This window comes from Desulfovibrio gilichinskyi, assembly GCF_900177375.1.
GTDB lineage: Bacteria > Desulfobacterota > Desulfovibrionia > Desulfovibrionales > Desulfovibrionaceae > Maridesulfovibrio > Maridesulfovibrio gilichinskyi.
The window spans coordinates 288,358-346,028 of the sequence record NZ_FWZU01000005.1; the positions used below are offsets into that span (position 1 = coordinate 288,358).

Sequence of the window (57,671 nt, forward strand, 5' to 3'; positions counted from 1 at the left end):
GGAGCACTGCCTGTAAGGAGTGAATCCTTTTTTACAGGAGATAAGTATGAAAGTTAAAAGTATTAATACAAAATTAGCCTTTTGGATTACAGGGATTGTATTTGCCTGTATCGTAGTTTTTGTTGTCGTTGTCAGTTCACTTACCAATAACGCCGTTTTTGAAATTCAAAAGCAGAATATGGAAGTCTTGAATTTGAAGTTGGTTCAGGAAGCAGAAAGCTTTCTAGATATTTCACGACTTGACCTGAAAGGCTATGCCAGCAACCGCGAATATCTTCATTCATTCGTGGATTCTTATGTTCGTGCCGGCATAAATAAATCTTTGAAGAGTAGGATTGAGGAACATGGCGGTATGCAAGCCATGGCAGGTTTTGATAAAACCGGGAAAATTATTTTTGGTCTGGATAATAAAGGTGAAAATCTTGCAGGCCTTAATTGGGGAAACAAAGAGTATGTTCAAGATATTCTTAATGGGAAGGACTTTTCCATTTCTGATATTATCAAGCTGAAAGGGGATAACAGTCATGTTGTTATGATGGCTGTTCCTGTAAAGGATCCCGGTGGGCGAATGTTCGGAGGTTTTCTTATTGGTCTGGATTGGGATAAATATGCTAACGATTTAATTCATGATGTCAGTATCGGTAAGCATGGCTATGCATATATTATCAGCAGTGACGGACATTTTCTTGCTCATAAGGACCCTAGTCTTGTTGGAGAAGATGTCTCCGCGTATGATTTTATAAAGAAAACTCTTTCCGCTAAAAAAGGTTTCATCTCGTATGAATGGCAGGGCCAAGAAAAAGTCCAGTCGTTCATGAATGTTCCTATGACAGGCTGGGTTGTGTGTATGTCTGCGTATGTTTCAGATTTAACAGAGGCCGCAACCTATGAAAGGAATATTTTGATAGCCATGGGATTCGGTATGATTTTGTTTTTGGTTGGAACCATTGTTTTTATTACGCGTAAGCAGGTGATTGCCCCGATGGATCTGATTAAAGATTTCACCTCAGAAATTTCGCAGGGTAATTTTAAGGCCGAGCTTGATGGAATCTTTACCTGCGAACTGTTAGAGCTTTCTGATAACATCAAGCACATGGTTGCAGAGCTTAAAAACAAGCTTGGATTTTCTGAAGGAGTTCTCAAGGGAATATCGACTCCCTGTATTGTTGCTGATGCTAACGAGAAGGCCCTTTTTGTAAATCAATATATGTTGGATCTTTTCAATCGGCCGGGAGTGCCCGCAGATTACATAGGCAGAACCGTTGGTGATGTTGTTTATGGAGAACCTTCACGCTCAACCATTGTAACTAAAGCTATTAAAGAAAATCGTGAGCATAATAATTTAGAAATGGATCTTAACCATCCAAGTGGTGATGCCTTCAATTTGCTGGTAAATGTCTCACCTCTGTTCGACCTTGATGAACGCATGCTAGGCGCAATTTTAATGGCGACCGATATGACGGAGATCAAAAAGCAACAGCGAATTATTGAAGAAAAAAATATCATGATTTCTGATGCCGCTGAAAGTGCAACAGAAATTTCAAATCAAGTCGCCAGTTTTTCGGAAGCCCTTGCAGCTCAGATTGAGCAGTCCAGCAGAGGGGCTGAAGAACAGAGTGCAATGGCCAGTGAAGCCGCTACCGCAATGGACGAGATGAACTCAACTGTTTTTGAAGTAGCTCGCAATGCCTCAACTGCAGCAGGTAGCGCTGATGTCGCTCAGGAAAAAGCTCTTGCCGGTGATAAGATGGTTGTTAAAGCCGTTGAAACCATTGCGGAAGTTCATGCCATCTCTGATGCTTTGAGTCATGATATGGCGGAACTCGGCACGCAGGCTGAAGGTATCGGGCATATTATGGGCGTTATTACTGATATTGCCGATCAGACAAATCTTCTTGCTTTGAACGCTGCTATTGAAGCAGCAAGAGCAGGAGAAGCAGGACGGGGCTTCGCGGTAGTTGCTGATGAAGTAAGGAAACTTGCAGAAAAGACTATGACAGCTACGGGTGAAGTCGGATCTTATATTACCCAGATTCAAAATAGCACCCGTAAGAATATTGTAAGTGCTGAAAAATCGACAGAATCTATTTTGACAGTTACCGAGCTGATTAATAAGTCCGGTGATATCTTGAAAGAGATAGTTGCCAGTATCTCGGAAACGAGTGATCAGGTTCGCAGCATTGCAACCGCTTCGGAACAGCAATCTGCAGCCAGTGAAGAAATAAGCCGTTCAACAGGCCAAATCAATACTATTGCCGGAGAAACAGCCCAGGCAATGACAGAGTCTGCTGAGGCCGTAAGCCGATTGACATCTCTTGCCCGTGAATTGAATGCGATCATTGCTAAGATGCAGGGCTGATAAGATTATTTAACATTCTTTAAAGCAACCACGAATAAGCCCCCCTGTAGAATTAAATTCTACAGGGGGGCTTTTTTTTTACGGTATAAAACTAATTATTTATAACAACCACCAGACTGCGCCGAGTCCGGTAAATGTCATTACGATTGTGTACGGAAATGCCAGCTTAACCATTTCTCCGTAAGAGAGTCTGATCAGAGGCGCAATTGCGGACGTGAGCAGGAACAGGAATGCTGCCTGTCCGTTAGGAGTGGCCACACTTGGGATGTTTGTTCCTGTGTTAATGGCTACAGCCAGCAGATCGAACTGTTCTTTGGTAATTGCGCCGCTCAGGAATGCCGCCTTTGTTTCTGATATGTATACCGTTGCAACGAATACGTTATCGGAAATCATGGAAAGTATGCCGTTCGCCAGATAGTAGGCTGCGAGCTGAACTTTTCCTTCAAGTCCCAGTACTAAATGAATAACCGGAGCAAAAAGATGCTGTTCGTGAATGACCGCAACTATGGAGAAGAATACAACCAGAAGAGCTGTAAACGGAAGAGCTTCTTCAAATGCATGGCCTATGCGATGTTCTTCTGTTACGCCGTTAAGAGCTGTAAGAGTTACTATGATGGTCAGACCTATGAGTCCTACTTCCGCAAGGTGGAAAGCCAGAGCGAATATTAAAAAGACAGCTGCACAAGCCTGAATAAGCAGGGCCGCTTTTTGTGTAAAGCTCATCTGCTCATCTTTTTTAATGTCTTCTTCTTCAAGAATCTGGCGGACACTGTCAGGGAGTTTAAAGCCGTATCCGAAAAAGCCGGTGACTTCGAGGGCCACACAAGTCAGAAGGCCCATAGCCAGAACCGGCATGGAGACTGGAGCTGTTCTATAGAAAAACTCCATAAATTCCCAGTTCATAACATGCCCGATGAGCAGATTCTGAGGCTCTCCTACTATGGTACACACTCCTCCGAGGGCTGTACCGACGGCTCCGTGCATAAGAAGGTTCCTTAAGAAACCTCTGAATTCTCCAAGATGGTTGGCACACTCTTCCGTCAGAGAGGTGTCATCTGTCAGTGAGCATTGACCTGAAGATGCAAATCTATGGTATATTGCATAAAATCCGTATGCAACGGCAATAAGAACTGCTGTAACAGTAAGAGCATCAAGGAAGGCAGACAGAAATGCACCTGAAAAACAGAACAGCAGCGAAATAACGATTTTTGATTTGATGCGAAGAAGTATCTTTGTAAAGGCATACTGGAGCATGTCCTTCATAAAGTAGATACCGGCAACCATGAACATTAAAAGAAGAATAACCGGGAAGTTGTGCAATGTTTCGTTATAGACCGACTTCGGGGAAGCCATGCCTAAGATAATGGCTTCAATTGCGAGAAGCCCACTCGCCGGCAGTGGATAGCATTTTAAGGCCATTGCAAGTGTAAAAATGAATTCTGCAATCAAAACCCATCCGGTAATAAACGGGCCTGAAACAGCCAGAAGTATCGGGTTGAGAACTAGAAATCCGATTATGGTCAGTTTGTACCAATCCGGTGAGTTACCGAGAAAGTTTTTCTGAAGGGCTTGTGAAATTGTTTTGGGCACGAAGTACTCCTTTTTATTAGCTCGTTACAGGAAAAACCATTTTGAGACTAAAGCTCACTAGGCTCTAACGGGTCGATTGACAGTTCCGGGTAAAGGCCTTTCAAATCACCTTCCGGATAAGGCTGAAGAATATTGAAAGAGATGTCCTGAGTCTGCTGGGCATGCCCTGCTTTTTCATCTGATCCGTCCCAGAAAGCTCCATTGCATTCAAGGATATGTTCAATCCGAAGTCTGAATCTCTCAACAAATTTAGCACCGATGCCTTCAAACGTCAGGTTTCCGAGGCGGAACTGACCTTTGAGAGCTGCAAAATCAGTTAGAGAAAGAGAGTGCATCTCAAGGTCTTCCTGCTTGCTGATATATCCCCACACAAGACAGTTTTCGGGTATTTTGATCGGCTCCTGAGCATCAATAATTGTGTGAGGCATGATGATTGATTTTGCCCCGACTTCAATTTGACATTCTTTTTTGCCATTCAAAAAAGAGTTGAATCCGACAAACACATGGCGTTGCAGGTGGCTGTAAATAACCTTTCCACCGTGCGCGGTAACGTCTTCACCGTCATAGACTGAATTAATTATATAACAGTTTTCCTGTGCATTGGAGCCAGGCCCCAGAATTGAATCCTCAAGGTAGGCTCTCTGAGCGATAAGAACATTTTTATCAACTTTACATGTTCCTTTGATTACCGCGTAAGGGCTGACTGACGCCCCTTCCGGTACATCAATCATATTTTCAGGATTCACAGCGGAGTAAATGGGAATAAAGTCTTCTTTTCTCTCCGCAAAAAAGTCCATGAACATGCCTTTAGGTCTGCTGTCTTCAATGCGGATATATTTAGCGAGGACTTCAGTCGGGAACTGATAGTTGAATTCAAAGGCTCCGTCGGCCTTGACCCATACGCGTCCGGGGCGGATTCGTTTATGCGAAAGCTCACCAGCCTGAACGTATGAGTAAGATCCTATGGCGCAATCATGACAGATGGATAGATCAACAGTTGAAAAAGGTTCCAGAAAACATCCTTCAACAGACGTGCCGTGGATGTTTGCGTAATGCAGGGAGACGGTGTTTGATATTTTGAAAACTTCCAGGTTCTCAGGATCGTGTGAATTATTGTGAACCAGCGTTTTCATTAGAAAACTGTCTCTGATGTAAATAACTTCATCATCACGAAGTTTTATGTTGTGACCGCTCACGGCAACAAGATGCCCCTTCCGTTTCAGTTCATCACCGCGAATGTCGCTTTTATGAAGAATTGAATGGTCAACAACACATTTCCCAAGAAAGTACGTTCCACCGACACTTGAATGTCGGAAGTGGAATTTGAGAGGGTGAGTGTTCGTTAAAGAGTAGAATGCGTAGTACAGTGCGAAACTGTCTTTGGGGATGAGGTCCTTGATGAAAGGACCAACATCGACAAGCGGCTCACGAAGATTGATATTCACGCGATGCACGATATGGTCGATAAGCTTATTCAGCTGTTTCATTTCCTTCTCGCTTTTTATTTGTGCCGGAAGTCGTAGGTGGAAACCGGAACTGGTTGATATACAACCTGAACGGTTCCGGCATATGCCGGAACCGTTCAGGTTCCTTTACAATTCGTTCCTATACCTTGTTATCGCTAACCGGGCAAGGTTACAGGCATTCCCATGATAGGCCAAAGAACTAAAACCGCAAAACCTACTACGATCAGTAATATTATGCTGGCCGGTATTCCATAGAGAAAGAATTCTCCAGGGGTGAATTGTCCGGAATCATAAGCGATGGCGTTAGGAGCTGCGCCTACCAGCAACAGAAACGGCATACCCGCAACTGCAAGGGCTACGAACAGAATTACTTCCGGAGCTACTCCTAAGTAAGGAGCAATAACCAGAGCAACCGGCAGTGAAATTGCAATTGCGGCTACGTTCATAATGAAGTTGGTCATCATCAGGACGAAGAAGGCTATGGACATTACAAAGATGAACCAGTGCGCATTTTGAAAGATAGTCAGCCAGTTTACAGCCATCCACTTTGCTGCGCCTGTTTCCCACAGGCAGAAACCTATAGACATGGCTCCTGCGAAGAGAAGAATAATGTTCCATGGAATATCTTCGAGATCATTGATATCGAGGATTTTGAAAATAAAAAATGAGATTGAAGAAACTAGAATAAGTGCGGTTTTATCAATAGCTTTAAGTTCAGGGATAAACGATCTTAAGCTCATTATAAGGATAATTGATCCCACAAGGACTGCCGCCATTATTTCATCACGGCTGAGCGGGCCCATCTGCTTGTTCAGTTCTCTTGCTTTTTCCCGCAGTCCGGGAATGGTCGCCTTTTCGGGTTTGAGGACGATCATAAAGAATCCCCAAAGCAGGAATACCATACCCCAGCCTATAGGGGCCATGTAGTAGGTCAGTTCAAAGAAAGTGATATCTTTTCCTAAAATCTCTTGGAAAAAGCCGATGGCAACGGCGCCGCGCGCAGCACCGAGAAGAGTAATAACGGAACCGGCGCCTGCAATATAGGCCATGCCTATAAAGAGTCCTTTCCCGAATTTAGTGGGCTTGTCTCCTTCACCGTACAACGCGTAAATTGCTAAAAGGAGCGGATAGATTGTAGCTGCGACCGCGGTGTGAGCCATAATATGGGTCAGCAGGGCGGTGACAATGAAAACGCCGAGATAAATATTCTTTGTTTTTTCGCCGACGATGATCAGCATCTTGTATGCAAGGCGTTTGGTAAGTCCGGTCTTGGTGAAGACAAGTCCGATCATTATGGAAGCAAAAATAAAGAGAACAGAAGGGTCCATGAAATCTTTAAATGCGACTTTTGCAGGGCGGATGAAAAACATAGCCTGCAATACGCCGATTGCCAGTGATGTTACGCCGATTGGAACAACTTCAAATACCCACCAGACTCCGGCCAGCAGGAAAACTCCGATTGCTCCTTTGGCTTCCTGAGACAGTATAAAATGCTCCCCCATAGGGTCGATAGCATCAGGCCATGCCGGGCAATAGTAAACCACTGTGAACAGAGTTAAACCGAGCAGCATGAAGAAAAGTCTTTTAAAATCAAAAGATTTTGATTGTGATAGAGTGGCAGTGCTCATATCTGAATTACTCCTTGATCGTATCCGTAGTTTCTATTGCACAGGAAAGGATTGACTCTCTTACTTTTTCAAAGACATCACCAAGGCGAAGTACCCCTGTGATTGTTTTGTCCTTTTTAACAAGAATAGGCTGATGGATGCCTACAATGTAAGAGTGGAGAGCTTTGTCCAGACTGTCGTCCTCTTCTAAAATTTCAGAGAGAGCAGCCGTGTACATTATCTTTTCAATTTTAACGTCGCTGATGCGTTTGCAAAGAGTATGCATAGGTTCATCCCAAAGATTGAAATCCTTAAAAACTCTTTGAACGAAATTTTTATCCAGAAAGTTATTCTGATTCTTGGAAAGGAGTTTGAAATAGGAAGGCTCCATATGCATGAAAATATCAAGGATCGTCAGCTTGCCGACTATATTTCTATTTTCGTCTTCCACAAGAATGTCGCGGTGGGGATGGGATAACTTTTTATCTTCTCCCTCTTTGACCAGTTTGAGCATGGCCTGATGAACTGTAGTGTCTTTACTGACACGGCTGTATTCTTTCACCGGAATCATGACATCTTTTACTTTAATGTCTTCCATGTTTACCCCCTGTAGCGGTTGTCGGCGGAGCGCAACGTCTTGATTAAAACTGCAATGTCGACTGGAACTGGAACTTCAGCACATGCTCCCAGATTCATAGCCTCAATTGAGAGTGGAATCGTGTTGTGCCGAGTAATTAAAATAATCTTTAAGTCAGGAACGATTGTTGTAATGTTTTTCATAAATGAAAGTGAATTTCTTCCAAATCCGGATAAACCAAGTACAATGGTCTGCAACTTGTTTTTTATTATAAACTTATGAGCTTCATCCAGATTGTCGGACTCAAAAACGCTCAGCCCCTCTCTTCTGAGCCTTGTAGCTAAGTTTTCGCGAAATTCCGTGTCATTTTCAACAATCATTATTTTCATTTGGCCGAGTGTATGTTTCACTTGCTAACCGTAAACTCGGCTTTTGCAACGTGTGCCGGGGAATGAGCATTCTGTATGCCATAAGAAAATAAGTAATTCATAACAGCTTCTTAAATGTAGTGGAAGGTTTTAGCTTACTTTTTGTTGGCACTTATTGAAACAATATGAAACGTTGGCAGTGACTCTTTTTGAAACAAAAAGAAACAACGCTGAACTGCAAGCGAAAATATTATTAAGGATATAGAGAGTTATGAGGAAAGGGCTTAGGAAGAATAGAAATTCGAACCGGCTGCGAGCTGCTGGTTCTTGTGGGCATCAATTACTTTTTTTATCGGGCCGATTACATTATCGAGCACTTTGATGCCCTTCCATACTAAATACTGGTAATGCTCGTCATCAATTCCGCCGCAGATTACAGTGTCGGTTTTATCAGATGTTGCAAGGGCGCATAAATCTTCAGCGGAAGCTTGCGGAAGAACAATAATTCGTTCGTCATAGTCTCCGTTTGACCTTATTTTGACTAAGAGAACGTCAGTGGCAAGGTCGAAGCGCGGAGCTACTTCGTCGTTAAATAAGGGAATGAGTAGTTTCTTATCCATCTGATTATCCGTTAATGGAGTGTTTTTTTATTTTGCGCCAGAATGTGGATCTGCTCCAGCCGAGGGAATTGGCTGCATCGGCTTTTCGTCCGCCGTTTTTAATCAAAGCTTCCATAATCATTTGCTTTTCTGCATGGTCCCAGCTTTCAGCAGGGTTGTATTCTTTTTGTATAGTTTGTTCTGAGGATGTTTTTGCGGATTCAATTACAGGGCGCAAAATGTCCTGCTCTGTAAGGTATGCAGGAAGATGCTCTGTCCCGATGCAGTCCCGGTCACAGAAATTTACTGCGTACTCCACAATGTTACTAAGTTCACGGACATTTCCCGGGAAGTTGTAACCAAGAAGTATTTTGGCTACTTTTTTAGTGAAACCCCTAATTTTCTTATTAAATTTTTTGCTGTATTCTTTTAAAAAATGATTCTTAAGAAGAAGAATATCTTCCCCCCTTTCTCTAAGCGGCGGCAGGTGAAGATGAACTACGTTCAGTCTGAAAAGCAGGTCAGCTCGGAACATTTTGTCGTGAACCATTTGCTTTAAATCCCGATGCGTCGCAACAATTATCCGCACATTTGCTTTGAATCCTTTTGAACTTCCAAGCGGGTAAATCTCCCTGTCATCAAGAAACGAGAGCAGTTTAACTTGAAGGGACAGTGGCAGATCGCCTACTTCCGTCAGGAAAAATGATCCGTTGTGGGCCAGTTTGATGCGTCCGGGGCGGTTTTCATGTGCTCCTGTAAAAGCCCCTTTCACGTGGCCGAAAAGTTCTGATTCTAGCAGTGTTTCCGGCAAAGCTCCGCAGTTAACTTTGATAAACGGACCTCCTGCGCGGTCGGATGTGTTATGCAGAGCCTCGGCAAGTACATCTTTTCCTGTTCCGGTTTCTCCGGTGATGAGAACAGATGAATCCGTAGCGGCTATGCTCGGGATCATACTGAAAACTTTCACCATTTGCGGGCTTGTCCCGATAAGTCCGCCGACTGAATAGGCTTTGCTAGCGCTACTGCTCAGCTCCGCAACCTGCCGGATATCTTGAATTGTTTCTACAAAACCAGAGAGCTTGTTGTCGCCGGAAAAAATGGGAGCGATGGTCAGCCTGATAGGAATTTTGATTCGTGACCGGTCTATAATATCGGCATCTGTTGCAATGGAATTGAAGCTTGTTTTACCTGCCATTACAGGGCAGCCTCTAAAGCAGTAATCGCAGCGGAGCCCCAGCATGCATTTGAGGCCGATTACGGAATCAGGTTCGGCTCCTGTCATGATCTGCCATGTGCGGTTTACTATTTCTATTCTGCCGTTGATATCAAGGATAGCAATGCCTATAGGGACTTCATCAAGAAGGTCCGGCAGAAGAATCTGCTGATCTAAAAGTTCGCTTACAGGGTATGATTTTTCGTTTTTCACGGGGCCAAGTTAACATGCCTTACGTTAGAAAGTCATCTTTATAAGTATGAAAAAAAGGTTTATTTCTGGATAATTGGTTACAAAGTGTTGCTTACAGTTCGTACTTTTCAAAGCTCTGTTTTTGGGGTTATATTCGGTCAGGAAAAACTATGAATACATATATATTTATACCGCCGGTCAGAAAGCCTACCGGAGGTATCACCGTTTTTTGTCAGATAGCCTCTATCCTTGCGCGTCAGGGAAAGAATGTCCGCCTTGTTCTGCGTGAAGCAGGCAGCTGGATGCCCCCTTTACTTGAAGGAGATCCGAAGCCGATTTTGTGGGATGAGCTAAAGCTTTGTAAAGATGATCTATGGCTTGTGCCGGAAGGATGGGTAAACAGCCTTGCTCCCGGTCTTAATTCCGGCGCAAAGTGCGTTGTTTACTGTCAGAATTGGGCGTATCTTTTTTCTTCTTTGCCGGAAGGCGTTTCATGGCGGAATCTGCCTGTTTCATTCTTAGCTGTATCGCATCCTGTTGAATGGTTTATGCAGCAGACCCTTGGCACCATTTCGCCCATATTAAGGCCCGGTATAGATACAAATCTTTTCTATCCGCCTGAAAATATTGCTGATGGCCCGCTTAGAATTGCTTACATGCCGCGTAAAAACAAAGCATTAGTCAGTCAGATTAAATCTATTTTCGAAACCCGTAATCCAAACTGTGATGTGCGCTGGGTTGAAATTGCCAATATGGACGCACAGGGGGTGGCTGCTGCTTTAAGAACCAGCCATATTTTTCTGGTATCAGGATTCCCTGAAGGATGCCCGCTTCCGCCGCTTGAAGCTCTTGCATCCGGTTGTATACCCGTAGGTTTTTCCGGCTTCGGCGGGTGGGATTACATGCGCCAGCTTGATGGAGCTGTTTTTAAACCATGGTGGCCGCTGCGTGATGTTGAATGGTCCGGCAACGGATTCTGGTCGGCTGACGCGGATGTGCTTGATGCGGCGTTTAATCTTGAAAAGGCTCTTAATCTATGGCGCGAAGGCGGTGCTGCGCTTGACAGCGCACTGGCCTCAGGGCAACAAACCGTCCGTTCCTATACGCTGGAAATTCAGGCCGAAACAGTTCGCAAGATATGGGATAATTTTCAAAGTTAAGATTAAAAATATGTCAAAAAAGAATAAAGTAAGATCATTGCCGCAGACTGTCGGCATAAATGTACCCGGCGTTGAAACTCATGCACACCTTGATATGGAAGATTTTAAAGAAGATCTGCCTGAAGTAATGGCAAGGGCTAAAGAATGCGGAATTGCGAAGATAGGTAATATTTTTCTAGGATCGCAGATATACGAAGCGAATCGCACTCTTTTTGATGCATATCCTGAAGTGTTTTTCCTGCTCGGAATTCATCCCAATGATGCAGATAAATATACCGATGCGGAGGGAGAAGCCATTCGCGCTGCATTCAAGTCGGACAGCCGTTTGAAAGCCGTCGGCGAAATCGGGCTGGATTTCTACTGGGACGATGTTTCCCCTGATGTTCAGGAAAAAGCTTTCCGCGCTCAGCTTGCACTTGCTGATGAACTTGATGTTCCCGTTGTGATCCACAGCCGTGATGCCCATGAAAAAACTTTGGAAGTTTTGGACGATTACGGTTGGTCCGGCAAACCGCTGCTCTGGCACTGCTTCGGTTCTGATATTGCCACAGCGAAAAGGATTCTTGATAACGGCTGGTACATCTCCATCCCGGGGCCGATTACCTACAAGAAGAATGAAGAGGCGCAGGAAGCCGCAAAGTATATTCCGCTTGAGCGGATGGTTCTTGAAACAGATTGTCCTTACCTTTCTCCTGAACCGTGGCGCGGCAAGCGCAATGAACCAGCGTATGTGGTCTTCACTGCCGCAAAGGTAGCGGAGCTTAAAGGAATGGACGTAAATGAGCTTTGGGCTGCCTGTGCTAAGAATGCATATGATTTTTTCAGGCTGTAGTTTTTTATATGAGTATAATTAATGATTGAAAGCGACAAAATTATACGGTTCATGGGGTTGCGCATGCACACATGGACTATGAGCGAAACCGTGGATGAGATTTTCAGTCGGTTAAAGTACGGGCTGTTCACTCAGCATGTGGTGGTTAATGCGGCTAAGCTTATAAATATGGACCGGGATAAATCGCTTCGTGAATCTGTTGAAGGTTCTGATATCATTAATATTGACGGCATGAGTATAGTCTGGGGGGCGCGCTTTTTAGGGCATGATGTAAAGGAGAGAGTCGCGGGCTTTGATCTGTTTTATGCACTTCTGGATCGTGCACGAGAAGAAGGTGAGCCTGTTTTTCTGCTGGGCGCTAAGCCGGAAGTTGTGGAAAAAGCGGCCGCAAATCTAAGAATAAAATATCCTGAGCTTAATATAGCAGGCTTTCACCACGGCTATTTTTGGGATGACGAAGAATCTGTTGTAAAAGAAATTGCCAAGTCCGGCGCAAAGTTGCTCTTTGTCGCCATTACCTCACCTAAAAAAGAAAATTTCATTCATCGCTGGCAGCAAGAGCTGGGCGTAAACTTCGTAATGGGCGTTGGCGGAACATTCGATATTGCCGCCGGAATATCTAAGCGCGCACCTGAATTTATGCAAAAACACGGGCTGGAATGGTTTTATCGTTTGGTTCAGGAACCGCGCAGAATGTGGAAGCGGTATCTTGTTACTAATGCTTTGTTTGCTGTGAAATTGCTTAAGTTTAAGATTTTTGGGCGGTTTGCCAGCCGTGATAAAGATATTTTTTAAGAAAATTGTAGAGTGGATTAAACAAATATTTACTTCTTCGTAGTCAGGCGAAGAAAGGATTCCTAAGATGTTGAATCAGCATATTACCGATTATCTTCAATACTACGTGGATTCTAAGAAGAACCCTGATCATGCGGTAATGCTTAATGGACCTTGGGGGTCTGGGAAAACTTGGTTTATTAAGGAATTTGTTAAGGATTTTACCCCCACATATCAAGAAGTAATGAAGTTTTTTCATGTAAGTTTATATGGGACAAAATCCATAGAAGATATTGACGGTGAACTTTTTCGGCAAGCACATCCATTTTTGTCTTCAAGGTCTATGATAATAGGCAAGGCCGTAGCAAAAGGGTTTATGAAAGGGTTTTTGAAAATAGATTTAGACGGAGATGGAAAAGAAGATTTTAAGATTGAGCCAAATGATTTAAAGGGGGCTGTTACAGCTGATGATTTAGAAGAAATCAAGCCTGTTCTTATCTTTGATGATTTGGAACGATGTCCAATCGATATTATAGAGTTGCTGGGTTACATTAACCATTTTGTTGAAATACAGGGATATAAGGTTATCATCTTAGCGCATGAAGATGCTTTAAAAAAGAGATGGGAGAAAGCTAAAGATGGTAAAACATCTCATCGCTACGAAGAGATTAAAGAAAAGTTAGTAGGTAAAACGTTTACAGTTGAACCTAATGTTAGTGCCGCGATTAGTTCATTTGTTGATGATATTGAGCATGAGAAAAGCAAAGTCATATGCAAAAAGAATATTGAAGCTATCGAAATAATTTTTAATGAGTCTACATATAATAATTTGCGGCATATAAAGCGAGGGATTTGGGACTACTCTCTATTTGTGAATACTATTTCTGACAACGCTACAATTATGGCTAATGATGATTTTCTTAGTGATATGCTTAATTTGTTTTTGATTTATACGATTGAAGCTCGGAAGGGAATTATGAAAACAATGCATGATATAACAAATCCTTTAATACAGGTGATGATGGAAAAATATCGAGATGAAAAACCTTCAGAAGTCAGTACCGCTTTAAAAAAATATTCAATTGTTAATGCTGAAAATGCTCTTATTCGTTCTGAGATATGGGATTTTCTTCTTTTTTCAAAGAATGCAGTGTCTATATCTACGGTTGAAGAATCAATTTTAAGTACTTTTTATTTTTATAATGAGTCAACACCTGCATGGAAAAGATTATGGAGATATTACGATCTTGAAGATTCAGAATTTAGGGAACTTAAAAAAATAGTAGAAATTCAATTTAGTGAGTGTGATTTTGAATGCCCTCAAATACTTCTCCATGTTTTTGGCATTTTTTTACAATTGAATAAGGAAAATCTTATAAAATTAGATAAGCAAGAACTGGTTTCACGAGCAAATATGAATGTTGATATATTATTACAAAGAGGACTTTTATATACCAAAGACGTCTTAAGTAACGAGTACCTTGCCTTTAAACTTGATCGAGGATGGGATGGGCTCGGATATCATTGCGTTGAAAGTGAATTATTTATAAATGTGTGGAATTATATTAAAGCACAACTTTTAGTTGGCAAGCAATCTTTTTTAGAGGAAAAGTCTAAATATTTGTCGGTATTAATGGCTAAAGATCCAAATGCCTTTTTACAGTTAATTGTCCATACAAATTATGGAGAGAATCATTTTTTTGATAAACCTGTTCTACAGTATATTTGCCCGGTAGAGTTTGCTAGATGTTTTGCTAATTTAAGTAATGCAGGCAAAATGAGCATTCATAGCGCGATTTCTTTACGGTATGAAGCTTTTCGGGTTGATGCTCTTGTCGAAGAAGCAGAATGGCTTGAAAATGTACGCAGAGAAATAGAAAAAGAATCAATAAAATATCAAAATGAAGTGAGTTCAATTCATTTCGCCACCATGAATAATTATATTGATAACTCACTAAGAGATTTAAAAGAAGCAAAAGAAAAAGCCGCTTCATTAACCACCCCTCATACATAAATCAAAAAATCGGAAACGGTACCTAATCAGGAAAATTTTGTTTGCTGTGAAATTGAATAAGTGTAAATTATTCTGGTAAAAAAATGTCTAAAATAATTAGAGAATCCATTGCAGCAGATTATCCTCTTCTTAGTGAAATCTGGCTCCGTGCTTCCATAAAGGCCCATTCTTTTGTTCCAGATGAATTTTGGGAAAGTAAGGTAGATATTATGCGTGATGAATATCTGCCAGCATCTGAAACTTGGGTTATTGAAAACGGTTGTAGCTTGGCCGGATTCTTTTGTCTTGTGGATGATGTGCTTGCAGCTATCTTTATTGCTCCGGAATGGCAGAAGAATGGTTTTGGTTCTCGGTTAATGGAGAAAGCAAAGAAGCTGCGTACACGGTTGGAATTATCCGTTTATACTGCTAACTCCAGTGCAATTGATTTTTATAAATTTCACGGTTTTAATATTGTTGATAAGCGGCAGGACGTGCATACTTCATGTTCTGAGTTTGTTATGGAGTGGAAAGGTTAACAGTTTACGCTTTCGGGCTGAGTAACACATGAGGAATTCTTGTGAATCCAGATGAAAACGGACAATTATGTGATGAACTGAAGCTTATTTCAGACCGTGCTTACTCGCTTTTTTCTGCGGGGCAGGTAGAACCTGCACAGGCTCTTTGGTCCCGTGTTGTAAAGCTTGATCCTGATCACGCTGTTGCTCTTTTCATGCTCGGTCTATGCGCTCAGAAGCGTGGTGATCACACTGCTGCTGTTGATTTTCTTACACGCGCTTCCATCCTCATTCCTAATGAAGCTGATATTCTTAATTCCCTTGGTGTTTCTCTAAAAAATCTAGGCCGTCCGGCAGAGGCTTTTATTGTTTTTGAGCGGGCTTTGGCTTTGCAGCCGGATGACGGTTTTGCTGCATTTAATGCTGGCACGGTCCTGATGGCTCTTGGCCGTCTGGATGAAGCCGCGCGATATTTTAAAATTTCCGCTCAAACTGCGGAGCTTCACGCTGACGCACTGGAAGCTTTGATTCAAGTCTTATGCAAGCTTGATAAGGACAATGAAGCCTTGCCTGTCTGTGAGAATCTTATTGTTGCGGACCCTCGAAATCCGGCCGGACATTTCTGGCTTTGTGATATTCTGGCCCGTTTGAACAAGCCGGAGCAGGCTCTTCCTCATTCTCGGTGTGCGGTGGACCTTGCTCCTGATAATCCTGTGTATCTGTCTCAACTTGGCGATATTCTGCATAAGCTTGGTCGAAATGATGATGCTGTTTTGCGTTACCGTGACTCCTTGGAACATGATCCTGTTGATGTCAGTACTCGTAATAATCTTGGTGCGGCTTTAAAAACACTTGGTAAGTACGGGCTGGCGGAAGAAGAGTTTAAGCGTTGCCTTGAAATTGATCCGAATCATCTCTCCGCTCTGGTTAATCTAGGTGTTTCAGCTAAGGAATCAGGGGATGCCGCTAAGGCTTCAGGGTATTTTGAACGGGCTGTCTCCATTGCCCCTGCTGATCTGGATCTTAAACTTTATCTGTGTATGAGTCGCATCCCTTTTTATTATGACAGTGATGAAAAAATAACCCTTTGCCGCGAAAAGTATGAGCATGATTTGAATGATCTTTACAGCGCAGTTGCCAACGCTGAGATAAACGGTGATAAAAAATCTCTGGCAAAGCTTGCTGACGCAGTGGGAAAGCTTCAGCCTTATTATCTGCCGTATCAGGGGCAGTGTGACCGTAAGCTTATGAAAACTTACGGCTTTGTAATTTCCAAAGCTGTGAATGTAAGTTTTTCAGAAACAGTCACGAAGGGGCAAAGTTCATTCCCCGTCATACCAATGGTCCCCAAAGAAGGGGAGCGCATACGGGTAGGTATTGTCTCGGGACATTTTCGCAATCATTCTGTTTGGAAGATGCCTGTTAAGGGGTGGGTGTCCGGCCTTGATCGTAAACGATTTGAAGTCATCGGCTACAGCACTTCTCAGTTGGTTGATAGTGAAACAGATGTTGCGCGGCAGACTTTTGATAGTTTCAGAGATAATCTGAAAACGGTTACGGCTCTGGCTGAGTCCGTGGGCGGTGATGCTCCGCATGTCTTGATTTACCCGGAACTTGGAATGGACCCGCTTTGCGCTAAGTCGGCTTGTTTACGGTTGGCTCCGGTTCAATGCGTGTCTTGGGGGCATCCTGAAACCAGCGGCCTGGAAAGCATAGACTACTTTCTCTCCAGTGATTTGATGGAACCTGTAGATGGTCAGGAACATTACAGTGAACAGTTAGTCCGGCTGCCGGGGCTGGGTATCGATTATATTTATTCTTTGCCTGATCCAAGCGGAGATAGTCGGGCTGATTTCGGCCTTGCTAAAACAGATGTTGTTTATCTGTGTTTGCAGACACTTTATAAGTATTTGCCGCAGCAGGACAAAGTTTTTGCCGAGATAGCGAAGCGTGTTCCTGATTCACGCTTTGTATTTATTGAAAACAGCGGAGCGAGTCATCTTAACCGTCGTTTTCGTACCCGTCTTGAAAAGGTTTTCAGCGGGGCAGGTTTGAACCAACATGAACGGCTGGTCTTTTTGCCCTCGCTGCCGGGTGATCGCTTTCAGGCATTGATAGGTTTGGGTGATGTCTTTTTAGATTCTTTCGGCTGGTCCGGCTGTAATTCAAGTCTTGAGGCCATGTCTAAAAATGTTGCACCAGTGACATTTCCCGGCATGCTCATGCGGGGCAGGCATACGGCGGCGTTTCTTAAGCGCATGGATCTTGGCGAGCTGATAGCTTCTTCTGTCGAAGATTATGTCGAGAAAGCCGTTCTCCTTGGACTTGATCCGGATTATCGCCGCAAAATGGCAAACCTTATTCGTGAACGCATCAATCTCTGCTATGACGGCAGTGACGCAGTGAAAGGCTTAGAGAGTTTCCTTGAGGAAGCCGTTCGCCTGCTGCCTAAGATCGATTCTTAATTTCTACATCCCGAGTGCATTATAAACCGCCTGCATATCGACATTCTCCCGCACGACTTTTGCGAGCCTGTCCAGCGCGTCTTCCATTCCGAAGGTGGTCTGGATAGTTTCAAGCTTGGGCAGACCTTTTTTCTCGCGCAGGGAATCAATAAACCAGCGTCTGAACTCGTCGGCATCGAAAATGCCATGCATGTAGGTCCCCCAGATCATGCCGGATTTAATTCCGAATCCTAGAACCTTAGCGATAGGAACCGATCCGGTCAGCCCTTTGGGAACGATCATGGCGCGTACTGTCGGCAACAGCGGTTCTGTTTTTCCGTGATGGATTTCATAACCGCTGACATCCATTTTGCTTAACCCGTGGGTTCCGTTGATACGGGTCAGAGTTTTTTCCTGTCCCAGAGTTGTCTGGAGCGGGAGCAAACCTAATCCGTCTGCGGTCAATACTTCAGATTCTATTTCATCCGGGTCGCTGATGTATTGGCCAAGCATTTGAAGTCCGCCGCATATGCCTATTATTTCGGATTTTTCTTTAAGGTTTAAAATTGCCTGTGCAAGTCCGCTTTCTTTGATATGTGCAAGGTCCGAAAGGGTGCTTTTGCTGCCGGGAATAATGATGGCGTCAGGGGTTCCCATATCATCGGGATTGTCTACAATTCGTAAGTTTACATCAGGCTCACCTTTCAGCGCATCAAGGTCCGTGAAATTTGAAATGCGCGGCAGGTCGATGCAGACTATATCCACATAGTCGCGGTGTTTGCCACGGCTGCCGGACTTGCCGATGTCCTGTTTAAATGAAACTGAATCTTCATCCGGTAAACCTAGGTTTTCTATGTGCGGAATTACTCCTAGAACTGGTTTTCCGGTGCGATCAAGCGTGAAATTAAGTGCGGGGGTAAGCAGTGATGCATCCCCTCTGAATTTATTAAGCAGAAATCCGCAGACCATTTTGCGCTCATGCGCATCGATTAAGTCCATGGTTCCGGAAAGTGCTGCAAACACTCCTCCGCGATCGATATCACCAGTGATAATAACTTTCGCTTCGGCATATTCAGCCATTGCCATATTAACTATGTCGTGCTGTTTTAGATTAATTTCCGCAGGGCTTCCGGCTCCTTCAATCACCATGATGTCGCGGTCAACACTTAAGGAATCGTAAGCATTTTTAACAGCTTCAAACGCTGTGGGCTTATATTTTACGTAGTCCAGAACTTTCATGTTTCCGACAGGTTTGCCCATGATGATTATCTGCGAGCCCGTGTTGCTGTTCGGTTTAAGCAGAACCGGATTCATGCGGACATCAGGAGCCTGTTTACATGCCGCGGCCTGAGTAACCTGCGCCCGTCCCATTTCCAGACCTGCGTCAGTGACAAAGGAATTGAGTGACATGTTCTGCGCTTTAAACGGAGCGACTTTGTATCCGTCCTGTAGAAAGATTCTGCAAAACGCAGCCGCAAGAATGGATTTACCAGCATTGGAACAGGTTCCCTGAATCATGAGTGCCGGAGTTTTCTTCGCCTTTGTAGCGACGACTTCCATGCCGGTAAAGGAGCGCAAGCCGTCGATAAGTTTATTGTTCTCCTTCGCTGTCCTCACCGCTATGCGGAAATATGTGGAGTCCAGGCCGTCGAAGTTGTCGCATTGGCGCACGGCAATGTTATTTTTTATCAGGTGTTCAATGAGCCCTGTTGCATCCATGCCGACTCGTTGAACCTGACAGAGCATAAAATTTGCTTGTGCAGGAAAAGTCCTTATGCCCGGTATTTTGGCGATTCCTTGAACTAATTCTTCACGCAGACGGGTGGTGGTTTCAATGGTCCGGCGCGCGTAATCTTCATCTTTTATGCAGCGCAGTCCCACTTTCTGGGCGAGCAGGTTTACGGACCAGCAAGGCAGGATGTTTTTAAGTGCCATAATGATATCCGGCGAAGCAAATGCGAGGCCGAGGCGCAGGCCCGGTATGGCGTAAAATTTGGTCAGTGATAGAATCGTAATGACGTTGGGAGGACGTTTGCCGGTAAGCCTTTCGATATTAGGGATGAAGTCCGCAAAGGATTCATCAACAATAAAACGTGAATCAGGATGGGTGCGTGCAATTTTTTTTAGTTCTTCCGGGTCAAATGCTGTGCCCGTGGGATTATTAGGCTGAGCCAGAAATACCAATGCAGGTGAAGTTGATAGGAAAGATGAAAGTTTATCGAAATCAGGCGCAAATCCTTTTTGCGGATCTAAAGGAATCTGTTCGGTTTTAAGACCTGCGATTAAACATGAACGCTCATAATCCACATAACAGGGAACCGGTATCACTGCACGTTTGAATCCGCCAAGGCGGGTAATCGCGCTGATAAGTTCGGAGGCTCCGTTTCCTGCAATACATTCTGTCGGCCATACGGAATATTTCTGACAGGCGGCAAGAGTCAGTTCCGAGCTCTCAGGGTCAGGGTATTTGTCAACTTCATTAAGTGCGTTAACGACGACCTGTTGCAACCATGGCGGAGGTCCGAGGGGATTGATATTTGCGGAAAAATCAAGAAGTTCGGACGAAGAACATCCTGCCCGTTCAGCAAGTTTTTTAATGTTGCCGCCATGAGCGTATTTCTTTTCTTGTTCTGCCATATTAGTGATATTATCCTGTGAGTCCTGCATCCGCTCCCTCCGTGGAGTGAAGATTCATGAATTTAATCTTCTATAGCGTTTATTGGAATTGGATTCAAACTAATCATTAGCAGAAAAAATATGGGATAATATCTTAAAATTATACAAATTAATTGTTATATTTAATATTTGTGTAAAAGTTGCGGCTTCCCCGGAAACCCTTATTTCAGGCTCTCCGGGGAAGTCTGTGATGCCGCTTTTTAGCCGTTAACTCCTTTCATTCCTTCCTGATTATATCTGTCACCGAGAACTTTGTGCTCAATTAAAAGTTTGTCGATAACTTGCAATTCTTTGTCAGTGAAGGTCACATTTAATGAATTTATATTTGAATCAAGATTTTTGATTTTGGTTGTGCCCGGTATGGGAACGATGTTTTCGCCTTGTGCCATAACCCACGCCAGTGAAAGCTGTGCCAGTGAACAACCTTTTCCCTCTGCGATCAGGCTAAGGCTGTCTGCGATGGCTTTGTTGTTTTCATAAGCTTCTTTTTGAAAACGGGGCAGCATTTTCCTGACATCTGACGGATCATTTTCAGATAGCTTGCTGGAGCTTAAAAGACCGCGGCAGATAGGGCTGTATGGAACAAAAGTTACGCCCAGTTCCTGTGTCAGTGCGAGCATTTCTTTTTCCGGATCACGGGTTAACATTGAATATTCAGACTGCAATGCAGATACCGGATGAACGGCGTGTGCTCTGCGCAGGGTTTCCGCCGAAGCTTCGGATATTCCGATGGCTTTGATTTTGCCTTCTTTAACGAGCTTGGCCATTTCTCCGATAGTTTCTTCAATCGGTGTATTCACATCAACTCGGTGAATGTAATATAAATCAATGTAATCTGTGCCCAGTCTGCGCAAACTTTCATGGCAGGATTTGCGCACGTATTCAGGCTTACCGGAGATGTCGCGTGCATATTCTCCGCTTGCCCGAACTATGCCGAATTTGGTTGCAATAATGGCTTGATCTCGCCTGTCTTTTAGCGCGGCAGCCAGAAGCCTTTCATTGTGACCATCTCCGTACATGTCGGCGGTATCGAAGAAATTTACACCTTTGTCGAGTGCATGATGGATAAGTTTCGTTGCCTGTTCTTCGGATGCCGGTTCGCCGTAGAATTCACTAAGCCCCATGCAACCGAGCCCTAGTTTTGAAATCTTGATATCACTGTTGCCTAATTTTTTAAGGTTTTTGATGTCAGCCATTTTATACTCCGTTTGTTTTGGGTTAATTGGTAACTGAGTTTTTAAATATTCCTGACCGATAAATATGTCGAATATATCTTTCCAATCAGAGTAATATCTTTTATATATTATTGTATGGAAACAAGACAACTTCGATATTTTGTAGCTGTGGCAGAGGAGCTTCATTTCGGTAACGCGGCGAAACGGCTTAATCTTTCACAGCCGCCGCTTAGCCAGCAGATTATGAAGTTTGAAGATGAGCTTGGCGTGAAGCTTTTTGAACGTAACAAGCGTTCAGTAAAATTGACAGCGGCAGGCAAGTCGCTTTTGCAGGATGCTTATGCAATCTTAAAATCTATTGCGAAGGCAAAGCATAATCTTCAGGAAGTTGCGCAAGGCAGGAAAGGGCAGCTCCGTTTAGGATATATAGGCCCTGCAATGGATGGAACGCTTGCTGATATTATTCGTGAATACAAAGCAAAGTATCCTGACGTAACTTTTATACTTGAGGAAATGCCGACTAATTTACAAATCAAAGAAGTTGCGCTGGGGCGAATTGATATAGGTGTGGTCAGGCTTTTTAGACATGATCTGGGTGAGCTTGAAGGGAAAGTCTTCCATAAAGAAAGGTACGCCGTTGCTGTGCCGTCCGCACATAAATTTTCTGGTAAATCTGAAATTAATGTTGCTGAACTGGCTGGGGAACCTTTGATTTTCCCACCGCGCGAAAGTCAGCCTCGTCTTTATGATGAATGGTTTAGAGTTTTTGCAGAAGCCGGATTCAGTCCTAAAATTGTACAGGAGTCTGTAACAAAATCAGCCTCTTTAGCTTTGGCTGCCGCAGGAATAGGGCTTGCGATTGTGCCGGAAAGTTTAGCAAAACGCAGACTTGACGGAGTGCAATTCAAAACACTTATCGGGGATATTCCCTCGCTTGAAATGCATATTCTTTATAACCCGAAGCAGGTTTTTCCTGCGCTAAATAACTTTTTGAAGGTTGTGAGTGGTATTTCCGAGTGTAATTTTTAGCTTAAATGTTGTAACGTTTACAATAGCTGTGGAAAAATATTTTGGATAAGTTTATATGTGATAATATAAACAAATTATTTTAAAATTTATGAGTATATATAATGTCGTTACATAATGTTATGAAAAGGTTTGCACTTAGTCTTATTATTTTGTTTTTATTTTGTTTTAATGCTTTTCCTTCTCCTGCAATTCGTATTTCATCAGTAGTATATCCTCCCATAACTTCTGAAAAAGTTCTTACTGGACTTGGTTATGGAATGTGTATTGATATTGTGACCGAGGCTTTTAAAGCTGTCTCGGTTGGCGTTGATTATGACTTGTTGCCCATGTCCAGAAACGTTTGGTCTATTATACGCTTAAATGATGATGCCTGTTTAGGAACTATGGGGTGGTTCAGAAAAGCTGAAGCAGAAAAGCTTGTTGATTATGTGGATGTTGTTAATCTAAATTTCATGGGATTTTATAGGAAAAGCAGTTTTCCAGGTGGCGTATCCTTTAATTATCTGGATGAATTAAAGGATTACCGGTTTGGAAGTGTTCGCGGTAGCGGAAGCCAGAAAACACTTGAAGCTGCGAAACTAAAAGTCGATTTTGCACATGATATACGGTTAGTTTTTTTAAAATTGAATGCCCGCCGTACTGATTTTGCCGTGGCTTTTCGCGTAACGGGGAATTATCTTATAAAAAAACTGTTTCCAAATAATGTTGCTGATTATGCTTATATGGAAAAGCCGCTGCTTAAGGCTCCTATTTCGCTTATTTTCTTAAAAGATAAAGTGAAGCTTAAGAAAAGATTTTTGGATGGGTTAAAAATAATCGCAAAGAATGGAACATACCACAATATTTTAGTAAGATATTACGGTGATGCGGGTATTCCTGACGGGACCATACCTGATTTTATATTGGAGAATATGGGGGCGGGTAAGGAGTAAACCTTACCCCTCAAAAACAACCCTATTCCGTCCGGCTCCTTTAGCCATATAAAGTCTTTTATCCGCCATTCTGAGCATCCTATCGCCTAAGATCAAGTCGCATTCGTTAAGATTGGCGACACCTGCGCTTATGGTGACTGTGATTTCACCTGCGGAAGTCATCATCTTTGTTCCCGCGCAACCTGCGCGCATGCGTTCAGCCACTATCATGGCTTCTTCTTTCTTGGACCCGGGCATAAGCACTGCGAATTCTTCTCCGCCGTATCTGCAAACTATGTCCGCTCCTCGTCTGGAGTTTTGGAGCAGGACATCGGCAACCTGCTTAAGGGCTTCATCGCCAACGGCATGTCCGTAGGAATCGTTGATCAGTTTGAAAAGATCTATATCAATCATTATTACGGAAAGTTCGCCGCCCCTGCGTTTAATCCTTTGCGTTTCTTCGTCCAGTCTTATGAACAGGTAGCGGCGCATATATAGGCCTGTTAAGCTGTCTTCTATTGTCTGACGGAAAAGTTCAGAGTTTTCGAATGATATGGCGGCAACTGTTGATATTATGCCGAGCTGGAAAAGTTCCGAATTAGACCATGGCCTGAGGCTTTCGCGGTGCAGGGTTACAAAGCCTTTAACCAAGTCGCGCGACCCAACCAGCGGAATACATAAACATGTACCGCATTCCTCGATACAGCCGTCACCGGGTAATGGATAAAATGAATTTTTGCATTTTGCTCTGGCTACCGGCGCGCGGCTTTTCGCGGCTTCTGCCATTGCTTTGGTCATGGGGATTTCTTCGTCAGGAAATGTTCTTTCATGGTTTAGAGAGGCTGCTTTAACGATTAAGTTACTATCAATATCGTACATCATTATTGCGGCTTCTTTGCATGATCCAAGATCACAGAACGCTTCTAATGCTCTGTCCAGAAGAGTGTCTCTGTCCAGTTCCATTGCCAGCAGTCTGGTTGCAAAATTAACCGTCAGCAGCGTTGCGTCAAAGTCGAATTTGTCTATACTCATATCGATACTCATATCTATGCTCATGTGTATGGTGCTTAATTTATTAATATTTATATTTTGCAATAATTATTGCGGACTGTCGAATAGCAATTTTAGTAAAATTATTTACTTATTCAAATCTTTTAATAATTCTCAAAAGATATGTCCATTCATAAAGAATTATTAAAAATCCGCTAATTGTCTACCTGAATGATTCATTTTTAAAGATTGACATTTTTCCAGACATTCGCATAAATTTTATGGCGGTGATAAATTTTTATTACGAACAGGAGAGTAGCTTGGCGGGTAAGACTGGTTCGAAGCACGATATTATTAATGGGTATGTTTCTTTTGTTAATTTTTTAGGAGCTTTTCTGGGAGAGAATTGCGAAGTGGTTCTTCACGATACAAATAATAAAGAAAAGTCTGTTCTTGCCATTGCTAACGATCATATTTCAGGGCGTCGTATAGGAGCTCCTCTGACAGACCTTGCTTTGAAGTTTGTTATAAATAAAGTTTATGAAAAGCAGGACTGGGTTATGGGATATACAACCCAGTCGAGGGACGGGCGCGTTCTGCATTCAGCAACTTATTTTATAAAAGACGGAAATGGCGAACTTGTCGGTATGATTTGTATGAATATGGATACCTCAGACATTTTGGCTGCGCGCGATATTATGAACAGGTTTATAAGCAGCGCAGGGTTCGAAAAGACTCAAAAAAAAGAGTTGTTTGCAACGTCTGATCCTGTTGCAGAAACTGACGATTCAGAGCCTGTGGAGCATTTTGAAACTTTTCCGCATTCAATGGAAGACCTTACTGACTCTCTCATCTCAAAAGTTGTAGAGGATACTAAAATTCTTCCCGAGAGGATGACTTCTGATGAAAAACTGGCGGTGGTCGCAACACTGAACGATCATGGCGTCTTTATGCTTAAAGGTACAATTCGGGTAGTTGCAAAACATTTGGCAGTATCAGAGGCCACACTATACCGTTATCTGCAAAAAATTAACGTAAAGTAAGTTCTTTTTCACTAGAAGCCTGAGAAATATCTGTTTTCAGGCATTTTTTCTTGCGAGGTGTGATAATAATTTTTTATCAATAAGATAAATTCTTATTGACTCACGGTTATTTTATTCCTATGAGAAAGACGTTGCAACCACTCTTTTGGGTTGCTCGGTCAAAATCAAATAAGAAGTCAGTTATAGGGAGAAACAAGAATGAAGAAAGTTATCGTAAGCGAAAAGGCTCCAGCAGCAATAGGATGTTATTCACATGCAATCGAAGCTGGAAATATGGTTTTTACCTCCGGTCAACTGCCTATTGACGCTGCAACAGGTAAAATGCCTGAAACTGCGGCAGAGCAGGCAAAACAGTCTCTTGAAAATGTTAAACACATTTTGGAAGCTGCCGGATTAACCATGGATGATACAGTAAAAACAACTGTATACATCAAAAATATCAGCGATTTTCCTGCAGTAAACGAAGTTTATGCAACCTATTTCGCTAAACCTTTCCCTGCCAGAAGTTGTTTTGAAGTGGGTAACCTGCCTCTTGGAGCGCTGGTAGAGATTGAGGTTATTGCTTCCAGATAATTGATATTAGCGGCTGAGTGGTGAGTGGAAATTTAAAAAGATTGGTTTAAAAAGCATATTTATGGGGTGTAAAATGTCTTCAGAATCACGGTTGAAAGAATTCGGCTTGATATTTAAGCTTCTCGTGGGGATTGCAGCAGGTGTTGTGATAGGGCTCTTTGCCAATGACGCCGTAATGGAAGTAATGGTAACAGTTAAATACGTAATCGGTCAGTTAATATACTATACGGTTCCCCTTGTTGTTATTGGTTTCATTGCTCCTGCTATTACAAGACTTGGTCACAATGCCCACAAAATGTTGGGCGCAGGTGTCGGCCTTGCGTATCTTTCAGCAGCCGGAGCAGCCACAATGGCCGCTTTTGCCGGATATGCTCTCATTCCACATCTTTCTATTGCCACTCATATGGAAGGGTTGCAGGAACTTCCTAAGGTTGTTTTCCAGTTAAATATACCTCCTGTTATGTCTGTTATGACTGCACTTGTCACAGCCATAATTATAGGAATCGCTACAATCTGGACTCAGGCTAAAAATTTTGAAAACATGCTGGGTGAATTTGAATCAATTATGATGCAGGTTGTTAACCGCATTGTTATTCCTATTCTTCCTGTTTTCATTGCTGCAACGTTTGCCGGGCTTGCTTACGAAGGAAGCCTGACTCATCAGCTTCCCGTCTTTTTGGAAGTTATCGTAATCGTTTTGGTCGGCCATTTCATCTGGCTCACAGTTCTTTACACAATTGCCGCACTTATCTCTAAGAAGAACCCGATGGAAGTCGTTAAACATTATTTACCTGCATATCTGACAGCTGTCGGAACAATGTCCAGTGCTGCAACATTGCCTGTTTCACTTGAATGTGCCGGTAAATCAAAAGTTCTTTGTAAAGACACCGTTGAATTTATGGTTCCACTCGGAGCAACTATCCATCTATGCGGTTCAGTTTTGACTGAAACATTTTTTGCCATGACTATCTCAATGATGCTTTACGGTCATATGCCTACAGTTGGAACAATGGCACTATTTGTCGGTCTTTTCGGAATATTTGCAATCGGTGCTCCCGGCGTTCCCGGTGGAACCGTTATGGCTTCTCTCGGAATCGTTGTAGGTGTTCTTGGATTTGATCCTGCAGGCGTAGCACTTCTCCTTGCAGTTTTTGCATTACAGGACAGCTTCGGAACAGCATGCAACGTTACCGGTGACGGAGCTCTTGCTCTGATGCTTGAAGGGATTTTTAACCGTCACGGTGAGCTGGAAAAATTACATCTCAGCCCTGAAGGACAGGATATATAATGAGTAAACAAGATTGGTCTGCTTATGCAGATATTATCAACCGCGAAGTTGTGCCTGCGCTTGGATGCACAGAGCCGATAGCCATTGCTCTGGCGGCTGCAAAAGCTGTTGAAACTTTAGGTTGTCAGCCTGAAAAAACAATAGTTAAAGTCAGCGGTAATCTGCTTAAAAACGGAATGGGAGTCGGCGTTCCCGGTACTGGAATGACTGGTCTGGATATCGCCGCAGCTGTCGGAATTACCGGCGGAAAGTCAGAGCTGGTTCTTGAAGTTCTGCGTGATCTGACAGAAGAGCAGGTCAGCGTTGCTAAGAAAATGCTCACAGATAACAAGTTGTCTGTTGAACTGGCTGAAACCGAAGAAACTTTATACGCAGAAGTCCTTGTACAGTCAGGTGACGACTCTGCTCGTTGTGTACTGGCTAGATCGCATAGCGCAATCGTACTTGTTGAGAAAAATGGAGTTGAAGTTTTTTCTGCTCCGTGGATCAGCGTAGAGGATGATGACAGCGATTGTAAGTTAACAATGAAAGATATCTTTGAATATGCAACAAAGGCTCCTGTAGAATCGCTTAAGTTTATACTTGAAGCAGCCAGGCTGAATGAAGCGGTAGCTTCTGAAGGGCTTGCAAGCGATTGGGGACTTAAGGTCGGAAGATCGATGGTGCGCGATATCGAAGACGGACTTCGCTCTGACGATGTTGTTTCATACGCTGTAAGACTGACTGCCGCGGCCTCTGATGCTCGTATGGAAGGCATAAGCATGCCGGTAATGAGTAATTCAGGAAGCGGAAATCAGGGATTAACAGCAACTCTTCCGGTTGTCGCTTTTGCAAAACACTATAAGTCCACCGAAGAACAATTGATTCGTTCTTTAATTATGAGCCATCTCACAGCAATACATCTCAAGCATAGTCTTGGACGTTTATCCGCGCTGTGCGGAGCAAGTCTTGCTGCAACTGCAGCTGGATGCGGTATTACTTTGATACTTGGCGGCGGGCTTAAAGAAGTCGAAGGAACAATACGCAACACCTTGGGTGATATCGCAGGGATGGTTTGCGACGGTGCTAAGACTTCCTGTGCACTTAAAGTTGCTTCTGCTGTAGAAGCCGCAATAAATGCAGCTTTCCTTTCAATGAAAGGGATCTGCATTCCGGGGAAAGACGGCATAATGGACGATAACATTGAAACCTGTATTAAAAATATCGGTTATCTCGGATCATTCGGTATGATCGGAGCTGATAAAGCTATCTTAAAGATTATGACCAGTAAAAAAGCTGCTGCATAAATCTGATATAAATTGTCTCACAAAAAAACCCCGTCAGAATTTCTGACGGGGGTTTTTTGTTTGTTATTCTTAGGTCTTATTCAAATTCTACTTTCAACCGTTCTGCAATGGTTTTAGCAGCTTTTCTACCTGCTCCCATGGCGGAGATTACAGTTGCTGAACCCCCGACGATGTCTCCTCCGGCAAAAACATTCGGAATAGAAGTTTCACCTGTTTCAGGATCAGCTTCAATGTATCCGCGTTTGCTTAAGGTGAGGCCTGGAGTAGCTTCGAGAAGCACCGGGTTGGCTCCGGTTCCGACTGCAAGGATGACCATGTCGACTTCCAGTTCTTTTGTCTTGCCTTCAACCGGAACAGGTCTGCAGCGACCTGAGTCGTCCGGCTCACCTAGTTCCATTACCTGTAAGGTCATGGACTTAACGTGTGAGTTTTCATCTGCATTGATGGAAATAGGGGAAGTGAGCAGTTCAAGCTGCACACCTTCTTCAATTGCGTGATGAAGCTCTTCACGTCTGGCGGGCATTTCATCCTGAGTACGACGATAAGTTATGTAGACATTTTCCGCGCCGAGCCTGAGGGCTGTGCGGGCTGCGTCCATAGCAACGTTTCCGCCGCCGACAACTGCAACATTGCGCGGTCTCGGGGCCGGAGTGTCGTAGTTGGGGAAGTCGTACGCACGCCCTAAGTTGATGCGGGTCAAATACTCGTTAGAAGAGTAAACGCCGACGAGGTTTTCACCGGGGATGTTCAGGAACCATGGCAGCCCTGCGCCTACACCGATGAAAATGGCATCGAAACCGTCATCAAGAAGGTCTTGAATCGTGATAGTTTTACCGCCGACCCAGTTGGGAAGAAATGTAACGCCTTTAGCCCAGAGTGCTCCGACTTCGCGGGCGACAATGGATTTGGGGAGTCTGAATTCAGGGATACCATAAACAAGAACTCCGCCGATTTCGTGCAGAGCTTCATATACTGTGACAGGTACGCCGCGCGCGGCAAGATATCCCGCAACCGTAAGGCTTGAAGGGCCTGAACCGATACATGCTACTTTTACATGTTCGTTTGGCAGACTGCACGCTGTGTCACCTGTGATCATTTCACAGGCGGAGTCACTGTCGAAAGTGTCGGCAACGAATCTTTCAAGACGGCCGATGGCAACAGGTTCATGCTTTTTACCGAGAATACAGGACCCTTCGCACTGATTCTCCTGAGGACAGACTCGTCCGCAGACGGCAGGCAGGGCGTTGGTCTGTTTGAGAACTTTATATGCAGAAGGAATATCTCCTACTGCTAGATGTCCGATGAAACTTTTAATATCGATTTCAACAGGACAGCCTTTCTGACATGTAGGAACTTTGCACTGGATGCAGCGGTTTGCTTCTTCAATAGCCTGCTCGCGGCTGTAACCAAGTGCGACTTCTTTGAAGTTTTTGTTGCGGACATTTGCAGGCTGTTCCGGCATGGGAGTACGGGTGGGGTTGAACTTTTTTTTATTTACCATGCTCGCTCCTGAACAAATCCATTGATTCGCCCTCTTGCTTTTTATACTGGGCAAGGCGCATTCTGAGTTCGTTAAAGTCCACTTTGTGTCCGTCGAATTCCGGGCCGTCAACACATGCAAAGCGGGTTTCTCCGCCGACGTTGCAGCGGCAGGCTCCGCACATTCCGACTCCGTCAACCATAATAGAGTTAAGGCTTACTACGGTCCTTACTCCGAAAGGTTTTGTGACTTTAGAAACGGCTTCCATCATAGGAACCGGGCCGATGGCGACAACTTCTGCAACATCTTTATCTTTTTCAAGACGGTCACGGAGAACTTCGGTAACAAATCCTTTGTGTCCGGTACTTCCGTCGTCAGTTGCGATCAGAAGTTCAGGACAGAATCCGCCGAGTTCATCACAGAACAGGAGCAGGTCTTTGCTGCGGGCACCGACAATTGCGACAACATGGTTGCCTGCTCTGTGGTGACCTTTAGCAATGTGGTGCATGGCGGCAATTCCGGTTCCGCCGCCGACACATATGACGGTTCCGCATTTTTCAATATGAGTAGGCTTTCCGAGAGGTCCGCAGACGTCAAGGATGGTGTCGCCTTCTTTCAGTGTTTCAAGAAGAGCCGAACTTTTACCTACAACGAGGTAAACAATGGTGATTGTTCCGGCATCCAGATCCGTATCAGCAATAGTCAGAGGAACACGTTCCCCTTTGTCGTGGATACGAAGAATGACGAAGTTGCCCGGTTTTGCCTTTTTGGCAATTTGAGGTGCATGAATAACCAGCATGCTTGTCTGGCCTGGAATCAGCGCCTTTTTTCGAAGAATTTTGTTGCTCATAGTCTCCTACATCGCTTGAGTTTAGTGAGGAAAGATAAGTCTTTGGATTATATATGGGATGGATAGCTTAATATAAGTAGCAGGCCCCCAGTACAACTGGAGGCCTGATGAATTGTACAGGATTACTTTTTTAGAGAGTTACAGTTAATATAGTCCCAATGGGCTTTCATCTAAGCTTATGTATATATTCTTGGTTTGGCTGTAGTGAGCGAGCATCATCTTGTGAGTTTCACGGCCGATACCAGATTTTTTATATCCGCCAAAGGGGCTGTGCGCCGGGAGCTGGTTATAAGTATTGATCCACATCCGTCCAGTTTCAACTGCTCTCGCTACTCTTATTGCACAGTTGATATCTTTGCTCCAAACCGCTCCGCCCAGACCGAATTCGCTGTCATTGGCCATCGCAATTACTTCTTCTTCGGTTTTAAACTTAATGACACAGACTACCGGACCGAAAATTTCTTCTTGGGCTATGTACATTGAATTGTCCACATCGGCAAAAATAGTTGGGCTTATAAAACTTCCTTTTGCAAGCTCTCCTTCAGTTAATCTGGTTCCACCTGTAACAAGACGTGCACCTTCTTTTTTGCCTATTTCTATGCAATTCAGAACCTGATTAAGCTGATTTTCACTAATCAGACATCCCATTGTCGTATCTTCTTTCCAAGGCATTCCGACTTTAACCGTATTAAATTTTTCGGTTATTGCTGCAAGAAAGCGATCATAAATATCTTCATGAACGAAGATTCTTGAGCCTGCACAACAAACTTGCCCCTGATTAAACAGAATGCCAAGCAGAGCACCTTCCACTGCTTTTTCCCAGGGGCAGTCAGGGAAATAAATATTGGCTGATTTTCCGCCGAGTTCAAGGGTTGCTGGAATAAGCTTTTTTGCGGCGGCATCAGCTATCATGTATCCGATATCCGTTGATCCTGTGAAAGCCAGTTTATTGAATCCCTTGTGTTCTAAAATATAATTACCAGTTGTTGAGCCTTTTCCGGTGATGACATTTACTACTCCTGGGGGCAGAACTCTATCCAGAATTTTTGCAAATTCAAGGACGCTTAATGACGTTTCAGATGATGGTTTTATTACCACAGTGTCGCCAGCCGCAAGAGCCGGAGCAATCTTCCAAGCCGCCATAAGAAAAGGAAAGTTCCAGGGGATTATCTGGCCAACCACTCCTATTGGTTCATTCAAAACAATACTCATGGTTTTGTCGTCGATCATCGTTGCAGTGCCTTCTTCTGTTCTGACGGCACTGGCAAAATATCTAAAATGGTCTGAAGCAAGTGGGATGTCTATGTTTTTGGTTTCTCTAATGGGCTTTCCGTTGTCCAGCGTTTCCACTAAAGCCAGTTTGTCGGCTTCTTCATCAATAAGATCTGCAATTTTTAGAAGATAAGAAGCGCGTTCTTGGGGAGAGATCTTTTTCCATGTAGTAAAAGCTTTCCGAGCAGCGGCTACGGCCATGTCAATATCTTCTCTGCCGGCATTGACGCATGTTGCAAGCTCTTCACCATTGGCAGGGCAATATACTTTAAATGTTTTGCCCTCCTTACCATCTATCCATTGTCCATCAACATACAGCTTGTAACTTTGATCAATTGGTGTCTGCATAAGTGTTCCTCCAAATAAGATTAAGTAAATAAAGCTCCTTCCCACTTCAGACCCGTTTGTCTGGAGTAAGTTGAAGCTCTACAGCAAGTATGGTGCCGCATGTAAGCTAAGTTGTAATGATGGGATAAACAGGGATGTTTTTGAGGTGTTATGGTGAGTCTATCTTTTTTAGTTGTTGAGCTTTGTGGAACACTTTGAACAAGTGTCCCGTTATTTGGTACATATGTTCAGTTTATGATTTCTAAATTCTTTGAATTGGAGTCAGGATTATTTGAAAAATTGTTGTTTGGAAATATTGTAGAAACTCATTTTACGGTAAACGGTGTTACGGGAAAGGTGCATTGCTTTGGCAACCTTGCTGATATTACCACTATGTATGTCCAGAGATTTAATAAGAGCTTCTTTTTCGATTAGAAGGCCTGACATCCCTTTCGGACAAGGGATCTGCGCAGAACAAATAGGAGAAGCTGAGGAAAAGGTTTCCTCTTGTATCTGAGTTATTCTCGCTGGCAAATGCTCAACGCACAGGCTTGTAGTTCCGTGTCCCGTACTGACCAGTTTTTCGACTACATTTTCAAGTTCGCGAATGTTTCCTGGCCATTCATATTTCATAAGTTGTTGCAGTAGATTGTCTGGGACGCAATCAATGTGGCGATCAAGTCGTGTGCATATTTTTTTTAGAAGATAATTGAATAGATCGATCAGGTCTTCCATTCTGTCTCTGAGCGGAGGAACCCGAACATGTATTACATTTAATCGATAGTAAAGGTCAGCCCGAAAATTTTCTTTGTGAACTTCTTTTTGGAGGTTTTTATTTGTAGCACAAACAAATCGAACATTTACAGGGATAGTATGATCCCCACCGATACGAGTTATTTTCTTATCTTGAAGTACACGTAAAAGGATGGCTTGCTGGTCAATCGGCATGTCTCCGATTTCATCTAGAAAAAGAGTCCCACCATCCGCCATTTCAAATTTTCCAGGTCTGCCGCCGCGTCTGGCTCCGGTAAAAGCCCCTTCATTGTACCCAAAAAGTTCACTGGAAATTAATTCTCTGGGTAGTGCTGCGCAGTTCAGTGCTATAAAAGGACCATTCTGGCGAGGACTCTGATTATGTATGGCTTGCGCGAATAATTCTTTCCCTGTGCCGCTCTCGCCGGAAATAAGGATATTGCTTGTACTTGATGCAGCTCCTTTAGCGATTCTTATTGCATCTTGCAGTTTTGAACTGGAGCCGATGATGTCTGTAAAATTGAAAGAGGCTTGCGATCCGCTGAAGCGGTTTACCAGTTTTTTAATATTGTTTATCTGGTTTAAAAATAGAACCGCACCGTTTGAATTCCCATCCCCGTCCTTAAGCGGTTTGGTTGTCACAAGGCAATGGCAACGCCCCTTGGTTGTTTCAACCATCATCTCCATTTCTTTATGTTCTTTTTCTTTTTCTAATTTTTCTAGAATCTTAGGAGATTTTCCTAGAATCTCTCTTACGTATTTTCCTTTAATATCTGCGCCTAGTATCTGAGTTGCTGGCGGGTTGACCTGAATGATTCTTCCTTCTTTATTTATTATTATAGCCCCATCTGACATAGTATGAAAAATGTTATTCAAACTGTTGTTAAGTACATTTAATTCATAATTTTTATTTTTAATTCTGATTTGATCTTTTATAGCTTCAACTGCCGCAACGATCATACCAAGGGTATGCAGATGGACTTCACTGGAGGGTCCGGAAACTTGTAAAACACCGATAACTGTCCCGGTATCGTTAAAAATAGGAGCAGCTGAACAAGTCCAGTGGTGCAACTTGGCACAGTAATGTTCTTCACCTGATATCTGAATAGGAACTTTCAGTTTAAGGACGGTGCCGATCCCATTTGTCCCAACCGCCTCTTCTGTCCAGTTAGTTCCAGCTACCAAGTTGACCTTTGAGGCACTGTCCGCAATGTCATAATCACCGATGCATTCTATTATAACTCCAAGTTCATTTGATAGAAATACTACTAATCTTGAACCTGCTATGAATTCATAAAGTCTATCCATAAAAGGTTTCGCAATTTCAACAAGATGCATATGGCGAATGCGTAACTGTTTCAGCTGATATTTATTGAGGATAAGATTGGATATTTTGCTATATGGATCAACATTCGCTTTATAACACCGATGCCAGGACTCAGCTATTTCAGGTCTAACTGTCTGCGGTTGAAGCGAGCCTGTAATTACAAACTGCTCCCATGCTTTTTTTAGAGTAACACCAGATAGCTTAAATCCATTATTTGAATTCACTTTTCATACTTCCCTGTCAGATTTTTAAGTTAAAATGTAAGAAGGTATGCTGATTCTTGTTTTTCCAATTCAGGTGATAGCTTTAGCAAGTGCTGTTTGTATTGATTATCGGGATGTTTTAGTTAAAAATTCTTTAATAATGAGGCAAAAAATTAATCTTTGCATTTTATATTGTCAATAAAATCATGGAAAGTTAAAATATTAATATGCTAAATATAACAGGTTAAGTTTATTTATATTTTTCATTAATAAGGAAGTTAATATTTATATTACTCTTTGATTAGTACCGAACAATTTTATAAAAAGTATCGTTTTCATGTTACTTTTTATAAATTTATTCATTATCTTCTTATGACTTTAGTATAAAAAAAACCCCCGTTAGAATTTCTGACGGGGGTTTTTTGTTTGTTATTCTTAGGTCTTATTCAAATTCTACTTTCAACCGTTCTGCAATGGTTTTAGCAGCTTTTCTACCTGCTCCCATGGCGGAGATTACAGTTGCTGAACCCCCGACGATGTCTCCTCCGGCAAAAACATTCGGAATAGAAGTTTCACCTGTTTCAGGATCAGCTTCAATGTATCCGCGTTTGCTTAAGGTGAGGCCTGGAGTAGCTTCGAGAAGCACCGGGTTGGCTCCGGTTCCGACTGCAAGGATGACCATGTCGACTTCCAGTTCTTTTGTCTTGCCTTCAACCGGAACAGGTCTGCAGCGACCTGAGTCGTCCGGCTCACCTAGTTCCATTACCTGTAAGGTCATGGACTTAACGTGTGAGTTTTCATCTGCATTGATGGAAATAGGGGAAGTGAGCAGTTCAAGCTGCACACCTTCTTCAATTGCGTGATGAAGCTCTTCACGTCTGGCGGGCATTTCATCCTGAGTACGACGATAAGTTATGTAGACATTTTCCGCGCCGAGCCTGAGGGCTGTGCGGGCTGCGTCCATAGCAACGTTTCCGCCGCCGACAACTGCAACATTGCGCGGTCTCGGGGCCGGAGTGTCGTAGTTGGGGAAGTCGTACGCACGCCCTAAGTTGATGCGGGTCAAATACTCGTTAGAAGAGTAAACGCCGACGAGGTTTTCACCGGGGATGTTCAGGAACCATGGCAGCCCTGCGCCTACACCGATGAAAATGGCATCGAAACCGTCATCAAGAAGGTCTTGAATCGTGATAGTTTTACCGCCGACCCAGTTGGGAAGAAATGTAACGCCTTTAGCCCAGAGTGCTCCGACTTCGCGGGCGACAATGGATTTGGGGAGTCTGAATTCAGGGATACCATAAACAAGAACTCCGCCGATTTCGTGCAGAGCTTCATATACTGTGACAGGTACGCCGCGCGCGGCAAGATATCCCGCAACCGTAAGGCTTGAAGGGCCTGAACCGATACATGCTACTTTTACATGTTCGTTTGGCAGACTGCACGCTGTGTCACCTGTGATCATTTCACAGGCGGAGTCACTGTCGAAAGTGTCGGCAACGAATCTTTCAAGACGGCCGATGGCAACAGGTTCATGCTTTTTACCGAGAATACAGGACCCTTCGCACTGATTCTCCTGAGGACAGACTCGTCCGCAGACGGCAGGCAGGGCGTTGGTCTGTTTGAGAACTTTATATGCAGAAGGAATATCTCCTACTGCTAGATGTCCGATGAAACTTTTAATATCGATTTCAACAGGACAGCCTTTCTGACATGTAGGAACTTTGCACTGGATGCAGCGGTTTGCTTCTTCAATAGCCTGCTCGCGGCTGTAACCAAGTGCGACTTCTTTGAAGTTTTTGTTGCGGACATTTGCAGGCTGTTCCGGCATGGGAGTACGGGTGGGGTTGAACTTTTTTTTATTTACCATGCTCGCTCCTGAACAAATCCATTGATTCGCCCTCTTGCTTTTTATACTGGGCAAGGCGCATTCTGAGTTCGTTAAAGTCCACTTTGTGTCCGTCGAATTCCGGGCCGTCAACACATGCAAAGCGGGTTTCTCCGCCGACGTTGCAGCGGCAGGCTCCGCACATTCCGACTCCGTCAACCATAATAGAGTTAAGGCTTACTACGGTCCTTACTCCGAAAGGTTTTGTGACTTTAGAAACGGCTTCCATCATAGGAACCGGGCCGATGGCGACAACTTCTGCAACATCTTTATCTTTTTCAAGACGGTCACGGAGAACTTCGGTAACAAATCCTTTGTGTCCGGTACTTCCGTCGTCAGTTGCGATCAGAAGTTCAGGACAGAATCCGCCGAGTTCATCACAGAACAGGAGCAGGTCTTTGCTGCGGGCACCGACAATTGCGACAACATGGTTGCCTGCTCTGTGGTGACCTTTAGCAATGTGGTGCATGGCGGCAATTCCGGTTCCGCCGCCGACACATATGACGGTTCCGCATTTTTCAATATGAGTAGGCTTTCCGAGAGGTCCGCAGACGTCAAGGATGGTGTCGCCTTCTTTCAGTGTTTCAAGAAGAGCCGAACTTTTACCTACAACGAGGTAAACAATGGTGATTGTTCCGGCATCCAGATCCGTATCAGCAATAGTCAGAGGAACACGTTCCCCTTTGTCGTGGATACGAAGAATGACGAAGTTGCCCGGTTTTGCCTTTTTGGCAATTTGAGGTGCATGAATAACCAGCATGCTTGTCTGGCCTGGAATCAGCGCCTTTTTTCGAAGAATTTTGTTGCTCATAGTCTCCTACATCGCTTGAGTTTAGTGAGGAAAGATAAGTCTTTGGCCCTCATAAAGCAAGGAACTAAGTCATATACCGTACTTGCCAAAACTGATTTAACGTATTATATTTAAAACAGTACTTTGGTAATCTGTTTTTAGCTGCTTCCACGGATGGAAGCCGAAAATCCCACGTATCCTTCATGGATGATTGCGGTAATGCCGCAGGAACGACGGGCTGCCTACGCAGGCAAGCTGTTGTTTTATGTTTTCGTGGATCGGTTTCTTTAGTGGAGAATTTTATGCGAATAGCAGCACAGTCCGTAAATTTATACGCAGAAAATGCCCAAAGATGGGCCGTGCAAACTGACGCCGTATCTGAAAATGTACAGGCACGTGTTAAAACGCGTAGTTTTGGACTGAATTTAGGGAAGCTGGGCGTAAGTTTCACTGCAAAGGACCTCGAATTTGAACCAAGCGAAGCACAAGTTGCATCGCAGGAGTTTCGGTCAAAATCATATCCCCGTACTCAGAGCGAAGAGAGCGACGTTCAAGATGTTGCTAAATATCTTATGCAAACTCAAACAGCTCTTTCCGAGGATCCTGTAACATACACTTCAAGCAATTCAGGGTATAAATTAAGTCGAGCTATTTCGGCTTATACGCAGCAGTCAGGTTCGCTGAACAGCTCGCAGCCCGGAAGAGCTCTGGGCAAAGTGTAATTCCTGAACGTAATAAACTATGGCCTGCAAAGGCTATGGTTTTGCTTATGAAAATGAGATTTAACGCGTCTTTTTCAGTTGAAGATTGCTAGCAGCTTATATCTGAAGTACTGTATGATTAGTACTTAATTTTTCTTTTAGTACTTTATTTTACCACTAATGTAATTTGATGGATCAATCAATTCTTTTTGTGAAAAAATATCTATCGAATTTATTCAGTTAAATCCATCTCTTTTTGGCTTATTTGTGAGCCTGCTTTATTCTCCCATTCTTTTGTTTGATTTGGGGTGGCATTACGTATTAGACAGTATGAAGCAAATACCGTAATAAGGTCTCGCTTTGGGCCATATCCGTGTGGCAAAATAACGTTAAATTTAAGGAGCCGGCAGTTCGGTAATATGAACGTCGACCGTTTTAATATGGTAAAAATATCAAATATAAGAAATTTCAGTATTATCGCTCACATCGATCACGGTAAATCAACTTTGGCGGACCGTATCCTTGAAATCACCGGTCTTGTCGGTGATCGCGATAAAAAAGCTCAATATCTTGATAAGATGGATCTTGAGCGTGAGCGTGGAATCACCATCAAAGCTCAGAGTGTCCGTATTCCTTATAAAGGTTCAAATGGTGAGGACTATATCCTTAACCTGATTGATACTCCCGGGCATGTTGACTTCAGTTATGAAGTTTCGCGTAGTCTTGCCGCTTCTGACGGTGCTTTGCTGGTTGTTGATGCAACGCAGGGCGTTGAGGCACAGACTCTTGCCAACGTGTATCTCGCTCTTGATCATGACCTTGAAATTATTCCTGTTTTAAATAAAGTTGATCTGGCCAGTGCTGATGTTGACAGGGTTGCCGGTGAAATTGAAGAAATTATCGGTCTGGATTGCTCAGATCCTCTCATGATAAGCGCGAAAACAGGTCTTAATGTGGATAAAGTCCTTGAATCAATTGTAACGAATCTTCCCGCTCCGACAGGATCTCCGAATAAACCGCTTAAGGCTCTGATTTTTGATTCATGGTACGACTCATATCAGGGCGTAGTTGTTCTTTTCCGTATTTTGGATGGAACAATTAAAAAGGGCGACAAAATTCAGATCTTTTCTTCCAAGTTGATTTTTGATGTCACCTCTTTAGGCGTTTATTCCCCGGAAGCTCTCAGCGTTAAAAGCCTCAGTGTCGGAGAGGTCGGTTTTCTGTGCGCCAGCATGAAGGAGCTAAATGATGCTCCTGTAGGGGATACTATTACGCTGGCTTCTGATCCTGTTAAAGAGCCTTTCCCGGGTTTTCAGGAAGTTAAGGCCATGGTTTTTTGTGGATTATATCCGGTTGAACCTGCCGAATATGAGCCGCTTAAAAGTGCACTTGAAAAATTGCAGCTTAATGATACTGCTTTTTCATATGAAGCTGAGTCCTCCACCGCTTTGGGGTTTGGTTTCCGGTGCGGTTTCCTCGGCCTTTTGCATATGGAAATTATTCAGGAACGGCTGGAGCGTGAATTTCAGGCTAAGCTGATTGCAACTGCTCCTTCGGTTATTTATCAGGCAAAGCTCATGAACGGTACTGTTCTTGAAATTGATAACCCCAGTAAAATGCCTGACGCAACGGAGCTGGAATCTCTTTCTGAGCCTTATTGCCGGCTGGAAATTCATGTCCCGAATGAGTATGTCGGAGCCGTTCTTAAGCTTTGTGAAGAAAAACGCGGTCTTCAGAAGGATATGCGCTATCTTTCTTCATCAAGAGTTATTATTACTTACGAAGTTCCTTTCGCGGAAATTATGTATGACTTCTTTGATAAATTGAAGTCTCACACGAAAGGTTATGCCTCACTTGATTATGAAATTATTGATTATCGTGTCTCGAATCTTGTTAAACTTGACATTTTGATTAACACTGAACCGGTTGATGCCTTTTCAGTGATTGTTCATAAAGATTCGGCATATGCACATGGTAGAAGTCTTGCTTTGAAGCTCAAAAGAGCTATTCCGCGTCAGATGTTTGAAGTTGTAATTCAGGCTGCAATAGCCAGAAAAATTATTGCGAAAGAACGAGTTGCCCCGTTTAGGAAAAACGTTATTGCCAAGTGTTACGGCGGAGATATTTCCCGTAAACGCAAGCTTCTGGAAAAACAGAAGGAAGGTAAGAAGCGTATGAAGAAAATGGGGAATATTGAAATTCCGCAGGAAGCTTTCCTTGTAGTACTAAAAGCCGGAGACGAATAGGTCACGGTTTTAAAAAACGATATTTCCAAGGGGTCTTCCTTTGGAATTTTATAAGGACGAACAGAATGAATCCCAGATGGCAGAGTACCGTTAAAGAGTATATTGAGGCCCTTTTTATTGCCCTTTTATTGGCCCTTTTTATAAGAACTTTTATAGTTCAGGCCTTTAAAATACCTTCCGGTTCCATGTTGCAGACTCTTCAGATCGGAGATCATCTTCTGGTAAACAAGTTTACTTATGGAGTTAAAGTTCCGTTCACTTCAAAGGTTTTGATCAAGATGGGAGATCCTGAATATAAAGATATTATTGTATTCAGATATCCTGGTGATCCCAGCAAAGATTATATTAAAAGAGTAATCGGTGTTCCGGGTGATACTGTTGAAATTAAAAATAAGAAAGTTTTTGTGAACGGTAATGAACTGATTGAGCCGTATACACAGTTTATAGATAAGGATCATATTTCTGCGCTTAGAGATAATATGCCTCCACGCCATATTCCTGAGGGTGAATATTTTGTAATGGGCGACAATAGAGATGGTTCAAATGATTCAAGATTCTGGGGTAATGTTCCTCGTGATAATATTCTGGGCAAGGCATGGATTTTATACTGGTCGTGGGGCGGACCTAATACCGTGCGCTGGGATCGAATAGGACTCATTCTCCACTAAAAATGAGTTTGTAATTATTTCGAATCAGTTTTTTATTTTATGTCTATTATATAGAGTCCGGCTTTTGCCGGGCTCTTTTTTTTAAATGAAAATTAGGTTGCCATGTTTCTTTAAGTCCGCCATATTCTATAAAGTTAGAACAAAATATTTAGTGTATATGACTATTTATAATCAGGAAGTTTTTAATGGCTAAAATAGAGTGGAATGAATCGCTAAGTCTTGGCGTTGCGGAATTAGATAAACACCATAAAGATATTTTGCTCATAATGAGTTTGTTCTTAGATGCTTTGCAGCGTGGGCAGGATGAAGATGCCATTTCTACAATACTTTCAAAGTTAAAGGAGTACACTCTTTTTCATTTTTCGGCTGAGGAAGCTTTTATGGAAAAAATTGAATATCCTTATATCAAGCCCCATAGGGCCAAGCATGTTGAACTTAAGAATAAAGTTAACTCGTTTCAATATGCTCGTTTTCGGCACGAAAATTTGACACCTGAAGATTATAAAGAATTAATATCAAACTGGTTGATTGAACATATCCTCCAGTATGATTTTAAGATTGTTAAATATTTGCAGGAAAACAAGAATGTTCCTGAGAATTTTAAAGATAAGGTTAAAGCTGACTGGAAGAAGGTTAAGGCCAAGACTGGACAGAATGAAACTGATGAAAAGGCTGAGCCGGAAGTTGAGCCGGATTCTAGAGTAAAGGATGAAAAAGAAGAATCTTGATTTTTGTAATTAATGGTAGTTCTTTACATTATAACAGAGAATATATAACTCATTTGGGGACTTGTAATTAAAGGAGTTCCCGTTGATATCCAAAGTTGCCTGCGCTGCCCTGATGGGCATTGATGCATTTAAAGTTGATCTTGAAGTCGATCTTGCCAGACAGGGAATGCCTGCCTTCACCATGGTCGGCCTTGCCGAAGGAGCTGTTAAAGAAAGTAAAGAGCGCGTTTTTTCGGCTCTTAAGAACAGCGGGTATCGTCTTCCTCCCTCACGAATTACTGTAAACTTAGCACCTGCTGATATTCGAAAAGCAGGTTCGGCATATGATTTGCCTTTAGCCGTAGCCTTGCTCGGTGCTGCCGGAATTATTGATCAGAATCTTCTTGAAGGGTGGTTTTTGGCAGGTGAACTTTCATTGGCCGGTGAAGTCAAACCTGTACACGGTGTTTTATCTTTAGCTTTGGAAGCACGCAAAAAAGGGGCAAAAGGGCTTATTGTCGGGATTTCTAATGCTCACGAAGCGGCAGTTGTGGAAGGGCTTGATGTTTACGGAATTTCATCTCTTTCTCATCTGGTAAAATTTTTGCTGAGTGAAGAAACGTTAGAACCCACAGTTGTTGATACGAAAAAACTGTGGGCCGGACGCCAGGACTTCGGGCTTGATTTTGCAGAAGTGAAAGGACAGGAGCATGCTAAACGGGCAATTGAAATCGGCGCAGCAGGTAATCATAATATACTTTTCATAGGTCCCCCCGGCAGCGGTAAAACTATGCTTGCCAAAAGGATTCCTACAGTTCTTCCCCCACTTGTTTTTGAAGAAGCTCTTGAAGTTACTAAAATCTACAGCGTATCCGGGCAGCTTGATCGTGATAAAGCGTTGATAGTTATTCGTCCATTTAGATCACCGCATCATACAATTTCAGATGCCGGGATGATTGGCGGCGGAGCGTACCCTAAACCTGGTGAAGTTTCGCTTGCGCACCGTGGTGTGCTCTTTTTAGATGAACTCCCTGAGTTTAAGAAAAATGTGCTCGAAGTGCTCCGTCAGCCGCTTGAAGGCGGAGAAGTAACTATTTCCCGCGCGGCAATGTCTTTATCATATCCGGCAGATTTTATGCTTGTGGCAGCTATGAATCCGTGCCCTTGCGGGTATTATACAGACGAAAGACATGCGTGCACCTGTACTCCAGTTGCAGTGCAAAGGTATGCATCTCGTTTGTCAGGGCCTTTGTTGGACCGCATTGATCTACAAATAGAAGTTCCGGCTGTTGATTACAAAGATCTGCGCGGAAATAAGGGGCTTGATTCTGCCACAATGCGTGGAAACATCGAAAGAGTCAGGGCCATTCAGGCAGAAAGATACAAGGATCTAAGTATATTGACTAATAGCGAACTTTCAGGCTCATCCCTTGAGAAGTTCTGTAAATTGACGGAAGCTGAACATGTTTTTCTTGAACAGGCAGTGCGAAGTCTGGGGCTTTCAGCAAGAGCATATACTCGCATACTGAGAATTGCGCGCACTATAGCCGACCTTGGCGAAGAGGAAACAATTAAAGTTCCTCATCTTGCAGAGGCAATCAATTATCGGAGCATGGATAGGCAGAAATAGACGGTTTTCTATCTTGAATCGGCTTTATCAGATTAGTTCTCCGTTCAATTTCCGTCCAAAGTGCTAGGTAAGATTTGGCCGCATCTGATTCAGGATCAAAGGCATGAATCGGTGCTCGTTCTATCCCCATCCTTTCGATATTTGCGCGCATGGGTATCATTACATCACAGAATTGACCCGGATATTGTTTTTTGTGCTTGAGTACAAGTGAGCGATGGACACTCTTGCGCCTATCAAACATATTAAAGAAAGGAATTATTTCTGCCTTGGATTCCTCCATTCCAGCCATGTATTCGCGAACTTTAATAAATGTCTGCTCAGAAAGAACTGCCGGAATCATAGGCATAATAATGTAATCGGATGTTGCAAAAACAGCATCTGACAGAGAAGAAATGCTCGGCGGGCAATCAAAAATAAAAACATCAAAACTATCTTTTAAAGAATCAAGAATCTTATTGATGTTTTTTTTAGCTTTTTTACTGTCATCCAGCACAATATCCATGTTGCGGTATTCAAAGCCGGCTGGAATAACATTTAAATTCTTATACGGAGATGGTTCAATTAAAGTTTGAATAAGTTTCTGGTCTTTTATTATTTTTTTTAATTTGGTTTTTTGCAGAAGATCCACTCCGAGATGAAACGAGGCGGCTCCTTGTGGGTCAAGATCCCATACAAGAGTTCTGTAACCATTTCGCGCACTTAAATAAGCTATATTTACCGCGGTGGTTGTTTTTCCTACTCCGCCTTTCATGTTGTAGCACGCAAGTGTTTTCATAAAGTCATCCCATTTTTACCAAATTTATAATTGTTAATTTCAAAGCGTATGTTATCAGCAAAATAATTAAGTTACATTGCAGTAGCAAAATTGTGACATTTTTGATTCAGATATTCGTCTTAAGATTTAATGTTATTTGATAATACCCAAAAGAGCCAAATATTTACTTTACTAACAGCATATGGCTGGACTACTCAGTGCTCGGCTATTTGTGAATGTAACTATCGAGCAATATAAATACGAGCAGGGGTTATAAAGTTGTCTGTTAATAAATGTGACCAGCCTATAGGTGTTTTTGATTCAGGAGTTGGAGGGCTGACAGTTCTGCGTGCTTTGCAAGACTTATTGCCTCATGAAAATTTTTTATATTTAGGAGATACAGCCCGAGTTCCTTATGGAACTAAAAGTGCTGAGTCTGTAATTAAATACGCTTTGCAGGCCGGAGGCGCGCTGGTCAGGGAAGGGATAAAGATGCTGGTGGTTGCATGCAATACTGCCTCAGCTGTCTCTATTGACAGCCTTGCGGCAGCGTACGGTCCGCTTCCTGTCGTAGGAGTTGTAAAACCCGGAGCCGAGGCCGCCTGTCTGGCTAGTAAGAGTGGTAAAATAGCCGTTATAGCAACGGAAAGTACGGTAAAGGGCGGTGCTTACCAGCGAACTATTTGCAGTATGCATCCTGATGCAAAAATAATTGCTCAGGCGTGTCCTTTATTTGTAGGTTTGGCGGAAGAAGGATGGACAGAAGGTGAAATCGTTGAAGCCATTGCTGCACGTTATTTGAAACCGCTGTTTGCACAATTCGGAGAAGAGGGACCTGATACACTTGTTCTCGGTTGTACACATTTTCCGGTCCTGCGCGGTGCTATTGCAAAGGTTGCAGGTGATAAAATTACGCTTGTAGATTCGGCAGAAACAACAGCTAAAACTGTTAAATGTATTCTTGCTGAATCAAATTTGAACAATGATTCTAATGTCTCAGGTGAAATTTCGTTTATGGCTACTGATTCTGCTGAAAGATTTGCTGCCGTTGGCAGTGCTTTTTTAGGCAGGCCTATTAATCCTAAAAATGTCAGGTGCATAGATTTATGATGTTTGTGCTGAACTAGTTTTTTTAAGGATCTTTTGCACTATTTGTTACGGGTATATTATGAAGAGTTTTTTAATTTCACTGCTAGCAATGCTTATTTTTTGTTGCGCGAATGTTTCTTTTGCTCAAGATAAACTTATTTTTGCCTCAGGATCTCCAATGGATTCATATCAATCCATGATAACTTATCCTTTATTGAAAGAAGCATGTAAGCGTAACGGAATTAATCTTGAGGTGAAAAGTTATCCAAGTCCCCGAGCTTTGCTGATGTCTAATTCTGGAGCTTTGGATGGTGAACTTCATCGCGTCTATGAATTTCATGAAGTCAGCAATGGTAAGTACCCGAATCTTGTAAGAATTGAATGTCAGCTTTTATCTTCATATGTGGCTGTTTTTTCGAAGGATCATAATATTAAAATTTCAAGTTGCGCTGATCTTAAAGACGCAACTGTTGGGTATCGGGCAGGAAGGCAAAATATTAAAAAGCAATTAAGTGAGACTTTGCCGGAAAGTCATATTTTTTCGCAAACGTCTGAGTTAAGTTTGTTTAGAATGGTCGGAAAAGGGCTTCTTGATTACGTTATTTCTGAAAGCATAGAAGGGAAGAAGTTTTTATATTTATACCCGGAACTTAAAACCATAAAAGAAGTTGGCAGGCTGAGTGAAATGAAAATTTATGCTTACATAAATAAAAAATATTCTCAGCTTGCTCCTAAAATTGCCGCGACTCTTAACGAGATGAAGCGTGATGGTACTTTTAAGTCAATAGTGATAGAAGCACGTAACTCATATTGTATGAAAAAAAATTGCACAACTCACGTTTGTGAGGAAAAGTGGCCCGCTCTTGATCAGCATAAGGCGTTGACCTCTGTGAATGCAGGGCAAGTCAGTCAGTAGGCTTAAATAAATACCATGTGCACATTTTAACCAGTTCACTGAGCATAGGTTCTGCGGTTTCTTCCAGTTTTTCAATATAGCAGCGGTGCATAGTTTCTTCTATTGCGCCGGCAACAAGTTTTGCCGCAGTGGTTGTATTCTTCACTGTGATTCTGCTTCCACATTTTTTAAGTATAGCTTCAATTCCATCTTGAAATGATTCTGTAATCCGCTTGTCCAGCTTAGCCATTTCAGGTTCACGGTTTTTTAAGGCTAACATTTCTCTATGCAGTTCTGTTGACAGCATATGTGCCTGTTTTGCCGAATTTACCAGAAACTCAATGATGGTAGTACTATCTTTAGATATCGGGGCTTCATCTGCAATATTTTCGTATATTCCTTTGATTATACTGTTTCCGTAAGCCTGTGAAACTTCAATTAAAAGATCTTTTTTATCTTCAAAGTATCCATAAAAAGAACCCACCGATACTCCTGCTTTTTCGGCGATTTCGCTTATGTTTGTTTTATGGAAGCCTTTGTCCGAGAATAATTTCATCCCCGCAACAATTAGTTTACGCTTCTTGTCTTTGCTTCGGCGTTGTACTGGGGCTCTCGGCATTGCTCTCTCCTTTGGATGATTATTTATAATTTATATGAATAAAAGTTCATATTCATATTGTCAATAAATATGAATTAATATTCATATTTAAAATTAATGTTTAGTGGAGAGAGATAAAGCTATGTATTATGCTGGAATAGAAGGGTTAGGAAGAATCTTAATCTCGATCTCTTCTTTAAGTCCGTCCAGAAATTCAAAGAATTCTCGTTCTTGATGAGCACTATAGCGGAGCATAAGGACTCCTTTGAATCTGTCAGCCACCGTGAAAAGAGCGAGGTTATCCATAGCTTCCAGAAAAAATCTGAAGAAAGCAATATCAGCTGGAGCTATCTGAATATACATGCGGCTTGAACACTTGGGTGGTGCCGGTAGTGGGCGCGGGCGTGGTTTTCTATTATTGCGGGCCATATTTTAAGAATTTGATATTTAACAGGTTTTTAAAAAATAAATAAAGCAGGATTCCGAAGAACCCTGCTGATTAGTTAGAAAACTTTGTGACTGTCTTCTGTGATCAGAACCATGTGTTCCCAGCGGATACCGCCCCAATCGGCGTAGTAGAGTCCGGGTTCGATGGTAATGACCATACCGGGTTTAAGTTCGCCTTTTGCGATGGGACTTAAGCTCGGCTGCTCATGTGTTTCAAGTCCTACACCATGTCCGAGAGAGTGTGTGAAATATTTTTCAACGCCGTATTTTTCAAAAACAGCTTTTGCTGTGTGGTACGCATGCTGAATAGGAAGGCCCGGTCGCAGAATATCAATTGCGGCCTGTTGCGCTTCCTGCACCTGACTAAGCACAGTCAGAAATCTTTCAGAAGGCTTATCGCCTATAAAAAAAGTTCTGGTCTGGTCGGAACAGTAGTCACCGAGTCGGCAGCCCATATCAATGAGAATAAGTTCTCCTTCGCGCAATTTTGTCTCACCGGGAATTGCGTGGGGGAGAGCTGCATTCGGGCCTACTCCGACAATGGTGGAGAAAGACAGTCCCGAAGCGCCGTTGTTTCTGAAAAGCTGCTCAATTTCCCAGGCTATTTCTGCTTCAGTACGCCCTTCTTGAAGCTTCGGCTGGATGAGTTCGTATACTTTATGATTAAGAGCACACGATTCTTCCATCAATCTGATTTCTTCTTCATCTTTAATCAGGCGCAAATCTTCGACAAGTCCTGAAACAGCTTTAAGCTTACAAAGATCATTTAGCTTTTCATATTCGAAGAGATTAATAGATTTGGGGTCATAGCCCAGATCGGAAATAGAATTTGCTTTAAAAAAATCTTTAAGTGCATCAAATTTGTTTCCGGAATAAATAAAAACATTTTCTTCGTTCCAGATTCTAAGAGCTGCGTCTAAGTATCTGGGGTCAGTCAAAAGAAAATCTTTCCCGTCAGGGCATATTATGATCCATCCTGCTGTTTCATTGCACTGAGGATCATGAAGTTCAAATCCACTGAGATAATAACGGTTTGCAGCAAAATTTACCAATAAAGGAGGAAGTCCGCGATCATTAAGACGTTTGCGAACATTTTCCCGCCTTTTTTCATAAGTGGCGGCAGATATGGTCATGTGATTAACTTATCCTGTAAGTGGTTTCGGGCTGTCCGGTAATCATTCTCTCAGCCCATTCTACGCCCTGCATCACTGAGTGATCCATGTTTGAAACTTCGTATTTCCAGCCTCCGAAGCGGCCGCGGGAGTAAATATCCATGGATTCAAGTGCAGGCTGTAGAATCTTTAACGCTTCATCGCGTTGCAGGCAAGGTATGGGATAGCCGTAATTCACATTTATTGACCATCTGGAAATAATATTTTTTCTGTCCTCGTCATCGATCATAGCAGTCGTGACGAGACCTTCTTCTACGTCATCAACTACCTTATTCTGATCAACAAATTTATGTTCAGAATAGGAAACTTCGCACATTAAAGCACGTCCCTGTCCGGGAACAGGCGTGTTGTTCGGTGAATAGTTGTGAAAATTTGTAACACGGTAAAAAGGACTGTTGTCATCAGGAAAATACATCCAGCAGCGGGAATCTTTTTTAGAAGTTGATATGCCGATACCGACAACTATTACGCCGTTATGTTTCAGCATGTCTGCGGCGTTTATAAGTGTTTCAGGTGACTTTTCGAGCCATTTCGTAACTAAAATATCTAGAGGAGCTGTGCTTAACAGAAATTCATATTCAAATGTATTACCCAATGAATCCGTGATGATTTTATTCTTTTGATCAACAGAAACAACGCTTGTGTTATATAAAATATGATTACTGAGAGTTTCAGCAAGGTTACGATATATAGATCCTGTTCCGCCTTTTAAAGGGAATCTGAATGTGTTGTTCGGCCCCCATGAAAGCTGGTCGCGCTCCAGAAGGATATTTTTTATGACGGTTTTAAGGTCAATAACGCTCACTCTTTCACCTATCCATGAAAATGACATCATTTCCGGGTAGGTTGCCCATACTTTAAAATTATAAGGCAGCATAAAATGGTCGGCGATGCCTTTGCCGAAGGTGTTGATAATCCATTCAAAAAAGTTGGCAGGCTCTTCTTCTGACCGCTCTCCGGGGAGAAGTCCGCGAACGCATTCCCATTTTTTTTGGTTAGGTAAGTATCTAATATTATTTTGAAAAGGATAAGGAACCCATACTTTGCCGGATTTTACCCAAGACTCACGTTGATGTTCCAAATATTCATCTACGAGGATTTCCACTAAAAGATTATCATAATATTCATAATGTGAGAAAACTACATGCCCGCCGATATCCCATGTGAAACCTTTTTCATCGGTAAAACTGGAAGCAAGCCCACCCGCATAGGAATTTTTTTCCAGTACAATGAATGATTTTTCACCAAGTTCGTTCAGTCTTCTAGCTGCGCCAAGGCCCGTTGGACCCGCGCCGATTATGGCATATTTGATCTTCACAGAAATTACTCCGGCTTTTGGAATTAATAATTAGTGAAAATATAGCAATGAGTATGCCAGCCTCAGAAAAGACTTTTAAATATGCCGTGAGTCTATGTTTACGAGATTGAGCAGAATGTGAAGTCCTCATAAAATCGATAAATGAAGATAAATTCCTCTGTCACGTACCTTTCTCTTGGCCGTAACAGGTTTGTAACTAAGTTCAGATAGACCCTATTTCAACAACAAAAAACGGACACGGTGAAACTGCGTCTGCAAAAATCCAAATTCAGAGGGAAAAAAATGAAATCTAGAATTATCGCCTTAGTTGCAATCATGGTTATGGCGTTTACAGGATCTGCTTTTGCAGGATCTCTTCAGGTTAAAGGATCTACTACTGTTCTTCCTTTAATGCAGAAATGTGCAGAAACATTTATGGCTGCAAATCCCAGCGTCTCCATCTCCATTTCCGGTGGCGGATCAAGTAACGGTGCAAAAGCTCTTATCGACGGAACAACTGATATCGCAATGATGTCCCGTGACATGAAAGCTGCTGAAATTCAGACCGCTACCGACAACGGTCGTAAACCTGAACAGTTTATTGTTGCTCTTGACTGCATCGTTCCTGTTGTAAACCCTGCTAACTCAGTATCTGCTCTTACTATCGCACAACTCAAAGATATTTACACAGGTAAAGTATCTAACTGGAAAGAACTAGGCGGAGCTGATGAACCTATTGTTGTAATTTCCCGTGACACTTCTTCCGGTACCTATGATTGCTGGAAAGATAAAATCATGCACTCCGGTGGCGATAAAAGCCGTGTATTCCCAGGTGCTCTTCTTCAGGCTTCAAACGGAGCTGTTGCACAGGCTGTTTCTAAAAACAAAAAAGCAATCGGATACGTAGGTCTCGCTTATCTTAATAAAGAACTCAAAGGTGTTTCTGTAAACGGTGTTGAGCCTTCTGTTAAAACCGCAAAAGATAAAACTTATCCAATCGCTCGCGGTCTCAATCTTTACACTCCCGGTACTCCTTCCGGTGAAGCTAAGGCTCTTATCGATTACATGATGAGCCCTGCCGGTCAGAAACAGGCTGCTGAAGTCGGATTCATTCCAGTAACCAAATAGTACGTCAGTTAATTAGGACTTTATTAAATCCAAAACAATTCTCCGGGAGGTTTCTGCTCCCGGAGAATTTTCAGTCTAAAATTAAAATGGCGTAACTTTTACAAAGTTTAAAATTTTTATCAGGGGAATAGTCGTGATAACGTCCCGATCCATCTGTTTCTTATTAATAATTCTTGCGGTTATGAGCGGGGCATATGCCTACAAACTCTCCAGCTCTACCGACGCAGAACAGATTTTTATTTCTTCCACTGAGAAAGTGGCTAAACGGGGAGACTATTCTATGAGCTCTGCCGGAGCTCTCAAGAAAGTCATGATGTTGTCTACTCATGAAGTTGCAGAAACAACAGAAAGTTCAAATCTGTCTAAAGCTGAAAAAGAAGCCAGAGTTGATAATCTTAATTCTGAAATAAATAAAATTTATGCATATGTTCGTACCGATCGTGCTTTCATGGATAAAAGCAAGGATGGCACGAACGCGGAACTGCTTACAATAATAAAGCAAAGTGCTGAGAATATGATCACTGCAAGAGGTAAAGGGTGGTATATTCTGAGTTCTATTCTCGGTTTTATCGGCATTATCCTCTTCATCCTGAAAGCTTTAAATCTAAGCAGAAGGTCTACCGAGCGTTTAATCCATTCATTTTTCCTTGTCACAGCATTCACATCAATATTGGTCCTGTTTTTAATTATGATGTTCTTATTTATAGAAGGGCTTCCTACTTTTAACTTCGTTTCTGTGAAAGACTTCATTTTCGGATTTGAATGGTATCCGACAGACGACCCTGCTGCATTTGGAATCTGGCCGCTTATTGTGGGCTCAGGAGCGGTCACACTGCTGTCTTCAATGATTGCAATACCGCTGGGTGTAATGACTGCTATTTATCTTGCTGAGATTGCTCCTGCAAAGATTCGCAACATTGTTAAGCCTGCTGTTGAGATGCTCGCAGCTCTTCCCTCTGTTGTAATCGGTTTCTTCGGAATGGTTGTCGTCGCTCCTTTTTTACAGTCTTTCTTTGATATTTCTGTAGGTCTGAACCTTTTCAATGCCTCCGTAATGCTGGCTTTTATGGCTGTGCCGACGATCACAAGTCTTTCTGAGGATGCGCTTTATTCAGTTCCACCGGAACTTAAAGAAGCTTCTCTTGCTCTGGGAGCTACGCATTGGCAGAGCATTTATAAGGTAATGGTTCCTGCTTCCTTGTCCGGTATTTCTACAGGAATTATTTTGGGGATGGCCCGTTCAATCGGCGAAACTATGGTTGTCCTGATGGTTGCAGGCGGAGCCGGAATGTTACCGCATTCAATCTTTGATCCTGTACGGCCAATGCCTGCATCCATTGCCGCTGAAATGGGCGAAGCTCCTTTCCATAGTGAACATTACCACGCACTTTTTGCTATAGGCATGGTGTTGTTCTTATTCACAATGGTTTTCAACTTAATTGCCGACTATGTGGCTCACAAATACAAGCAAGTCGGTTCAGCCACTCTTTAGTGGAAGTTGTCTGAAAATTAAATAAAGAGGAATGATAATGAATAATTCCGCTGAAACTTTAGAGCAGGTCGATTCAATGTTCAGTAATGAGTCTGTAGCAGGTGAAAATATGCTTAAACCCGGTCACGGTAATTACTCTCTGCGAGAAAAAGTACAGAAGTTTGTTTTCTTGCTGTTTAAAGGAGCCGCTGCAATTAACGGGCTGGCTTTGCTTATTATATGCGGCTTTGTTTTATATTACGGGTTACCGGCTATGAGCTGGGAGTTTTTGACTGAAAGTCCGCGAAATTCCATGACTGAAGGTGGGATATTTCCATGTATCGTAGGTACAATTATTCTCAGCTACGGTGCGTTGATGATTGCTCTGCCATGGGGAATTGCAACTGCAATTTATCTGAATGAATATGCAACCTCAGCAAAACTGGTGCGTGTTCTCAGACTCGGAATCAACAACCTTGCCGGAGTTCCTTCAGTTGTCTTCGGGCTTTTCGGACTGTCACTTTTTGTAACAGTGATGGGAATGGGCGTAAGTATTCTGGCTGGAGTATGTACACTCGGAGCGTTGGCTCTTCCGCTTGTCATCGGTGCTTCAGAGGAAGCTCTCCGTTCTGTTCCGCAAACTTACAGAGAGGCCTCACTCGGGCTTGGCGCGACTAAATGGCAGACCATCTACAGGGTTGTTCTTCCAGCTGCTTTGCCCGGAATGCTCACAGGAGCAATATTGACTCTTTCACGCGCGGCCGGGGAAACTGCAGCTATCATGTTTACAGCGGCAGTCTTTTTTACGCCTGAAATGCCTAAGACCATTTTTGACGACGTAATGGCCCTGCCTTATCATATATATGTACTGGCTACCGCTGGAACAGAAATCGAGAAGACAAGACATATCCAGTACGGTACATCGCTTGTTCTTATTGCCTTAGTTCTCGGTATGAATCTTCTGGCTATTTATATCAGAGCTAAAATGCAGAAAAAACTTTCCAGATAATTTTCTATCCTCTACTTGTCCTCGCTTGAAGGCCCGTATCAAATCTGTTTTGATGCGGGCTTTCCAGTTTATATTTTCTTTTTCCTGCCGGGGGGAAGATGGTCAGGACCAAACCATTCAGGCGGAGCCGCCGGGCCGTCGTCTCTTGCACACCCCTGCCAGAGATCATTATTTTCGAACATCATATCAATAGCATTTTGAACATTTCTTTTGTGCTCAATCCAGTCCGGAGCAATCAGTTCCCCCGGCGTCGGGTCGGCATTAAGTCTGTGGATTACAATGTCAGGGCGCAAAATCGAAACAGCTTTTTCAAGCATCCCGATGTAATCTTCCATGGAAAAAGGCGTAAATTCGCCACGCTCAAACATTTTTTGCAACGGAGTGTTGCGGCTTATATATAAGTTGTGGAATTTAATACCTGAAATAGGCAGATCATTTATAAATTCCACCGAGGCGAGGAAATCTTTCTCCGTTTCTCCGGGCAAACCTGCGATAACGTGTGCGCAGACTTCTATTCCATATGAATCAGCAAGCAGCACTGCGTCGGCAAAACATTTCGCATCATGCCCTCTGTTGATCAACTTTAATGTGTTTTCATTTGAACTTTGAAGTCCCAGCTCAATCCAAGTTTCTTTCAGATTAAGATTTTTTATTAATTTAAGCTTTTCAGCATCAAGGCAGTCTGGTCTGGTGCCGATGCATATGCCTATAAGGCCCGGAAGATCATGGAGCTGGTCAAAAGAATTTTTGATTTGTTCTAAGGTTCCATAAGTGTTGGAATAGGATTGCAGGTAGGCCAAAAATAATTTTGCATGATAAAGCCTTGTAAATTTTTTTGTCCAGAAATTCCACTGTTCTGAAATGGTGGATGACTGTGAATGCATGCCTGAACCTGATCCCAAAGGGTTACAGAAAATGCATCCTTCTGAGGAAATTTTACCATCACGGTTGGGGCATGAAAACCCGAAATCCAATGGTACTTTTTGAACACGTTTTCCGAAGTTTTGCCTTAAGCGTGCAGCCAGTCCGTAAAACCGATGCATAATAACTCCTTTTATTTCAGACCGATAAAGTATGTTAAGTCACGGTTAATAATAGTAAAATTTACAATATGTTAACAGTTTTGATGAGCAGTTGTCGTAATTGGTGTAATATGTTGCCTGTAGCAATTTCTTCTGCTAGTTAATACCGAGGAATTTCTTTTGATATAGGGAAAGTAAGCGTCTACTGAGGCGTCGTTTGAATCACATTTTTTTTGGAGTTTCCAGTAGAATATGGCATCTATATTTGACAAGATACTCGGCTCGTTTTCCAATGACCTTGCAATTGACCTGGGTACAGCAAATACCTTGGTCTATGTTAAGGGTAAAGGCGTAATGCTCAGTGAACCTTCGGTTGTAGCTGTGAAGCGCGATGCTAATGGCGTAAGTAAAGTTCTCGCCGTAGGGATTGAAGCCAAGAGAATGCTTGGTAGAACTCCCGGAAATATAGTCGCGATCAGACCTATGAAAGACGGCGTTATCGCCGACTTTGAAGTAACTGAAGCTATGTTGCGTCATTTCATTTCAAAAGTCCACAATAGCCGCAGGCTGGTAAGACCCAGAATCATGATCTGTGTTCCTACCGGCATAACTCAGGTTGAAAAGAGGGCAGTTAAAGAGTCTGCACAGAGCGCAGGAGCCCGTGAGGTTTATCTTATTGAAGAACCTATGGCTGCCGCAATCGGCGCAAATCTCCCCATCACCGAGCCTACCTCTAATATGGTAGTTGACATCGGCGGCGGCACCTCTGAAATAGCTGTGATCTCTTTGTCCGGTATTGTATACGCGCGCTCAGTAAGAGTCGGCGGAGACAAGATGGATGAATCGATCATGCAACATGTAAAACGTAAGTATTCCATGCTGATAGGTGAAAGCACCGCAGAACGGATCAAAATAAAAATCGGTTCCGCATTTCCTCTTGAAGAAGAGATTGAAATGGAAGTCAAAGGTCGTGACCTTGTGACAGGAATACCTCAGAATATTTTGATTACTTCCGCTGAAATCAGAAAAGCTATCTCTGAACAGGTCGACAGTATTGTGCAGGGTGTTCGTGTTGCTTTGGAACAGACTCCTCCTGAACTTGCTGCTGACATTGTCGATAGAGGTATAGTTCTGACTGGCGGCGGGGCTTTGCTTAAGGGCTTAGACCAGTTGCTCAGCCGGGAAACTCACCTTCCTATCACTGTTGTCGATAACCCGCTTAATGCTGTTGTTATCGGATCAGGAAAAGCTCTTGAACATCTGGATATTTATAAAGAAGTTACAATAGATTAGCTTTAACTGTTGCAGTGGATTCGCAGAGAGTGCATTTTTCTATGTTAAGAGCATAATTTTGAGGGTAAATTCCCCTCAAAATTATGCTCTTAAGAATATGCTGTGCTATGCCAGTCGGCGGCAGTTTTTTGTTGAATTTAAAGAATCAATTTCTAAATCCTGCTCAGTTCTTGGGTAACTAAATTTTTAAGAAACAGCGTCATGTGTTTGATTTGGTATCTTTATGTTAAGATAGAGGATTTAGTTTGAAGCTCAAGCGTACCGCTATAGCCATAATTGTGGGCTTATTTATTTACCTCAGCCTTTATTCGTGGAATCTGCGATCAGGGCAGCTTGATCGATTGGCGGATTATTCAGGGCTCGAATTTGTTAAGTGGTCACTGTGGCCAGGCGAATGGGTTTTCGATAAATCCACAGATTTCTGGGATAAGTATATTTATCTTGTCGGATTAAAAGAACAAAATGATCTGCTCAGCTCCCAAAATGATTTAATGCGTCTCGAAATTATGACGCTCCGGGAAAAAGCCGACCAGGCTGCCAGGTTGCAAACTTTACTTTTGTTTTCACCTGAAGACGGCTGGTACGTGGACGGAGCGCGGGTTATTGCCCACAGGATGGGCCCTTCTGCCGCTTTGGATACTATCATACTGAGCAAAGGCTCTGCGTCAGGCGTCACGGCAGATACTCCTGTGCTGACACCTCTGGGTGTTGTCGGGAGAGTCGTACAACCTGGTTTTTCTTCTTCAAAAGCACTGCTTATTACTGACCTCAACAGTAGAATTTCCGTCAGAGGGCAACTTCACAGAACCACCGGATTATTAGTCGGAAACGGTGCCGGTGAGCCTTTGGATGCCAAATATATGAAGCTTAACGCGCCTGTTTCTGAAGGTGAAATTCTTGAGACTTCAGGGCTTGCAGGGCTTTATCCTCCAGGGCTTCCTGTTGCAAAAGTTATCTCCGTTGAACGGTCAGATATTTCTTTATTCCTAAAGATTGAAGCTGTTCCGTTAGTTAATATGGAGGACATGGAAGAAGTCCTTTTGCTCCATAAAAAGATTACGGGTAACTCAACTTCACCGGAAGGGAGCTAAAATGTTTTCTTTTATGTGGTGGACTGCATTTACAGTTGTCGGGATATGGGCACAAAAAGTGGTACCCGGAGTAGATTTTCTTGCTCCGGGACTTTTGCTTTGTATCCAGATGGAGCGCAAAACATTACTGATCTGGTTAATCCTTTTTTGGTCTCTCATTCAGGAAGGACTCGGTGGATTGCCGTTCGGCTATTCTCTTCTCTGGTATTCTTCCATTTTTGCATTGTATCGCTGCGGAGCCATGTTCTTTGATGTGCAGAGTCTGATGTTCGCGCTTCTTTGCGGGGCAGGGCTTGGCCTTTTACATCCGTTTCTAATAGGCATGATGACAATGCTCGCCGATATGAATTGGGCTCCTGACCGCTACCTTTATGAGGGGATTTTACAATTTGCCATATTCCCGCTTGAGTGGCTTTTCATAAAATATATTTATCCGGAACGGTTAAAGCATGAGCTCTCTGTATGAATCAAAATCTCAGCAGCCGCCGAAGACCGGCTTGCTGTTACTGCAGGGGTTGATACTCCTGCTTTTTTGTGTTTTTGCGCTTAGATTTTGGTTTTTGCAGATTCACAAAGGGGCCTATTTCGCAGAACAGGCGAAGAACAATCAGCTCAGACAGGATAGACTGTATGCCCCGCGTGGGCTGATCCGTGACCGCAATGGAAAGCTTTTGGCCTTGAATGAACCTGCGTATGCTTTGGGCATTGTACGTGAAGACTGTAAAGACCTTGATGGAACGCTGAAAACTGTTTCTGAATGGACCGGTGAAAATCTTTCTGACATCAAAGAAATATTTAAAAAATCACGTAAACGCGTAAAGCCGTTTGAACCGCTTATTCTAGCTCCGAATCTCACTTTTAAACAAGTCGCCATGATTGAGGCAAATGCATTGCATTGGCCCG

Annotated in this window: 49 protein-coding genes (1 of these 49 running past the window's edge); 27 read left to right on the top strand and 22 right to left on the bottom strand. The window is 42.9% G+C overall.

From position 1 onward, the window contains the following. Positions 1 to 46 precede the first annotated feature (46 nt). Positions 47 to 2,359, top strand: a complete 2,313-nt coding sequence (locus tag B9N78_RS15200) for a methyl-accepting chemotaxis protein (RefSeq protein WP_085103813.1) — start codon at positions 47 to 49, stop codon at positions 2,357 to 2,359. Positions 2,360 to 2,458: 99 nt separating this feature from the next. Here the strand turns inward: B9N78_RS15200 and nhaB are convergent, their stop codons facing one another. From nhaB to B9N78_RS15235, 7 genes are all read right to left on the bottom strand, one after another. Further along, a complete protein-coding gene (gene nhaB, locus B9N78_RS15205; RefSeq protein WP_085103815.1) occupies positions 2,459 to 3,949 on the bottom strand; it encodes a sodium/proton antiporter NhaB in 1,491 nt (496 codons plus the stop codon). 47 nt (positions 3,950 to 3,996) lie between these two features. Then, positions 3,997 to 5,436 (bottom strand): transferase, encoded by a 1,440-nt coding sequence (locus tag B9N78_RS15210; RefSeq protein ID WP_085103817.1) that lies wholly within the window; start codon positions 5,434 to 5,436, stop codon positions 3,997 to 3,999. Positions 5,437 to 5,570: 134 nt separating this feature from the next. Beyond that, complete coding sequence (locus tag B9N78_RS15215; RefSeq protein WP_085103819.1) at positions 5,571 to 7,043, bottom strand: SLC13 family permease; 1,473 nt, start codon at positions 7,041 to 7,043, stop codon at positions 5,571 to 5,573. 7 nt (positions 7,044 to 7,050) lie between these two features. Then, a complete protein-coding gene (locus B9N78_RS15220) occupies positions 7,051 to 7,620 on the bottom strand; it encodes a transcriptional regulator (RefSeq protein ID WP_085103821.1) in 570 nt (189 codons plus the stop codon). A gap of 2 nt (positions 7,621 to 7,622) precedes the next feature. Then, complete coding sequence (locus B9N78_RS15225) at positions 7,623 to 8,009, bottom strand: response regulator (RefSeq protein WP_245805571.1); 387 nt, start codon at positions 8,007 to 8,009, stop codon at positions 7,623 to 7,625. A gap of 242 nt (positions 8,010 to 8,251) precedes the next feature. Beyond that, positions 8,252 to 8,587, bottom strand: a complete 336-nt coding sequence (locus tag B9N78_RS15230; RefSeq protein WP_085103823.1) for a NifB/NifX family molybdenum-iron cluster-binding protein — start codon at positions 8,585 to 8,587, stop codon at positions 8,252 to 8,254. A gap of 4 nt (positions 8,588 to 8,591) precedes the next feature. Further along, the gene (locus B9N78_RS15235) at positions 8,592 to 9,992 is read right to left on the bottom strand and encodes a sigma-54 interaction domain-containing protein (RefSeq protein WP_085103825.1); all 1,401 of its coding nucleotides are present in this window, start codon (positions 9,990 to 9,992) and stop codon (positions 8,592 to 8,594) included. 149 nt (positions 9,993 to 10,141) lie between these two features. On the opposite strand from B9N78_RS15235, the gene B9N78_RS15240 reads away from it, so the two are divergent. From B9N78_RS15240 to B9N78_RS15265, 6 genes are all read left to right on the top strand, one after another. Next, positions 10,142 to 11,131 carry a glycosyltransferase family protein gene (locus B9N78_RS15240; protein ID WP_085103827.1) on the top strand — a complete coding sequence of 330 codons (990 nt, stop codon included), beginning with the start codon at positions 10,142 to 10,144 and terminating at the stop codon, positions 11,129 to 11,131. A 10-nt stretch (positions 11,132 to 11,141) separates the two neighbouring features. Beyond that, a complete protein-coding gene (locus B9N78_RS15245) occupies positions 11,142 to 11,963 on the top strand; it encodes a TatD family hydrolase (RefSeq protein WP_085103829.1) in 822 nt (273 codons plus the stop codon). 21 nt (positions 11,964 to 11,984) lie between these two features. Continuing rightward, positions 11,985 to 12,758, top strand: coding sequence for a WecB/TagA/CpsF family glycosyltransferase (locus tag B9N78_RS15250; RefSeq protein ID WP_085103831.1), 774 nt, complete (start codon positions 11,985 to 11,987; stop codon positions 12,756 to 12,758). Between the two features lie 67 nt (positions 12,759 to 12,825). Then, entirely contained in the window at positions 12,826 to 14,751 is a 1,926-nt protein-coding gene (locus B9N78_RS15255) for a P-loop NTPase fold protein (protein ID WP_085103833.1), read from the top strand. Between the two features lie 83 nt (positions 14,752 to 14,834). Beyond that, complete coding sequence (locus tag B9N78_RS15260) at positions 14,835 to 15,269, top strand: GNAT family N-acetyltransferase (protein WP_085103835.1); 435 nt, start codon at positions 14,835 to 14,837, stop codon at positions 15,267 to 15,269. Between the two features lie 41 nt (positions 15,270 to 15,310). Further along, positions 15,311 to 17,713, top strand: coding sequence for a tetratricopeptide repeat protein (locus B9N78_RS15265; RefSeq protein WP_085103837.1), 2,403 nt, complete (start codon positions 15,311 to 15,313; stop codon positions 17,711 to 17,713). Between the two features lie 3 nt (positions 17,714 to 17,716). On the opposite strand, the gene B9N78_RS15270 is transcribed toward B9N78_RS15265, so the two are convergent. Together B9N78_RS15270 and B9N78_RS15275 are read right to left on the bottom strand one after the other, a co-directional pair. After that, positions 17,717 to 20,359 carry a cobyric acid synthase gene (locus B9N78_RS15270; protein WP_085103839.1) on the bottom strand — a complete coding sequence of 881 codons (2,643 nt, stop codon included), beginning with the start codon at positions 20,357 to 20,359 and terminating at the stop codon, positions 17,717 to 17,719. Between the two features lie 209 nt (positions 20,360 to 20,568). Next, the gene (locus tag B9N78_RS15275) at positions 20,569 to 21,564 is read right to left on the bottom strand and encodes an aldo/keto reductase (protein WP_085103841.1); all 996 of its coding nucleotides are present in this window, start codon (positions 21,562 to 21,564) and stop codon (positions 20,569 to 20,571) included. A 114-nt stretch (positions 21,565 to 21,678) separates the two neighbouring features. Between B9N78_RS15275 and B9N78_RS15280 the strand changes: the two genes are divergently transcribed. Then, positions 21,679 to 22,572, top strand: a complete 894-nt coding sequence (locus B9N78_RS15280; RefSeq protein WP_085103843.1) for a LysR substrate-binding domain-containing protein — start codon at positions 21,679 to 21,681, stop codon at positions 22,570 to 22,572. Between the two features lie 101 nt (positions 22,573 to 22,673). Continuing rightward, complete coding sequence (locus B9N78_RS15285) at positions 22,674 to 23,504, top strand: substrate-binding periplasmic protein (RefSeq protein ID WP_085103845.1); 831 nt, start codon at positions 22,674 to 22,676, stop codon at positions 23,502 to 23,504. A gap of 3 nt (positions 23,505 to 23,507) precedes the next feature. Here B9N78_RS15285 and B9N78_RS15290 read toward each other — a convergent pair whose 3' ends face one another. Beyond that, positions 23,508 to 24,515, bottom strand: coding sequence for a sensor domain-containing diguanylate cyclase (locus B9N78_RS15290; RefSeq protein ID WP_085104116.1), 1,008 nt, complete (start codon positions 24,513 to 24,515; stop codon positions 23,508 to 23,510). A 278-nt stretch (positions 24,516 to 24,793) separates the two neighbouring features. Here B9N78_RS15290 and B9N78_RS15295 point away from each other — a divergent pair, with 278 nt between their 5' ends. From B9N78_RS15295 to B9N78_RS15310, 4 genes are all read left to right on the top strand, one after another. Further along, the gene (locus B9N78_RS15295) at positions 24,794 to 25,516 is read left to right on the top strand and encodes a helix-turn-helix transcriptional regulator (RefSeq protein ID WP_085103847.1); all 723 of its coding nucleotides are present in this window, start codon (positions 24,794 to 24,796) and stop codon (positions 25,514 to 25,516) included. 198 nt (positions 25,517 to 25,714) lie between these two features. After that, a complete protein-coding gene (locus tag B9N78_RS15300; RefSeq protein WP_085103849.1) occupies positions 25,715 to 26,089 on the top strand; it encodes a RidA family protein in 375 nt (124 codons plus the stop codon). 73 nt (positions 26,090 to 26,162) lie between these two features. Then, positions 26,163 to 27,377 (top strand): dicarboxylate/amino acid:cation symporter, encoded by a 1,215-nt coding sequence (locus tag B9N78_RS15305; protein WP_085103851.1) that lies wholly within the window; start codon positions 26,163 to 26,165, stop codon positions 27,375 to 27,377. Beyond that, complete coding sequence (locus B9N78_RS15310) at positions 27,377 to 28,663, top strand: L-cysteine desulfidase family protein (RefSeq protein WP_085103853.1); 1,287 nt, start codon at positions 27,377 to 27,379, stop codon at positions 28,661 to 28,663. The genes B9N78_RS15305 and B9N78_RS15310 overlap by 1 nt, the downstream gene beginning before the upstream one ends. A 76-nt stretch (positions 28,664 to 28,739) precedes the next feature. Here B9N78_RS15310 and gltA (B9N78_RS15315) read toward each other — a convergent pair whose 3' ends face one another. From gltA (B9N78_RS15315) to B9N78_RS15340, 6 genes are all read right to left on the bottom strand, one after another. Continuing rightward, entirely contained in the window at positions 28,740 to 30,164 is a 1,425-nt protein-coding gene (gene gltA / locus B9N78_RS15315; RefSeq protein ID WP_085103855.1) for an NADPH-dependent glutamate synthase, read from the bottom strand. Then, a complete protein-coding gene (locus tag B9N78_RS15320) occupies positions 30,154 to 30,993 on the bottom strand; it encodes a sulfide/dihydroorotate dehydrogenase-like FAD/NAD-binding protein (RefSeq protein ID WP_085103857.1) in 840 nt (279 codons plus the stop codon). The genes gltA (B9N78_RS15315) and B9N78_RS15320 overlap by 11 nt, the downstream gene beginning before the upstream one ends. Positions 30,994 to 31,137: 144 nt before the next feature. Further along, complete coding sequence (locus tag B9N78_RS15325) at positions 31,138 to 32,613, bottom strand: aldehyde dehydrogenase family protein (protein ID WP_085103859.1); 1,476 nt, start codon at positions 32,611 to 32,613, stop codon at positions 31,138 to 31,140. Positions 32,614 to 32,880: 267 nt separating this feature from the next. Further along, entirely contained in the window at positions 32,881 to 34,896 is a 2,016-nt protein-coding gene (locus B9N78_RS15330) for a sigma-54-dependent Fis family transcriptional regulator (RefSeq protein ID WP_085103861.1), read from the bottom strand. Positions 34,897 to 35,317: 421 nt separating this feature from the next. After that, complete coding sequence (gene gltA, locus B9N78_RS15335) at positions 35,318 to 36,742, bottom strand: NADPH-dependent glutamate synthase (RefSeq protein WP_085103855.1); 1,425 nt, start codon at positions 36,740 to 36,742, stop codon at positions 35,318 to 35,320. Further along, a complete protein-coding gene (locus B9N78_RS15340) occupies positions 36,732 to 37,571 on the bottom strand; it encodes a sulfide/dihydroorotate dehydrogenase-like FAD/NAD-binding protein (RefSeq protein ID WP_085103857.1) in 840 nt (279 codons plus the stop codon). Before B9N78_RS15340 ends, gltA (B9N78_RS15335) begins: the two co-directional genes overlap by 11 nt. A gap of 281 nt (positions 37,572 to 37,852) precedes the next feature. Between B9N78_RS15340 and B9N78_RS15345 the strand changes: the two genes are divergently transcribed. From B9N78_RS15345 to B9N78_RS15365, 5 genes are all read left to right on the top strand, one after another. Continuing rightward, on the top strand, positions 37,853 to 38,272 hold the full coding sequence (locus tag B9N78_RS15345; protein ID WP_085103863.1) for a hypothetical protein: 420 nt from the start codon (positions 37,853 to 37,855) through the stop codon (positions 38,270 to 38,272). Positions 38,273 to 38,691: 419 nt separating this feature from the next. Next, positions 38,692 to 40,497 carry a translation elongation factor 4 gene (lepA, locus tag B9N78_RS15350; RefSeq protein ID WP_085104118.1) on the top strand — a complete coding sequence of 602 codons (1,806 nt, stop codon included), beginning with the start codon at positions 38,692 to 38,694 and terminating at the stop codon, positions 40,495 to 40,497. Positions 40,498 to 40,562: 65 nt separating this feature from the next. Further along, positions 40,563 to 41,165, top strand: coding sequence for a signal peptidase I (gene lepB / locus B9N78_RS15355; RefSeq protein ID WP_085103865.1), 603 nt, complete (start codon positions 40,563 to 40,565; stop codon positions 41,163 to 41,165). Positions 41,166 to 41,350: 185 nt separating this feature from the next. After that, a complete protein-coding gene (locus tag B9N78_RS15360) occupies positions 41,351 to 41,893 on the top strand; it encodes a bacteriohemerythrin (protein ID WP_085103867.1) in 543 nt (180 codons plus the stop codon). Positions 41,894 to 41,975: 82 nt separating this feature from the next. Further along, positions 41,976 to 43,502: a YifB family Mg chelatase-like AAA ATPase gene (locus B9N78_RS15365; RefSeq protein WP_085103869.1), complete on the top strand. Its 1,527-nt coding sequence runs from the start codon at positions 41,976 to 41,978 to the stop codon at positions 43,500 to 43,502. On the opposite strand, the gene B9N78_RS15370 is transcribed toward B9N78_RS15365, so the two are convergent. Further along, the gene (locus B9N78_RS15370; protein ID WP_085103871.1) at positions 43,471 to 44,277 is read right to left on the bottom strand and encodes a ParA family protein; all 807 of its coding nucleotides are present in this window, start codon (positions 44,275 to 44,277) and stop codon (positions 43,471 to 43,473) included. The two genes, B9N78_RS15365 and B9N78_RS15370, sit on opposite strands and share 32 nt — an antisense overlap. Positions 44,278 to 44,535: 258 nt before the next feature. Here B9N78_RS15370 and murI point away from each other — a divergent pair, with 258 nt between their 5' ends. Together murI and B9N78_RS15380 are read left to right on the top strand one after the other, a co-directional pair. Next, entirely contained in the window at positions 44,536 to 45,366 is an 831-nt protein-coding gene (gene murI / locus B9N78_RS15375; protein WP_137982564.1) for a glutamate racemase, read from the top strand. Positions 45,367 to 45,424: 58 nt separating this feature from the next. Continuing rightward, positions 45,425 to 46,261 (top strand): substrate-binding periplasmic protein, encoded by an 837-nt coding sequence (locus B9N78_RS15380; RefSeq protein ID WP_085103875.1) that lies wholly within the window; start codon positions 45,425 to 45,427, stop codon positions 46,259 to 46,261. Here B9N78_RS15380 and B9N78_RS15385 read toward each other — a convergent pair. The 4 genes from B9N78_RS15385 to B9N78_RS15400 all read right to left on the bottom strand — a co-directional run bounded on the left by B9N78_RS15385 (position 46,251) and on the right by B9N78_RS15400 (position 49,775). Further along, complete coding sequence (locus B9N78_RS15385) at positions 46,251 to 46,859, bottom strand: TetR/AcrR family transcriptional regulator (protein WP_085103877.1); 609 nt, start codon at positions 46,857 to 46,859, stop codon at positions 46,251 to 46,253. The genes B9N78_RS15380 and B9N78_RS15385 overlap by 11 nt on opposite strands. Before the next feature lie 126 nt (positions 46,860 to 46,985). After that, positions 46,986 to 47,201, bottom strand: a complete 216-nt coding sequence (locus B9N78_RS15390; RefSeq protein WP_245805572.1) for a DUF4911 domain-containing protein — start codon at positions 47,199 to 47,201, stop codon at positions 46,986 to 46,988. 140 nt (positions 47,202 to 47,341) lie between these two features. Continuing rightward, the gene (locus B9N78_RS15395; protein WP_085103881.1) at positions 47,342 to 48,418 is read right to left on the bottom strand and encodes a M24 family metallopeptidase; all 1,077 of its coding nucleotides are present in this window, start codon (positions 48,416 to 48,418) and stop codon (positions 47,342 to 47,344) included. A 4-nt stretch (positions 48,419 to 48,422) separates the two neighbouring features. Next, positions 48,423 to 49,775, bottom strand: a complete 1,353-nt coding sequence (locus B9N78_RS15400; protein WP_085103882.1) for a protoporphyrinogen/coproporphyrinogen oxidase — start codon at positions 49,773 to 49,775, stop codon at positions 48,423 to 48,425. A gap of 282 nt (positions 49,776 to 50,057) precedes the next feature. Here B9N78_RS15400 and B9N78_RS15405 point away from each other — a divergent pair, with 282 nt between their 5' ends. The 3 genes from B9N78_RS15405 (at position 50,058) to pstA (ending at position 53,362) form a co-directional block, all read left to right on the top strand. Continuing rightward, positions 50,058 to 50,882 carry a PstS family phosphate ABC transporter substrate-binding protein gene (locus tag B9N78_RS15405; RefSeq protein ID WP_085104120.1) on the top strand — a complete coding sequence of 275 codons (825 nt, stop codon included), beginning with the start codon at positions 50,058 to 50,060 and terminating at the stop codon, positions 50,880 to 50,882. 631 nt (positions 50,883 to 51,513) lie between these two features. Then, positions 51,514 to 52,374 carry a phosphate ABC transporter permease subunit PstC gene (gene pstC, locus B9N78_RS15410; protein ID WP_245805577.1) on the top strand — a complete coding sequence of 287 codons (861 nt, stop codon included), beginning with the start codon at positions 51,514 to 51,516 and terminating at the stop codon, positions 52,372 to 52,374. Between the two features lie 37 nt (positions 52,375 to 52,411). Then, positions 52,412 to 53,362 carry a phosphate ABC transporter permease PstA gene (gene pstA / locus B9N78_RS15415; RefSeq protein WP_425429862.1) on the top strand — a complete coding sequence of 317 codons (951 nt, stop codon included), beginning with the start codon at positions 52,412 to 52,414 and terminating at the stop codon, positions 53,360 to 53,362. A 68-nt stretch (positions 53,363 to 53,430) separates the two neighbouring features. Here the strand turns inward: pstA and mnmL are convergent, their stop codons facing one another. Continuing rightward, entirely contained in the window at positions 53,431 to 54,405 is a 975-nt protein-coding gene (gene mnmL / locus B9N78_RS15420) for a tRNA modification radical SAM protein MnmL/YtqA (protein ID WP_085103884.1), read from the bottom strand. A 231-nt stretch (positions 54,406 to 54,636) separates the two neighbouring features. Here mnmL and B9N78_RS15425 point away from each other — a divergent pair, with 231 nt between their 5' ends. The 4 genes from B9N78_RS15425 to mrdA all read left to right on the top strand — a co-directional run. Next, on the top strand, positions 54,637 to 55,677 hold the full coding sequence (locus tag B9N78_RS15425; protein ID WP_085103886.1) for a rod shape-determining protein: 1,041 nt from the start codon (positions 54,637 to 54,639) through the stop codon (positions 55,675 to 55,677). Between the two features lie 245 nt (positions 55,678 to 55,922). Continuing rightward, complete coding sequence (gene mreC, locus B9N78_RS15430) at positions 55,923 to 56,768, top strand: rod shape-determining protein MreC (protein ID WP_085103888.1); 846 nt, start codon at positions 55,923 to 55,925, stop codon at positions 56,766 to 56,768. 1 nt (position 56,769) lies between these two features. Further along, positions 56,770 to 57,234 carry a hypothetical protein gene (locus tag B9N78_RS15435; protein ID WP_085103890.1) on the top strand — a complete coding sequence of 155 codons (465 nt, stop codon included), beginning with the start codon at positions 56,770 to 56,772 and terminating at the stop codon, positions 57,232 to 57,234. After that, positions 57,218 to 57,671: the beginning of a penicillin-binding protein 2 gene (gene mrdA, locus B9N78_RS15440; protein WP_085103891.1), read on the top strand. It continues 1,358 nt past the right edge of the window; 454 of the gene's 1,812 nt are visible here — the first part of the coding sequence; the start codon lies at positions 57,218 to 57,220; its stop codon lies off the right edge, out of view. The genes B9N78_RS15435 and mrdA overlap by 17 nt, the downstream gene beginning before the upstream one ends.

What these genes read in the sequence shown, in the direction of transcription:
- B9N78_RS15370 (WP_085103871.1), bottom strand. Translation starts at nt 44,277, where the DNA reads ATGAAAACACTTGCGTGCTACAACATGAAAGGCGGAGTAGGAAAAACA.
- lepA (WP_085104118.1), top strand. Translation starts at nt 38,692, where the DNA reads ATGGTAAAAATATCAAATATAAGAAATTTCAGTATTATCGCTCACATC.
- pstA (WP_425429862.1), top strand. Translation starts at nt 52,412, where the DNA reads ATGAATAATTCCGCTGAAACTTTAGAGCAGGTCGATTCAATGTTCAGT.
- mnmL (WP_085103884.1), bottom strand. Translation starts at nt 54,405, where the DNA reads ATGCATCGGTTTTACGGACTGGCTGCACGCTTAAGGCAAAACTTCGGA.
- B9N78_RS15320 (WP_085103857.1), bottom strand. Translation starts at nt 30,993, where the DNA reads ATGAGCAACAAAATTCTTCGAAAAAAGGCGCTGATTCCAGGCCAGACA.
- B9N78_RS15215 (WP_085103819.1), bottom strand. Translation starts at nt 7,043, where the DNA reads ATGAGCACTGCCACTCTATCACAATCAAAATCTTTTGATTTTAAAAGA.
- B9N78_RS15380 (WP_085103875.1), top strand. Translation starts at nt 45,425, where the DNA reads ATGAAGAGTTTTTTAATTTCACTGCTAGCAATGCTTATTTTTTGTTGC.
- B9N78_RS15310 (WP_085103853.1), top strand. Translation starts at nt 27,377, where the DNA reads ATGAGTAAACAAGATTGGTCTGCTTATGCAGATATTATCAACCGCGAA.
- B9N78_RS15220 (WP_085103821.1), bottom strand. Translation starts at nt 7,620, where the DNA reads ATGGAAGACATTAAAGTAAAAGATGTCATGATTCCGGTGAAAGAATAC.
- B9N78_RS15245 (WP_085103829.1), top strand. Translation starts at nt 11,142, where the DNA reads ATGTCAAAAAAGAATAAAGTAAGATCATTGCCGCAGACTGTCGGCATA.
- B9N78_RS15405 (WP_085104120.1), top strand. Translation starts at nt 50,058, where the DNA reads ATGAAATCTAGAATTATCGCCTTAGTTGCAATCATGGTTATGGCGTTT.
- B9N78_RS15240 (WP_085103827.1), top strand. Translation starts at nt 10,142, where the DNA reads ATGAATACATATATATTTATACCGCCGGTCAGAAAGCCTACCGGAGGT.
- B9N78_RS15280 (WP_085103843.1), top strand. Translation starts at nt 21,679, where the DNA reads ATGGAAACAAGACAACTTCGATATTTTGTAGCTGTGGCAGAGGAGCTT.
- B9N78_RS15300 (WP_085103849.1), top strand. Translation starts at nt 25,715, where the DNA reads ATGAAGAAAGTTATCGTAAGCGAAAAGGCTCCAGCAGCAATAGGATGT.
- B9N78_RS15305 (WP_085103851.1), top strand. Translation starts at nt 26,163, where the DNA reads ATGTCTTCAGAATCACGGTTGAAAGAATTCGGCTTGATATTTAAGCTT.
- B9N78_RS15275 (WP_085103841.1), bottom strand. Translation starts at nt 21,564, where the DNA reads ATGGCTGACATCAAAAACCTTAAAAAATTAGGCAACAGTGATATCAAG.
- B9N78_RS15390 (WP_245805572.1), bottom strand. Translation starts at nt 47,201, where the DNA reads ATGTATATTCAGATAGCTCCAGCTGATATTGCTTTCTTCAGATTTTTT.
- gltA (WP_085103855.1), bottom strand. Translation starts at nt 36,742, where the DNA reads ATGGTAAATAAAAAAAAGTTCAACCCCACCCGTACTCCCATGCCGGAA.
- B9N78_RS15230 (WP_085103823.1), bottom strand. Translation starts at nt 8,587, where the DNA reads ATGGATAAGAAACTACTCATTCCCTTATTTAACGACGAAGTAGCTCCG.
- B9N78_RS15270 (WP_085103839.1), bottom strand. Translation starts at nt 20,359, where the DNA reads ATGCAGGACTCACAGGATAATATCACTAATATGGCAGAACAAGAAAAG.
- B9N78_RS15290 (WP_085104116.1), bottom strand. Translation starts at nt 24,515, where the DNA reads ATGAGTATAGACAAATTCGACTTTGACGCAACGCTGCTGACGGTTAAT.
- B9N78_RS15360 (WP_085103867.1), top strand. Translation starts at nt 41,351, where the DNA reads ATGGCTAAAATAGAGTGGAATGAATCGCTAAGTCTTGGCGTTGCGGAA.
- lepB (WP_085103865.1), top strand. Translation starts at nt 40,563, where the DNA reads ATGAATCCCAGATGGCAGAGTACCGTTAAAGAGTATATTGAGGCCCTT.
- B9N78_RS15345 (WP_085103863.1), top strand. Translation starts at nt 37,853, where the DNA reads ATGCGAATAGCAGCACAGTCCGTAAATTTATACGCAGAAAATGCCCAA.
- B9N78_RS15385 (WP_085103877.1), bottom strand. Translation starts at nt 46,859, where the DNA reads ATGCCGAGAGCCCCAGTACAACGCCGAAGCAAAGACAAGAAGCGTAAA.
- B9N78_RS15260 (WP_085103835.1), top strand. Translation starts at nt 14,835, where the DNA reads ATGTCTAAAATAATTAGAGAATCCATTGCAGCAGATTATCCTCTTCTT.
- B9N78_RS15340 (WP_085103857.1), bottom strand. Translation starts at nt 37,571, where the DNA reads ATGAGCAACAAAATTCTTCGAAAAAAGGCGCTGATTCCAGGCCAGACA.
- B9N78_RS15285 (WP_085103845.1), top strand. Translation starts at nt 22,674, where the DNA reads ATGTCGTTACATAATGTTATGAAAAGGTTTGCACTTAGTCTTATTATT.
- gltA (WP_085103855.1), bottom strand. Translation starts at nt 30,164, where the DNA reads ATGGTAAATAAAAAAAAGTTCAACCCCACCCGTACTCCCATGCCGGAA.
- B9N78_RS15435 (WP_085103890.1), top strand. Translation starts at nt 56,770, where the DNA reads ATGTTTTCTTTTATGTGGTGGACTGCATTTACAGTTGTCGGGATATGG.
- B9N78_RS15250 (WP_085103831.1), top strand. Translation starts at nt 11,985, where the DNA reads ATGATTGAAAGCGACAAAATTATACGGTTCATGGGGTTGCGCATGCAC.
- B9N78_RS15200 (WP_085103813.1), top strand. Translation starts at nt 47, where the DNA reads ATGAAAGTTAAAAGTATTAATACAAAATTAGCCTTTTGGATTACAGGG.
- B9N78_RS15210 (WP_085103817.1), bottom strand. Translation starts at nt 5,436, where the DNA reads ATGAAACAGCTGAATAAGCTTATCGACCATATCGTGCATCGCGTGAAT.
- B9N78_RS15255 (WP_085103833.1), top strand. Translation starts at nt 12,826, where the DNA reads ATGTTGAATCAGCATATTACCGATTATCTTCAATACTACGTGGATTCT.
- B9N78_RS15425 (WP_085103886.1), top strand. Translation starts at nt 54,637, where the DNA reads ATGGCATCTATATTTGACAAGATACTCGGCTCGTTTTCCAATGACCTT.
- B9N78_RS15395 (WP_085103881.1), bottom strand. Translation starts at nt 48,418, where the DNA reads ATGACCATATCTGCCGCCACTTATGAAAAAAGGCGGGAAAATGTTCGC.
- B9N78_RS15325 (WP_085103859.1), bottom strand. Translation starts at nt 32,613, where the DNA reads ATGCAGACACCAATTGATCAAAGTTACAAGCTGTATGTTGATGGACAA.